The organism is Pleomorphomonas carboxyditropha, assembly GCF_002770725.1.
Lineage (GTDB): Bacteria > Pseudomonadota > Alphaproteobacteria > Rhizobiales > Pleomorphomonadaceae > Pleomorphomonas > Pleomorphomonas carboxyditropha.
The window spans coordinates 1-54,013 of record NZ_NQVN01000024.1 but is presented as its reverse complement, the minus strand read 5'-3'; the positions used below and the strand labels follow the sequence as shown (position 1 = coordinate 54,013).

59 protein-coding genes and 1 tRNA gene (1 of these 60 cut by a window edge) are annotated in these 54,013 nt (G+C 66.8%); 26 read left to right on the top strand and 34 right to left on the bottom strand.

Features of this window, described 5'->3' with window-relative positions:
* The 22 genes from CJ014_RS23265 to CJ014_RS23160 form a co-directional block, all read left to right on the top strand.
* Positions 1–1,099, top strand: partial view of a hydrogenase small subunit gene (locus CJ014_RS23265; protein WP_100082899.1) — the 3' portion only. The gene continues 8 nt to the left of window position 1, outside the view; 1,099 of the gene's 1,107 nt are visible here — the last part of the coding sequence; the start codon falls outside the window, past its left edge; the stop codon is at positions 1,097–1,099.
* Positions 1,100–1,158: 59 nt separating this feature from the next.
* Positions 1,159–2,949 (top strand): nickel-dependent hydrogenase large subunit, encoded by a 1,791-nt coding sequence (locus tag CJ014_RS23260; protein ID WP_100082898.1) that lies wholly within the window; start codon positions 1,159–1,161, stop codon positions 2,947–2,949.
* Positions 2,950–2,977: 28 nt separating this feature from the next.
* Positions 2,978–3,691 carry a Ni/Fe-hydrogenase, b-type cytochrome subunit gene (gene cybH / locus CJ014_RS23255; protein ID WP_245427593.1) on the top strand — a complete coding sequence of 238 codons (714 nt, stop codon included), beginning with the start codon at positions 2,978–2,980 and terminating at the stop codon, positions 3,689–3,691.
* Between the two features lie 4 nt (positions 3,692–3,695).
* Complete coding sequence (locus CJ014_RS23250; protein WP_100082896.1) at positions 3,696–4,262, top strand: HyaD/HybD family hydrogenase maturation endopeptidase; 567 nt, start codon at positions 3,696–3,698, stop codon at positions 4,260–4,262.
* Positions 4,263–4,274: 12 nt separating this feature from the next.
* Positions 4,275–4,586 (top strand): HypC/HybG/HupF family hydrogenase formation chaperone, encoded by a 312-nt coding sequence (locus tag CJ014_RS23245; RefSeq protein WP_100082895.1) that lies wholly within the window; start codon positions 4,275–4,277, stop codon positions 4,584–4,586.
* Positions 4,574–5,014, top strand: coding sequence for a thioredoxin domain-containing protein (locus tag CJ014_RS23240; protein WP_100082894.1), 441 nt, complete (start codon positions 4,574–4,576; stop codon positions 5,012–5,014). The genes CJ014_RS23245 and CJ014_RS23240 overlap by 13 nt, the downstream gene beginning before the upstream one ends.
* Complete coding sequence (locus CJ014_RS23235) at positions 5,011–5,814, top strand: hydrogenase expression/formation protein (protein ID WP_100082893.1); 804 nt, start codon at positions 5,011–5,013, stop codon at positions 5,812–5,814. The genes CJ014_RS23240 and CJ014_RS23235 overlap by 4 nt, the downstream gene beginning before the upstream one ends.
* Positions 5,811–5,996, top strand: coding sequence for a rubredoxin (locus CJ014_RS23230; RefSeq protein ID WP_100082892.1), 186 nt, complete (start codon positions 5,811–5,813; stop codon positions 5,994–5,996). Before CJ014_RS23235 ends, CJ014_RS23230 begins: the two co-directional genes overlap by 4 nt.
* Positions 5,986–6,483: a [NiFe]-hydrogenase assembly chaperone HybE gene (gene hybE, locus CJ014_RS23225; protein WP_100082891.1), complete on the top strand. Its 498-nt coding sequence runs from the start codon at positions 5,986–5,988 to the stop codon at positions 6,481–6,483. The genes CJ014_RS23230 and hybE overlap by 11 nt, the downstream gene beginning before the upstream one ends.
* The gene (locus CJ014_RS23220) at positions 6,480–7,463 is read left to right on the top strand and encodes a hypothetical protein (protein WP_100082890.1); all 984 of its coding nucleotides are present in this window, start codon (positions 6,480–6,482) and stop codon (positions 7,461–7,463) included. Before hybE ends, CJ014_RS23220 begins: the two co-directional genes overlap by 4 nt.
* Entirely contained in the window at positions 7,456–7,797 is a 342-nt protein-coding gene (gene hypA / locus CJ014_RS23215; protein WP_100082889.1) for a hydrogenase maturation nickel metallochaperone HypA, read from the top strand. The genes CJ014_RS23220 and hypA overlap by 8 nt, the downstream gene beginning before the upstream one ends.
* The gene (gene hypB, locus CJ014_RS23210; protein WP_100082888.1) at positions 7,797–8,717 is read left to right on the top strand and encodes a hydrogenase nickel incorporation protein HypB; all 921 of its coding nucleotides are present in this window, start codon (positions 7,797–7,799) and stop codon (positions 8,715–8,717) included. Before hypA ends, hypB begins: the two co-directional genes overlap by 1 nt.
* A 7-nt stretch (positions 8,718–8,724) precedes the next feature.
* Positions 8,725–10,989 carry a carbamoyltransferase HypF gene (gene hypF, locus CJ014_RS23205; protein WP_100082887.1) on the top strand — a complete coding sequence of 755 codons (2,265 nt, stop codon included), beginning with the start codon at positions 8,725–8,727 and terminating at the stop codon, positions 10,987–10,989.
* Positions 10,990–10,992: 3 nt separating this feature from the next.
* Positions 10,993–11,235: a HypC/HybG/HupF family hydrogenase formation chaperone gene (locus CJ014_RS23200; protein WP_100082886.1), complete on the top strand. Its 243-nt coding sequence runs from the start codon at positions 10,993–10,995 to the stop codon at positions 11,233–11,235.
* Positions 11,232–12,386, top strand: coding sequence for a hydrogenase formation protein HypD (gene hypD, locus CJ014_RS23195; RefSeq protein WP_100082885.1), 1,155 nt, complete (start codon positions 11,232–11,234; stop codon positions 12,384–12,386). Before CJ014_RS23200 ends, hypD begins: the two co-directional genes overlap by 4 nt.
* The gene (hypE, locus tag CJ014_RS23190; RefSeq protein ID WP_100082884.1) at positions 12,383–13,429 is read left to right on the top strand and encodes a hydrogenase expression/formation protein HypE; all 1,047 of its coding nucleotides are present in this window, start codon (positions 12,383–12,385) and stop codon (positions 13,427–13,429) included. The genes hypD and hypE overlap by 4 nt, the downstream gene beginning before the upstream one ends.
* A 311-nt stretch (positions 13,430–13,740) precedes the next feature.
* Positions 13,741–15,759, top strand: a complete 2,019-nt coding sequence (hyfB, locus tag CJ014_RS23185) for a hydrogenase 4 subunit B (protein WP_100082883.1) — start codon at positions 13,741–13,743, stop codon at positions 15,757–15,759.
* Positions 15,750–16,703 (top strand): respiratory chain complex I subunit 1 family protein, encoded by a 954-nt coding sequence (locus CJ014_RS23180; protein WP_100082882.1) that lies wholly within the window; start codon positions 15,750–15,752, stop codon positions 16,701–16,703. Before hyfB ends, CJ014_RS23180 begins: the two co-directional genes overlap by 10 nt.
* Positions 16,703–17,365, top strand: a complete 663-nt coding sequence (locus CJ014_RS23175) for a hydrogenase-4 component E (RefSeq protein ID WP_100082881.1) — start codon at positions 16,703–16,705, stop codon at positions 17,363–17,365. The genes CJ014_RS23180 and CJ014_RS23175 overlap by 1 nt, the downstream gene beginning before the upstream one ends.
* The gene (locus CJ014_RS23170; protein WP_100082880.1) at positions 17,362–18,831 is read left to right on the top strand and encodes a hydrogenase 4 subunit F; all 1,470 of its coding nucleotides are present in this window, start codon (positions 17,362–17,364) and stop codon (positions 18,829–18,831) included. The genes CJ014_RS23175 and CJ014_RS23170 overlap by 4 nt, the downstream gene beginning before the upstream one ends.
* 4 nt (positions 18,832–18,835) lie before the next feature.
* On the top strand, positions 18,836–20,398 hold the full coding sequence (locus tag CJ014_RS23165) for a hydrogenase large subunit (protein ID WP_100082879.1): 1,563 nt from the start codon (positions 18,836–18,838) through the stop codon (positions 20,396–20,398).
* A 15-nt stretch (positions 20,399–20,413) separates the two neighbouring features.
* On the top strand, positions 20,414–20,935 hold the full coding sequence (locus tag CJ014_RS23160) for an NADH-quinone oxidoreductase subunit B family protein (RefSeq protein ID WP_100082878.1): 522 nt from the start codon (positions 20,414–20,416) through the stop codon (positions 20,933–20,935).
* Here the strand turns inward: CJ014_RS23160 and CJ014_RS23155 are convergent.
* From CJ014_RS23155 to yajC, 5 genes are all read right to left on the bottom strand, one after another.
* Positions 20,932–21,783, bottom strand: coding sequence for a phytoene/squalene synthase family protein (locus CJ014_RS23155; protein WP_100082877.1), 852 nt, complete (start codon positions 21,781–21,783; stop codon positions 20,932–20,934). The genes CJ014_RS23160 and CJ014_RS23155 overlap by 4 nt on opposite strands.
* Positions 21,783–22,190 (bottom strand): Mth938-like domain-containing protein, encoded by a 408-nt coding sequence (locus tag CJ014_RS23150; protein WP_100082876.1) that lies wholly within the window; start codon positions 22,188–22,190, stop codon positions 21,783–21,785. Before CJ014_RS23150 ends, CJ014_RS23155 begins: the two co-directional genes overlap by 1 nt.
* 31 nt (positions 22,191–22,221) lie before the next feature.
* Positions 22,222–23,175 (bottom strand): protein translocase subunit SecF, encoded by a 954-nt coding sequence (secF, locus tag CJ014_RS23145; protein WP_100082875.1) that lies wholly within the window; start codon positions 23,173–23,175, stop codon positions 22,222–22,224.
* 21 nt (positions 23,176–23,196) lie between these two features.
* Positions 23,197–24,810 (bottom strand): protein translocase subunit SecD, encoded by a 1,614-nt coding sequence (gene secD / locus CJ014_RS23140; protein ID WP_100082874.1) that lies wholly within the window; start codon positions 24,808–24,810, stop codon positions 23,197–23,199.
* Between the two features lie 74 nt (positions 24,811–24,884).
* Complete coding sequence (yajC, locus tag CJ014_RS23135) at positions 24,885–25,232, bottom strand: preprotein translocase subunit YajC (protein WP_100082873.1); 348 nt, start codon at positions 25,230–25,232, stop codon at positions 24,885–24,887.
* A gap of 300 nt (positions 25,233–25,532) precedes the next feature.
* On the opposite strand from yajC, the gene CJ014_RS23130 reads away from it, so the two are divergent.
* Positions 25,533–26,411, top strand: coding sequence for an ATP-binding protein (locus CJ014_RS23130; protein WP_100082872.1), 879 nt, complete (start codon positions 25,533–25,535; stop codon positions 26,409–26,411).
* Between the two features lie 31 nt (positions 26,412–26,442).
* Positions 26,443–26,922 carry a hypothetical protein gene (locus CJ014_RS23125; RefSeq protein ID WP_100082871.1) on the top strand — a complete coding sequence of 160 codons (480 nt, stop codon included), beginning with the start codon at positions 26,443–26,445 and terminating at the stop codon, positions 26,920–26,922.
* A 90-nt stretch (positions 26,923–27,012) separates the two neighbouring features.
* On the opposite strand, the gene CJ014_RS23120 is transcribed toward CJ014_RS23125, so the two are convergent.
* The 14 genes from CJ014_RS23120 to CJ014_RS23055 all read right to left on the bottom strand — a co-directional run bounded on the left by CJ014_RS23120 (position 27,013) and on the right by CJ014_RS23055 (position 41,568).
* Positions 27,013–28,038, bottom strand: a complete 1,026-nt coding sequence (locus CJ014_RS23120) for an NADP-dependent oxidoreductase (protein WP_100082870.1) — start codon at positions 28,036–28,038, stop codon at positions 27,013–27,015.
* A 212-nt stretch (positions 28,039–28,250) separates the two neighbouring features.
* Complete coding sequence (locus tag CJ014_RS23115) at positions 28,251–29,531, bottom strand: peptidoglycan DD-metalloendopeptidase family protein (RefSeq protein ID WP_165790962.1); 1,281 nt, start codon at positions 29,529–29,531, stop codon at positions 28,251–28,253.
* A gap of 168 nt (positions 29,532–29,699) precedes the next feature.
* Positions 29,700–30,350, bottom strand: coding sequence for a protein-L-isoaspartate(D-aspartate) O-methyltransferase (locus tag CJ014_RS23110; protein ID WP_245427589.1), 651 nt, complete (start codon positions 30,348–30,350; stop codon positions 29,700–29,702).
* A 102-nt stretch (positions 30,351–30,452) separates the two neighbouring features.
* On the bottom strand, positions 30,453–31,208 hold the full coding sequence (gene surE / locus CJ014_RS23105; protein WP_100082867.1) for a 5'/3'-nucleotidase SurE: 756 nt from the start codon (positions 31,206–31,208) through the stop codon (positions 30,453–30,455).
* Positions 31,209–31,231: 23 nt separating this feature from the next.
* Positions 31,232–32,527, bottom strand: coding sequence for a serine--tRNA ligase (gene serS, locus CJ014_RS23100; protein ID WP_100082866.1), 1,296 nt, complete (start codon positions 32,525–32,527; stop codon positions 31,232–31,234).
* A 39-nt stretch (positions 32,528–32,566) separates the two neighbouring features.
* Entirely contained in the window at positions 32,567–33,370 is an 804-nt protein-coding gene (gene tatC, locus CJ014_RS23095; RefSeq protein WP_100082865.1) for a twin-arginine translocase subunit TatC, read from the bottom strand.
* On the bottom strand, positions 33,367–33,894 hold the full coding sequence (gene tatB, locus CJ014_RS28330) for a Sec-independent protein translocase protein TatB (protein WP_100082864.1): 528 nt from the start codon (positions 33,892–33,894) through the stop codon (positions 33,367–33,369). The genes tatC and tatB overlap by 4 nt, the downstream gene beginning before the upstream one ends.
* Positions 33,895–33,973: 79 nt before the next feature.
* Entirely contained in the window at positions 33,974–34,171 is a 198-nt protein-coding gene (locus CJ014_RS23085; protein WP_100082863.1) for a twin-arginine translocase TatA/TatE family subunit, read from the bottom strand.
* Positions 34,172–34,310: 139 nt separating this feature from the next.
* Complete coding sequence (gene scpB / locus CJ014_RS23080) at positions 34,311–35,033, bottom strand: SMC-Scp complex subunit ScpB (protein WP_207765848.1); 723 nt, start codon at positions 35,031–35,033, stop codon at positions 34,311–34,313.
* A complete protein-coding gene (locus CJ014_RS23075) occupies positions 35,030–35,845 on the bottom strand; it encodes a segregation and condensation protein A (RefSeq protein WP_100082862.1) in 816 nt (271 codons plus the stop codon). The genes scpB and CJ014_RS23075 overlap by 4 nt, the downstream gene beginning before the upstream one ends.
* A 30-nt stretch (positions 35,846–35,875) precedes the next feature.
* Positions 35,876–36,892 carry a beta-N-acetylhexosaminidase gene (nagZ, locus tag CJ014_RS23070; RefSeq protein ID WP_100082861.1) on the bottom strand — a complete coding sequence of 339 codons (1,017 nt, stop codon included), beginning with the start codon at positions 36,890–36,892 and terminating at the stop codon, positions 35,876–35,878.
* A gap of 76 nt (positions 36,893–36,968) precedes the next feature.
* Complete coding sequence (locus CJ014_RS23065) at positions 36,969–38,450, bottom strand: SPOR domain-containing protein (RefSeq protein WP_165790961.1); 1,482 nt, start codon at positions 38,448–38,450, stop codon at positions 36,969–36,971.
* Between the two features lie 104 nt (positions 38,451–38,554).
* Positions 38,555–40,306, bottom strand: coding sequence for an arginine--tRNA ligase (gene argS / locus CJ014_RS23060; RefSeq protein ID WP_100082859.1), 1,752 nt, complete (start codon positions 40,304–40,306; stop codon positions 38,555–38,557).
* 44 nt (positions 40,307–40,350) lie between these two features.
* On the bottom strand, positions 40,351–41,568 hold the full coding sequence (locus CJ014_RS23055) for a deoxyguanosinetriphosphate triphosphohydrolase (protein WP_245427591.1): 1,218 nt from the start codon (positions 41,566–41,568) through the stop codon (positions 40,351–40,353).
* A gap of 138 nt (positions 41,569–41,706) precedes the next feature.
* Between CJ014_RS23055 and erpA the strand changes: the two genes are divergently transcribed.
* A complete protein-coding gene (erpA, locus tag CJ014_RS23050) occupies positions 41,707–42,045 on the top strand; it encodes an iron-sulfur cluster insertion protein ErpA (RefSeq protein WP_100082857.1) in 339 nt (112 codons plus the stop codon).
* Positions 42,046–42,054: 9 nt separating this feature from the next.
* Here the strand turns inward: erpA and CJ014_RS23045 are convergent, their stop codons facing one another.
* Together CJ014_RS23045 and CJ014_RS23040 are read right to left on the bottom strand one after the other, a co-directional pair.
* A complete protein-coding gene (locus CJ014_RS23045; protein WP_100082856.1) occupies positions 42,055–43,032 on the bottom strand; it encodes a quinone oxidoreductase family protein in 978 nt (325 codons plus the stop codon).
* A gap of 127 nt (positions 43,033–43,159) precedes the next feature.
* Complete coding sequence (locus CJ014_RS23040) at positions 43,160–44,371, bottom strand: MFS transporter (protein WP_100082855.1); 1,212 nt, start codon at positions 44,369–44,371, stop codon at positions 43,160–43,162.
* Between the two features lie 315 nt (positions 44,372–44,686).
* Between CJ014_RS23040 and CJ014_RS23035 the strand changes: the two genes are divergently transcribed.
* A tRNA-Lys gene (locus CJ014_RS23035) sits at positions 44,687–44,762 on the top strand.
* Positions 44,763–44,916: 154 nt separating this feature from the next.
* Here CJ014_RS23035 and CJ014_RS27645 read toward each other — a convergent pair.
* From CJ014_RS27645 to CJ014_RS22975, 13 genes are all read right to left on the bottom strand, one after another.
* A complete protein-coding gene (locus CJ014_RS27645) occupies positions 44,917–45,102 on the bottom strand; it encodes a hypothetical protein (protein ID WP_133121923.1) in 186 nt (61 codons plus the stop codon).
* A gap of 282 nt (positions 45,103–45,384) precedes the next feature.
* Entirely contained in the window at positions 45,385–45,714 is a 330-nt protein-coding gene (yecR, locus tag CJ014_RS23030) for a YecR family lipoprotein (protein WP_100082854.1), read from the bottom strand.
* A gap of 115 nt (positions 45,715–45,829) precedes the next feature.
* The gene (gene gp17 / locus CJ014_RS23025) at positions 45,830–46,225 is read right to left on the bottom strand and encodes a tail completion protein gp17 (protein WP_100082853.1); all 396 of its coding nucleotides are present in this window, start codon (positions 46,223–46,225) and stop codon (positions 45,830–45,832) included.
* The gene (locus tag CJ014_RS23020; protein WP_133121922.1) at positions 46,222–46,701 is read right to left on the bottom strand and encodes a hypothetical protein; all 480 of its coding nucleotides are present in this window, start codon (positions 46,699–46,701) and stop codon (positions 46,222–46,224) included. The genes gp17 and CJ014_RS23020 overlap by 4 nt, the downstream gene beginning before the upstream one ends.
* Positions 46,702–46,705: 4 nt before the next feature.
* Positions 46,706–47,047, bottom strand: coding sequence for a phage head closure protein (locus CJ014_RS23015; RefSeq protein ID WP_100082851.1), 342 nt, complete (start codon positions 47,045–47,047; stop codon positions 46,706–46,708).
* Positions 47,048–47,061: 14 nt separating this feature from the next.
* The gene (locus tag CJ014_RS23010) at positions 47,062–47,643 is read right to left on the bottom strand and encodes a head-tail connector protein (RefSeq protein ID WP_100082850.1); all 582 of its coding nucleotides are present in this window, start codon (positions 47,641–47,643) and stop codon (positions 47,062–47,064) included.
* Between the two features lie 66 nt (positions 47,644–47,709).
* Positions 47,710–48,957 (bottom strand): phage major capsid protein, encoded by a 1,248-nt coding sequence (locus tag CJ014_RS23005; RefSeq protein ID WP_100082849.1) that lies wholly within the window; start codon positions 48,955–48,957, stop codon positions 47,710–47,712.
* Positions 48,958–48,966: 9 nt separating this feature from the next.
* Positions 48,967–49,608 carry an HK97 family phage prohead protease gene (locus tag CJ014_RS23000; RefSeq protein WP_245427586.1) on the bottom strand — a complete coding sequence of 214 codons (642 nt, stop codon included), beginning with the start codon at positions 49,606–49,608 and terminating at the stop codon, positions 48,967–48,969.
* Positions 49,609–49,637: 29 nt separating this feature from the next.
* A complete protein-coding gene (locus tag CJ014_RS22995) occupies positions 49,638–50,861 on the bottom strand; it encodes a phage portal protein (RefSeq protein WP_100082847.1) in 1,224 nt (407 codons plus the stop codon).
* Entirely contained in the window at positions 50,862–52,439 is a 1,578-nt protein-coding gene (locus CJ014_RS22990) for a terminase large subunit (RefSeq protein WP_245427583.1), read from the bottom strand.
* Positions 52,440–52,605: 166 nt separating this feature from the next.
* Positions 52,606–52,926 (bottom strand): HNH endonuclease, encoded by a 321-nt coding sequence (locus tag CJ014_RS22985; RefSeq protein WP_100082845.1) that lies wholly within the window; start codon positions 52,924–52,926, stop codon positions 52,606–52,608.
* A gap of 129 nt (positions 52,927–53,055) precedes the next feature.
* Positions 53,056–53,784, bottom strand: a complete 729-nt coding sequence (locus tag CJ014_RS22980; protein ID WP_100082844.1) for a hypothetical protein — start codon at positions 53,782–53,784, stop codon at positions 53,056–53,058.
* On the bottom strand, positions 53,781–54,013 hold a 233-nt coding region (locus CJ014_RS22975), incomplete at its 5' end, for a hypothetical protein (RefSeq protein ID WP_207765847.1). The genes CJ014_RS22975 and CJ014_RS22980, both read right to left, overlap by 4 nt.

The window sequence follows — 54,013 nt, the reverse complement described above, 5'->3', positions numbered from 1 at the left end:
GGCGACCGAGACCTTTTATGACGTGATCCGCCGGCAGGGGATCACGCGGCGGAGTTTCGTCAAGTTCTGCAACCTGACCGCGGCGAGCCTCGGGCTCGGCCCGGTGGCGGCGACCGAGATGGCGCGGGCGCTGGAGACCAAGCCGCGCATTCCGGTCATCTGGATGCACGGTCTTGAATGCACCTGCTGCTCCGAAAGCTTCATCCGTTCGGCGCATCCGCTGGTCAAGGACGTCGTCCTGTCGATGGTGTCGCTCGACTACGACGACACCCTCATGGCGGCGGCCGGCCACCAGGCCGATGAAATCCTTCAGGAAACCCGCGAAAAATACAAGGGCGGCTATATCCTCGCCGTCGAGGGCAATCCGCCGCTCAACGAGGACGGCATGTACTGCATCGACGGCGGCCGGCCGTTCGTCGAGAAGCTCAGGGAAATGGCCGGCGATGCCATGGCGGTGATCGCCTGGGGCGCCTGCGCCTCCTGGGGCTGCGTGCAGGCCGCCAAGCCCAATCCGACGCAGGCGGTGCCGATCGACAAGGTGATCCGCGACAAGCCGATCATCAAGGTGCCGGGCTGCCCGCCGATCGCCGAGGTGATGACCGGCGTCATCAGCTACATCGTCACCTTCGGCAAGATGCCCGAGCTCGACCGCCAGGGTCGGCCGAAGATGTTCTATTCGCAGCGCATCCACGACAAATGCTACCGCCGGCCGCATTTCGACGCCGGCCAGTTCGTCGAGAGCTGGGACGACGACAGCGCGCGCAAGGGCTACTGCCTCTACAAGGTGGGCTGCAAGGGGCCGACCACCTACAACGCCTGCTCGACGGTCCGCTGGAACGGCGGCGTCTCCTTCCCGATCCAGTCGGGCCACGGCTGCATCGGCTGCTCGGAAGAGGGCTTCTGGGACAAGGGCTCGTTCTACGACCGGCTGACCACCATCCGGCAGTTCGGGGTCGAGGCGACGGCCGACCAGATCGGCCTTGCCGCCGCCGGCGCCGTGGTGGCCGGCGTGGCGGTGCACACGGCGGCGACCGCCGTCAAGCGCCTGACCAGCAAGCACGACCACCACCGCCGCAACGAACCGCACGACCAGCAGTAACAGCCGGCGCGCGGGCGCCTTGCGCCCCGCCGGCCTGACCAGCCACAGGACATATCGCCATGGGTATCGAAACCCCCAACGGCTTCAAGCTCGATAACGCCGGCCGCCGCATCGTCGTCGACCCGGTGACGCGCATCGAAGGCCACATGCGCGTCGAGGTGAACGTCGACGCCGACAACGTCATCCGCAACGCCGTCTCCACCGGCACCATGTGGCGCGGCATCGAGGTGATCCTGAAGGGCCGCGATCCGCGCGACGCCTGGGCCTTCACCGAGCGCATCTGTGGCGTCTGCACCGGCACGCACGCCCTGACCTCGGTGCGCGCCGTCGAGAATGCCCTCGGCATCGACATTCCGGAAAACGCCAATTCGATCCGCAACATCATGCAGCTGACGCTGCAGGTGCACGACCATCTCGTGCATTTCTATCACCTGCATGCGCTCGACTGGGTGGACGTCGTCTCGGCCCTGTCGGCCGATCCCAAGGCGACCAGCGCGCTGGCCCAGTCGATTTCCGACTGGCCCCTTTCCTCGCCCGGCTATTTCCGCGATCTGCAGGGCCGGCTGAAGAAATTCGTGGAAAGCGGCCAGCTCGGCCCGTTCAAGAACGGCTACTGGGGCCACGCCGCCTACAAGCTGCCGCCGGAAGCCAACCTGATGGCGGTCGCCCACTATCTGGAAGCGCTCGACTTCCAGAAGGAGATCGTCAAGATCCACACCGTCTACGGCGGCAAGAATCCGCATCCCAACTGGCTGGTGGGCGGCGTGCCGTCGCCGATCAACGTCGACGGCACCGGCGCGGTCGGCGCCATCAACATGGAGCGGCTCAACCTCGTCTCGTCGATCATCGACCAGACGATCGCCTTCACCGAGCAGGTCTACCTGCCCGACCTCAAGGCGATCGGCTCCTTCTACAAGGACTGGCTCTACGGCGGCGGCCTGTCGTCGACCTCGGTGATGAGCTACGGCGACATCCCCGAGCACGCCAACGACTATTCGGAAGCCTCGCTGAAGCTGCCGCGCGGCGTCATCCTCGACGGCAAGCTCGACGACATCCAGCCGATCGACCTGACCGACCCCGACGAGGTGCAGGAGTTCGTCACCCACTCCTGGTACAAATATCCCGACGAGACCCGCGGCCTGCACCCCTGGGACGGCGTCACCGAGCCGCATTTCGAGCTCGGTCCCAACGCCCGCGGCACCAAGACCAACATCGAGGCGCTGGACGAGGCGGCGAAATATTCCTTCATCAAGTCGCCGCGCTGGAAAGGCCACGCCGTCGAGGTCGGGCCGCTGGCCCGCTACGTCATCGGCTACGCGCAGGGCAAGGCCGAGTTCAAGGAGCCGGTCGACAGGCTGCTCACCGACCTCGGCCTGCCGCTCACCGCGCTATTCTCGACGCTCGGCCGCACGGCGGCGCGGGCGCTCGAATGCCAGTGGGCGGCGCATCAGCTCCGCTATTTCCAGGACAAGCTGGTGGCCAACATCAAGGCCGGCGATCTCTCCACTGCCAACACCGACAAGTGGACGCCGGATACCTGGCCGAAGGAGGCCAAGGGCGTCGGCTTCACCGAGGCGCCGCGCGGCGCGCTCGGCCACTGGATCCGCATCAAGGACGGCAAGATCGACAACTACCAGGCGGTGGTGCCGACCACATGGAACGGCTCCCCGCGCGATCCGGCCGGCAACATCGGCGCCTTCGAGGCGGCGCTGCTCGACACGCCGATGGCCGACCCCGAGAAGCCGCTGGAGATCCTGAGGACGCTGCACTCCTTCGACCCCTGCCTTGCCTGCTCCACCCATGTGATGAGCGAAGACGGCCAGGACATGGCCACCGTCACCGTTCGCTGAGGGCATTGCCATGGCACACGACGCGAAGATGCTCACCGGCGTGATGGACGCCAGCGACGACGTCATCGTCACCGGCCCGTCCATCTACGTCTACGAGGCGCCGGTCCGCCTCTGGCACTGGGGCAACGCCCTCTGCATCACCATTCTGGCGGTGACCGGCTATTTCATAGGCTCGCCGCCGCCGACCATGCCGGGCGAGGCGTCGGGCAGCTTCCTGTTCGGCTACATCCGCTTCGCCCATTTCGCCGCCGGGCAGGTGCTGGCCGTCGCCTTCCTCGCCCGCATCCTCTGGGCCTTCTGGGGCAACAAGTACTCGCGCCAGATCTTCTACCTGCCGGTCTGGGAGAAGACATGGTGGCGGGGCGTCCTTCGCGAGGCGCGCTGGTACCTGTTCCTCGAGAAGGAGCCCTACAAATACATCGGCCACAACCCGCTGGCCCATACGGCGATGTTCGCGATGTTCACGCTGTTCAATCTCGGCATGATCATCACCGGTTTCGCGCTCTATTCGGAGGGCGCCGGCCGCGACAGCTGGCCGGCCAAGCTCTTCGGCTGGGTGTTCGACATCTGGCCCAATTCACAGGATGTCCACACCCTGCACCATCTCGGCATGTGGGTGATCGTCATCTTCGCCATCATCCATATCTACGCGGCGGTGCGCGAGGATATCATGAGCCGGCAGACCATGATCTCGACCATGATCTCCGGCGAGCGGCAGTTCCGCGACGAGCGCGAGGGCTGAGCGCATGACGGTGCTGGTGTTGGGAATCGGCAATATCCTCTGGGCCGACGAGGGCTTCGGCGTCCGCGCCGTCGAGGCCTTTCACCGGCTCTATGCCATGGCGGACGGCGTCGACCTGCTCGACGGCGGCACGCAGGGGCTCTATCTCGTCAACCGTGTCGCCGAGGCGGAGCGCCTCCTGGTGTTTGACGCCATCGACTACGGCCTCAAGCCCGGCACGCTGAAGGTGGTGCGGGGCGACGAGGTGCCGAAGTTCACCGGCGCCAAGAAGATGAGCCTGCATCAGACCGGGTTTCAGGAGGTGCTGTCGGCGGCCGACCTCCTGGGCCGCCCGCCGCGCGACATCGCGTTGATCGGCTGCCAGCCGCTCGACCTCGAGGACTGGGGCGGCCCGTTGACGGGGCCGATGGCGGCGAGCATCGAGCCGGCGCTGGCGGCGGCCGTCGACGTTCTCGCCGGCTGGGGCGTCGCGCCGGCCCGGCGCGCGGACCCCCTGCCGCCCGAAAACGGTCTGCTGGCCAATGACATCGATCGGGCCGCCTACGAGCGGCCGCGCGTCGATGCCGGTTAAGGGAGCCAACCCATGTGCCTCGGCCTGCCGATGACCGTCATCGACGGCGACGACTTCTCCGCTGTCTGCGAACGGCACGGCGAGCGGCGGCGCGTGTCGACGCTGCTCGTTGGCCGGCAGGCGGCGGGCGCGCGGCTGCTCGTCCATCTCGACAGCGCCGTGCGGGTACTCGATGCGGACGAGGCCGAGGCGATCGATCGCGCACTCGACGGCCTGGCGGCGGCGAGCGAAGGGCGAGCCTTCGAGCACCTGTTCGCCGACCTGATCGACCGCGAGCCGGAACTGCCTGAGCACCTGAGGACGAAACAACCATGTCCGCGTTGATCGCCGCCCTCACCGCCCGCCACGGCCTGCCGGTCGTCGATGCCGACAGCATCGATGCCTTCCTGGCGCCGGCCGCCGGCGAGCCGGACCATGCGCTGCTGTTCTTTACCGGCGATCCCGACCAGCGGGCCGACAGCGGCGACGTCGCCGTGGTGCTGCCAGAGCTCATCGCCGCCTTTCCCGGCCGGTTCCGGGCCGGCGTGGTCGCCCGTTCGGCCGAGGCGGCGCTGAAGATACGCTGCCGGGTCGAGGTCTTTCCCTCTTTGGTCGTGCTTGGCGGGCCTATCGTGCTCGACGTGTTGCCACGCATCCGCGACTGGAGCGAATATATCGATCGCCTCGGGGCGACGCTGAGGCCGGATGCGCCGGCATTTTCCGCTCCGAGCCGCGTCGAGGTCACCACATCTGTCCGGAGGGCCGACGCATGACGATGGACTTCCCGTCTCCCGGCCGAACCACCGGTACGGGCACCCTCGCCTTCCTGGCGGCGACCGACGCCGAGGCGCTGATCGCCCGCTGTCCCGGCGTCGCACGCCTCCTGCCGGAGATGGCGGACGCCCTCGAACGCCAGACCGCGACGGCGCCCGGGCTGCTGTTCGATCTCGCTCCTCTCACGGATGACGAGCGTTTGCTGCTGAGCGAAATCCTCGGCGAGGGCGAGGTGGCGGCCACGGTGGCGCTGCCGGACGGCGTGGTGGCGGAGATCGTCGAAAGCGTGTTCGCCGGCCTCTGGCGCGTCCGCTTCCTGGGCGCCGACAACGCGATCCTCGCCGATTACGCCGAGGTATCGGCCGTGCCGCAGGCGGTGCGCCGCGCCGCGGCGATGACGCTGCCGCGCCTCGACCTCGGAGCCTTGCCTCAAGGCGTGATGAACGCGCCGGCCGTCCTGGCCGAGATCGCCGACCGTGCCGGGCATTACAAGTTCGGAGCGGCCAACCACGTCGTCTCCCTGACGCTGATGCCCATGCTGCCGGAGGATCTCGACCTTCTCGTCGACCGGCTCGGCACCGGGCCGGTGAAAATCGTCTCGCGCGGCTACGGCAGTTGCCGCATCCAGGCGACGGCGATCCACAATGTCTGGTCGGTACAGTTCTTCAACGCCATGGACGCCATCCTGCTCGACACCATCGAGATCGGCGACGTGCCCGCCGCCGCCCAGGCGGCCGTCGAGGATTTCCGCGACTCGGCCGTCCGTCTCCGCGAAATCGGCGAGGCCTACTTCCGATGACCGGCGGACCTGGAGATCGCTGGGAGTGCGGCGTCTGCTGGACGGTCTACGATCCGGCGATCGGCGACGACGTGGCGGAGGTGCCGCCGGGCACGCCCTTTCAGGTGCTGCCGGACGACTGGCGCTGCCCCAACTGCGACGGGCCGAAGCTCAAGTTCCTGAGGATCGACGATGACCGCTGATGCGTCCAGCCTCGATGACGAGGAACTCGCCGGTCGCCTCGAAGGCTTCTGGCGGGCCGTCGATGGCCGCATGGCCGGCCTTGCCGTTCACAATCCGGCGCTCGCCGTCATGGCGACGCCGGTCCGGCGCTTCGGCCGCTTCCGCTTCGCCGCGGTGGTGACGCCCTGGTGCATGAACGTCGTCGCCGTGCCCGATCCCGGCATCGAGCTGCCGCCGGACGGTGTCACGCTGCGGCTGGAGCTGCCGGCCGGCGACGTCGATTTCGTGGTGGCGTCGATGGAGGGCGGCAGCCGCTACGGTGCCGCATCGCTGTTCTCGCCGATGGACGCATTCGACGATCAGCTAGCCGCCGAAGAGGTCGCCTTCGCGGCGCTCGACGAGCTGCTGCGTGACGCCGAGCCGTCGGAAATCGATTCCCTGACCATCAACCTCGATCGCCGGCGTCTTCTCGGTTTCGGACGCGGCGCGCCGGAGAGCGGGCAATGAGCGGCTTCGATCCCGGCCGGATCACCGTCCGGTTCTCCCTGACCGATGGCGTGGTCACCGAGGCGTCGATCGGCTCGGCGCGGCCCTTGTCGCTGGCCTCGCGCTTTGCCGGCCGCCCAATCGAACAGGCGGTCGAGGCGGTCGGCCTCGTCAACGCGGTTTGCGGCGTGTCGCATGCCGCCGCGCTGACTTTCGCCGCCGCGGCGGCGGGCAATCGCACCATCGGACGGGAGGAGGCGGAACGCTGGCGGATTCGTCTGGCGGCGGAGCGCATCGCCGAGCATCTGCGCGAACTGGTGCGTCTCGCGCCGGTCGCCGCCTTCCCGATCGTGCGCGATGCCCTCGACGCCGCGCGCAAGGCGGCGCGGACAGGTATCGTCGGCGACGATATCCGCACCATCGGCACGGCCTTCGGCCTGGTGCCGGACTGGTTGCCGGCGCTGCCGGGACACCCCTCCCCGCCGGATGCGCTGACCGTCGACGACGATGCCGCCGTCGTGGCCGCCCTGGAGAGCGACGCCGATTTTGCCTCTCGACCGTTTCTTCCCGGCCGGCACCCGGAAACCGGACCGGCCGTCCGCCTCGGCTGGTCGGCATCGGTGGCAGGCGCCACCGATGCGGCCCGCCTCGTCGAGGCGGAGGAGGCGCTCGGCATTCTCCTGAACGGCGCCGGTAACGACCGGGATTTCACCGCCTGGCTCGCCGCAAGCCGGACGCAGACCAATACGGGATACGCCTCAGTGGAAAGTCCACGCGGCAGGTTATATTATTTTGCCGTGGTGCAAGGAGATGGACGGCTCCGAGACGCCCGCGTCGTCGCTCCCACGGAATGGAACTTCCATCCCGATGGACCGTTTGCGCGCGCCCTCGCAGGGTTCCGGCCGGACGGCGATACCGTGACGGCGATCGCCCGGCTGGCGGCGCAATTCTCTCCCTGTGTTGCGGTGGACGTCGTCCCGAAAGGGCCGGCCGATGCATGAGATGTCGCTTTGCGAGGCGGTGGTCGAGATCGCCGTCGAGGAAGCGAGGAAGAACGGCGCCGCGCGGATTCGGGCGGTGATTGTCGAGGTGGGCGTGCTCGGCCACGTCGATCCCGACGCCTTGGTTTTCTGCTTTTCCGCCGTCAGCCGCGGCACCCTTGCGGAGAATGCAAGGCTGGTCGTCGAGCGCGTTGCCGGCAGTGGCTGGTGCCTCGACTGTGCTAAGACGGTGCCGATGACCGAACACTTCGGCGCCTGCCCCGACTGCGGGCGCCGCCACGTGCAGATGACGCAAGGCGACGAGCTCAGGCTGCGCGAACTGGAGGTGGAGTGATGTGCAAGGATTGCGGCTGCGGCTCGGGCGGCACCGGCTACCGGATCAACGGCAAGACACCGGCGGAACTGCACGGCCATGCGCATGACCATGATCACCCGCATGATCATGATCACGACCATCACGACCACGATCATTCGCACGAGCATTCTCATGACCATGGGCATGCCCATGATCACGGGCATCATCACCATGTGCATGCGGCGCCGCTGGCCGCCGTGCATCAGCCCGGCGTCGACGGCGAGCGGGTGATCCGCATCGAGCGCGATATTCTCGCCAGGAACAACGACGCCGCGCGGCAGAACCGCGCCCGCCTCGCAGCCACCGGCACGCTGGCGCTCAACCTGATGTCGTCGCCCGGTTCGGGCAAGACGACGCTGCTGGTCCGCGCCATCGAAGACCTCAAGGCGAAGTTTCCGATCGCCGTCATCGAAGGCGACCAGCAGACCGACAATGACGCCGAGCGTATCCGGGCGACCGGCGCCCGCGCCGTTCAGATCAATACCGGCAAGGGCTGCCACCTCGAAGCGGGCATGGTCGGCGCCGCGCTCGACGACATCAGGTCCGAGCCGGGCGGCCTGCTGTTCATCGAGAACGTCGGCAATCTCGTTTGCCCGGCCGGCTTCGACCTTGGGGAAGCGCACAAGGTCGTGGTGCTGTCGGTTACCGAAGGGGAAGACAAGCCGCTGAAATATCCCGACATGTTCGCCGTCGCCGACCTGTTGCTCCTCAACAAGGCCGATCTGTTGCCGCATCTGAGATTCGATGTCGGCAAGTGCCTGGCGGCCGCGCTCAGGGTCAATCCGCATCTCCAGACGCTGGTGGTCTCGGCAGAGACCGGCGAAGGCATGGCCGCCTTCTATGCCTGGATCGAGGCGCGCGCCGCCCTTTCCCGCGCCGCCGCCGTCGTTCGGGCCTGACGAGACGATGACCGCCGTGCCCGCCCCCGACGCCTTCGCCCCCGCGGCGCGCCTCTTCCTGAAGGTGAACGGCGCCGTGCAGGGCGTGGGCATGCGGCCGTTCGTGCATCGGCTCGCCACCGAGTGCGGCCTTGCCGGCTACGTCCGCAACGGCGCCGATGGCGTCACCATCGAGGTCGAGGGCGCTCGCGTCGAGGAATTCGTGCGGCGCCTGACGTCGGAGGCGCCGCCGCTCGCCCGCATCGACACGGTTCAGCGCGCGGAACTTCCGCTCGCCGGCGGCGACGAGTTCGTCATCCGCGAGAGCCTCGGCGGCGAGACGACGACGCGCATCGTCGCCGACGCCGCCACCTGCGACGCCTGCCTCGCCGAGCTGTTCGATCCGGCGAGCCGCTACTTCGCCTACCCCTTCGTCAACTGCACCCATTGCGGTCCGCGCTACACCATCACCCGCCGCCTGCCCTACGACCGGCGGCAGACGTCGATGGCCGATTTTCCGATGTGCCCGGACTGCGCCGCTGCCTATAAGGACGTGCGCGACCGGCGCTTCCACGCCGAGCCGGTCGCCTGTCCCGCCTGTGGGCCGAAGCTCAGCCATCCCATTCCGGAGATCGCCGCGGCGATCCGGGCCGGCCGTATCGTGGCGCTGAAGGGCATCGGCGGCTTCCATCTCATCTGCGATGGTCGTAATGCCGAGGCGGTCGCGGCGCTCCGGACGAGGAAGGCGCGCGAATTCAAGCCCTTCGCGGTGATGCTGGCCAACGCCGCCTCGATCGCTGCGGTCGCCGAGGCGTCGCCGCAGGAGCAGGCGCTCTGTTCGTCGGTCGCCCGGCCGATCGTGCTGATGCGGGCAAAACCCGGCGTGCTGGCGCCGGCCGTGTCGCCCGGTCTTCGCCGCGTCGGCGTCATGCTGGCCTATGCGCCGGTCCACCATCTGCTGTTCGCGGCGCTGGCCGGCCGTGATTTCGCCGGCCATGATCCGCACGCCGCCAACGATTTCGTGCTGGTCGCCACCTCGGCCAATCCCGGTGGCGAGCCGCTGGTGGTCGATGATGCCGACGCCACCCGCCGCCTCGCCGGCATCGCCGACCTGATCGTCACCCACGACCGCGCCATCGTCGTACGCGCCGACGACAGCGTCGCCCAGGTGATCGCCAGCGCGCCGAGCTTGCTGCGCCGGGCGCGCGGCTATGTGCCCGAGCCGATCGCCCTTGCCGAAGACGGACCGGCGACGCTGGCGCTCGGCGCCCATCTCAAGGCCACGGTGACGCTGACGCGCGGCCGCGAGGCCTTCGTTTCCCAGCACGTCGGCGACCTCGATACCGCCGAGACGCTGAAATTCTACCGCGAGACGATCCAGCATCTCATTGACATCGTCGGCGTCCAGCCGGAGCTGGTGGCTTGCGATCTCCATCCCGACTATCGCTCCAGCCAGATGGCCGAAGCGTTCGGCCTGCCCGTCGTCCGTGTCCAGCACCACGTCGCGCATGTGGCGGCCGTGGCGGCGGAGGCGGGACATGAGGGTCCGGCGCTCGGCCTTGCCCTCGACGGCCACGGCCTCGGCGATGACGGCGGCGCTTGGGGCGGCGAGCTGCTGCTGGTGGAGGGCGCGGCGCACCGCCGCCTCGGCCATCTGGCACCGCTGCCGCTGCCCGGCGGCGACCGCGCCGCCCGCGAACCGTGGCGGATGGGCGCCGGGGCGCTCGCCGCTCTCGGTCGGGCCGATCTCGCAGCCACCTTCTTCCCCGATCGGCCGCTGGTCGGGCCGATCGCCGGCCGCGTCGCCTCGGGCGCCGACCGGCTCGCCACCACCTCGCTCGGCCGGCTGTTCGATGCCGTTGCGGCGCTGCTCGGCGTGCGCGCCGTGCAGGACTACGAGGGACAGGCGGCGATGGAGCTGGAGGCGCTGGTCGACGAGCCGGTGGCGCTGGCCGATGGCTTCGCGCTCGCGGACGGCGTTCTGTCGTTCGCGCCGCTTCTCGCCCACTTCGCCGTCATCCGACCGGATGCCCACACCGGCGCGTCGCTGTTTCACGGCACGCTCGTCGACGGGCTCGCCGCCCTCGCCCGCCATGGCGCCGCGACGACCGGCCTCGGGTCGGTCGCGCTCGGCGGCGGTTGCCTGATGAACCGCGTGCTGGCCGAAGGGCTTTCGGCGGCGCTCGCCAAATCCGACCTTACCCCCCTCCTCGCCCGGCGCCTGCCGGCCAACGATGGCGGCCTTTCCTTCGGGCAGGCCGTCCTCGCCCGCCGAGCCTTCTCGGAGATCTGACCCATGTGTCTTGCCGTTCCCGCCCTCGTCACCGAGCTTCTGCCCGACAACATGGCCAAGATCAGCCTCGACGGCGTGTCGATGACCATTTCCGTGGCGCTGGTCAAGAACGTCGCCGTCGGCGACTACGTCATCGTCCACGTCGGCTACGCTCTTTCCAAGGTCGATCCGGACGAGGCGCGGCGGACGCTCGATCTGCTCGATGAAGCGCGCGGCGTGCCGCTTGCCGTGGGAGCTGCCCGATGAAATACGTCGACGAATATCGCGACGGCGACAAGGCGCGTGCGCTCGCCGCCGCCATCGCCGCGGAGGTGCGGCCCGATCGCTCCTACGCCTTCATGGAGTTCTGCGGCGGTCATACCCACGCGATCTCCCGCTACGGCATCGAGGACCTGCTGCCGAAGAACGTCAGGATGATCCACGGCCCCGGCTGCCCGGTCTGCGTGCTGCCGATCGGCCGCATCGACGACGCCATCCGTCTGGCGAGGCGGCCGGAGGTGACGCTCTGCACCTATGCCGACCTGATGCGCGTGCCGGCCTCCGGCGGCCTCAGCCTGATGAAGGCCAAGGCGGCCGGCGCCGACATCCGCATGGTCTATTCCTCGCTCGACGCCATCCGCATCGCCGAGGCCAATCCCGAGCGGCAGGTGGTGTTCTTCGCCATCGGCTTCGAGACGACGACGCCGCCGACCGCCGTGGCGCTGAAGACGGCCGAAGCCAAGGATCTGAAGAACTTCTCGATCTACTGCAACCACGTGCTGACGCCGGTCGCCATGCGGGCCATCCTCGACAGGACGCCGACGCCGGACGAGCCGCCGATCGCCATCGAGGGCTTCGTCGGGCCATCGCACGTCTCGACCATCATCGGCATGGAGCCCTACCGGGTGTTCGCCCGCGACTACCGCAAGCCGGTGGTGATCGCCGGCTTCGAGCCGCTGGACGTGATGTACGCCATCCTGATGCTGGTGCGGCAGGTCAACGAGCAGCGGGCCGAGGTGGAGAACCAGTATATCCGCGCCGTCAGGACGGAGGGCAACCCCGTCGCCATCGACCTCTGCGACGAGGTGTTCGAGCTGCGCGACAGCTTCGAATGGCGCGGCCTCGGCGTCGTGCCGCGGAGCGCGCTGAAGCTCAGGGACGCCTACGCCTTCTACGACGCTGAGAAGCGCTTCACCGTGGAGACGCAGCCGGCCGAGGACAATCCGGCCTGCGAATGCGGCGCCATCCTGCGCGGTCAGAAACGGCCGGCCGACTGCCGTCTGTTCGGCACCGTCTGCACGCCGGAGACGCCGACCGGCGCCTGCATGGTGTCGTCGGAAGGCGCCTGCGCCGCCCACTGGACCTACGGCCGCTTCCGCCATCACCAGACCGACGCCGGCCTCAGGAAAAGCGCATGAGCAAGACCTTCCGCCGCAAGCTCGACCTGAAGGCCGGCCGCGTCGACATGAGCCACGGCGCCGGCGGCCGCGCCATGGCCGAGCTGATCGCGGCGATCTTCAAGGACGCCTTCGGCAACGAGCTGCTCGAACAGGGCAACGACCAGGCGAGCTTCCCGACGCCGGCCGGCGGCCGCATGGTGATGACCACCGACGGCTATGTGGTGTCGCCGATCTTCTTTCCGGGCGGCGATATCGGCTCGCTGGCCGTCCACGGCACGGTCAACGATCTCGCCATGGCCGGGGCGAAGCCGCTCTATCTGTCGGCGAGCTACATCATCGAGGAAGGCTTTCCGCTCGGCGACCTGAAGCGCATCGCCGACTCGATGGGCGCGGCGGCCAGGGCGGCCGGCGTGCTGATCGTCACCGGCGATACCAAGGTGGTGGACCGCGGCAAGGCGGACGGCGTGTTCATCTCGACGGCCGGCGTCGGCGTGGTGCCGGACGGCCTCGCGCTGTCCGGCGATCGGGCGCGGCCCGGCGACAGGGTGATCGTCTCCGGCTCGATGGGCGACCATGGCGTCGCCATCATGTCGAGCCGCGAGAACCTCACCTTCGAGACGGAAATCCTGTCCGACAGCGCGCCGCTCAACGGCCTCGTCGAGGCGATGGTGACGGCGGCCGGCCCGCATTTGCGGCTGATGCGCGATCCGACGCGCGGCGGACTCGCGGCGACGCTCAACGAGCTCGCCCACCAGTCGGGCGTCGGCTTCCGCATCGTCGAGGACCACATCCCGATCAAGCGGCAGGTCGCCGCCGCCTGCGAGCTCCTGGGCCTCGATCCGCTCAACGTCGCCAACGAGGGCAAGCTCGTCGCCGTGGTGGCGGCCGAGGCGGCGGAGGCATTGGTGGCGGCCATGCGGTCGCATCCGCTGGGGGCGGACGCGGCGATCATCGGCGAGGCGGTCGAGGACGACCAGCGCTTCGTGCAGATGACCACCGGCTTCGGCGGCGGCCGCATCGTCGACTGGCTGGCCGGCGAGCAGTTGCCGCGCATCTGCTGACCGGCGTCGCCGCGACATCCGTGCAACAGCGGCGCGGCGTCGGCCGATCTGAAAGGATTGAATACCAACAAATAATTTCGGTGGCGTCGGCGAGCCGCTATGCTCCCGGCCAATCCTTGAGTCTTCCATGACAGCCGCCTCGTCCGACGCCGACACCGGTCGCGCCGGGATCGCGGCTCCCGCACCGCTCGGAGCGGGTTCACCGGCGTCGATCGACGCCCTCAACGGGCGGATGCGCGCGCATCGCCGCGCGTTGGCCTCATGAAGCCGCCCAAAGCGGCCCGAAACCCGTCTGGGGAACGAACGTGACAATGCCGATCGTAGCGGCCCTTCTGAGTATCGCTGGCCTCGCCGGCGTTGCCGTGGCGGCGCCGATCCTCGTGGCCCGGCGCGTCAACTGGGCGACGCCCGCCGTCTACGGCGCGAGCCTCGCCTTCGCCGCCGTGCTGCTCCTCTCGGGCCTCCTGGCGCTTCTGGGCGGCAGCGCCTTCCAGGGCAACGTTCACCTGCCGATCGGCCTGCCGTGGATCGGCGCGCATTTCGCCCTCGATCCGCTCGGCGCCGCCTTCCTCGTCATCGTCGATTTCGGCGCCGTGGTGGCGTCGTTCTACGCCATCGGCTATGGCGCCCACGAGGAGGAGCCGGGCCGTGTCCTGCCGTTCTATCCGGCCTTCCTCGCCGGCATGAACCTGGTGGTGCTGTCGGCCGATGCCTTCGGGTTCCTCGTCGCCTGGGAGTTCATGTCGCTCAGTTCCTGGGCGCTGGTGATGGCTCACCACCACGACGCCGAGAACCGCCGCGCCGGCTACGTCTACCTGCTGATGGCGTCGTTCGGCACGCTGATGCTGCTGCTCGCCTTCGGCCTGCTGGCCGGGCCGGACGGCGGCTATGCCTTCGCGTCGATCCGGGCCGCCGGGCACGCGCCCTGGCTCTCCGGGCTCGTGCTGGTGCTGATGCTGCTCGGCGCCGGCTCCAAGGCCGGCCTCGTGCCGCTGCACGTCTGGCTGCCGCTGGCCCATCCGGCGGCGCCGAGCCACGTGTCGGCGCTGATGTCCGGCGTGATGACCAAGGTGGCGGTCTACGGCTTCATCCGCGTGGTCTTCGACCTTGCCGGCGAGCCGGCCTGGTGGTGGGCGGTGGTGGTGCTGATCCTCGGGGCGGGATCGGCGGTGCTCGGCGTGCTGCATGCCGTGCTGCAGCGCGACCTCAAGCGGCTCCTGGCCTATTCGACGGTCGAGAACGTCGGCATCGTCTTCATCGGCCTCGGCCTCGGCCTCGCCTTCAAGACCAACGACATGGCCGGCGCGGCGGCGCTGGCCGTCACCGCCGCGATCTTCCACGCCTTCAACCATTCGCTGTTCAAGAGCCTGCTGTTCTTCGGCGCCGGCAACGTGCTCACCGGCGCCGGCGAGCGCGACATCGAGAAGCTCGGCGGCCTCGTCCACCGCATGCCGGAGACCGCCTACCTGTTCCTCGGCGGCTGCCTCGCCATTTCGGCGCTGCCGCCGCTCAACGGCTTCGTCTCCGAATGGCTGATCCTGCAGGCGATCCTCATCAGCCCCGACCTGCCGCAATGGGCGCTGCGTTTCCTGATACCGGCGTCGGGGGCCATGCTGGCGCTGGCCGCCGCGCTGGCCGCCGCCTGCTTCGTCCGGGCCTTCGGCATCACCTTCCTGAGCCGGCCGCGCTCGCCGGCCGCCGAAACGGCGCGGGAGGTCGGCCGCTGGCAGATCAGGGCGATGTACGCCCTCCTCGCCGTCTGCCTCGTCGCCGGCATCTTCCCGGGACCGTTCCTCGATGCGCTGTCGCCGGTGTCGCAGATGCTGGTGGGCGGCGCCATGCCGAAGCAGCCGCTCCTGCCGCATCTCGCCATCATCCCGATCTCCGAGAGCCGCAGCTCCTACTCCGGCTTCCTGGTGTTCTTCTTCATCCTGATGGCGAACTGGGCGGCCATCCGCGTCATCCATAACTTCGCCTCGCGCGCCGTGCGCCGCGCGCCGCCCTGGGATTGCGGCTTCCCCGACGCCTCGCCGGCAACGCAATACACCGCCGACAGCTTCGCCCAGCCGGTCCGCCGGGTGTTCGGGCCGATCGCCTTCCGGGCCAAGGTCAGCCAGACCATGCCGCCGCCCGGCGACCTGGCGCCCGCCCGGCTGACGCTGTCTCTGCGCGATCTGATCTGGGAGTTCATCTACGAGCCGCTGGAAGGCGCCGTGCTCTATGCGGCCGAGCGGCTCAACGTCCTGCAGTTCCTGACCATCCGCAGCTACCTCAGCCTGGTCTTTGCGGCGCTGGTCCTCCTCCTCGTTCTGGTGGCAACATGGGCCTGATCCTCGCCATTCTCGTCCAGGGCCTCCAGATGGTGCTGGTGCTGGCGCTGGCGCCCGGCCTCGTCGGCTTCACGCGCAAGGTGAAGGCGCGCCTGCTGCGCCGGCGGGGACCGTCCATCCTCCAGCCCTATCGCGACCTCCTGCGCCTGGTGCGCAAGGAGGCGGTGCTGGCCGACAATGCCTCCTGGCTGTTCCGCAACGCGCCCTACCTGATCTTCGCCACCACCTGGGTGGCGGCGGCGCTGGTGCCGACCTTCGCGGCCGGCCTGCATTTCTCCTGGGCAGCCGATCTCATCGCCATCACCGCGCTGCTCGGCTCGGCCCGCTTCTTCCTGGCGCTGGCCGGCATGGACATCGGAACGGCCTTCGGCGGCATCGGATCGAGCCGCGAGATGCTGTTCGCCACGCTGGCCGAGCCGGCGATGATCATGATCGTGTTCACCGTGGCCCTGGTCGCCGGCTCGACGCAGCTCTCGACGGTGGCCGAGTTCATGGTCGATCACGGCACGCTGCGCGTGTCGCTCGGCCTGGCGCTGATCGGCCTGATCATCGTGGCGCTGACCGAGAACGCCCGCGTGCCGGTCGACAATCCGGCGACGCACCTCGAGCTCACCATGGTGCACGAGGCGATGGTGCTGGAATATTCCGGCCGCCACCTGGCGGTGATCGAGCTGGCGGCGGCGCTGAAGCTCCTGCTCTACATTTCGCTGATCGCCTGCATCTTCACGCCCTGGGGCATCGCCCGCCAGGACGACGGCCTCCTCGGCATGACGCTGGGCGTCGTCACCTGGGTCGGCAAGCTCGCCGTCGGCGGCTTCCTGATGGTGGTGTTCGAGACGGCGATCGCTAAGATGCGGGTGTTCCGCGTGCCCGAATTCGTCGGCGGCGCGCTGATGCTCGGCTTCCTCGGCACGTTGCTGCTGTTCGTTTCGCGGAGCTTCTGATGGAGCGCTTTTCCCTCGACGCCGCGCATCTTCTGGCCGGAGGCATGGTGCTGGTGAGCTTCATGATGCTCTACCAGAACCGCATCCTCGGCCTGCTCAACGTGTTCGCGGCGCACGCCGTGGTGCTGTCGCTGTCGGTCGCCTGGCAGGCCTATATCCAGTCGGCGCCGCATCTGTTCGTCACCGCCGCCATCGCGCTGATCCTGAAGGCGATCATCATCCCGGTGGCGCTGCATCACATGGTGGTGCGGCTCGGCGTCCACCGCGACATCGAGACGGTGGGCGGCATCGGCCCGACCATGCTGATGGGCATCGGCCTCGTCGCCCTCTCCATGGTGGTCATGCTGCCGGCCGCCGCCGAGGCCGACCCGATCGCCCGCGAAGACCTGGCGCTGGCCCTGTCGGTCATCCTGCTCGGCCTGCTGATGATGGTGACGCGCCAGAACGCCATCAGCCAGATCGTCGGCTTCATGAGCCTCGAAAACGGTCTGGTGCTGGCCGCCACCGGCGCCCGCGGCATGCCGCTGGTGGTGGAAATCTCCGTCGCCTTCTCGGTGCTGGTCGCCTTCATCGTCATCGGCGTGTTCCTGTTCCGCATCCGCGAACGCTTCGACACCATCGACACCCAGGCCCTCGACGACTTCCGGGAGGGTCGGGAATGAGCGCGTTACTGCATCTCCTGCCCTTCGCCCCCATCGACGCCGTGCTGGTGGTGCCCGGCGTCGCCGCGTTTATCCTGGCGCTGATCCCGCAATACCGGCTCGGCGCCCGCGTCAACATGCTGGCCTCGGGCCTCACGTTCCTGTTCGCGCTGACGCTGCTCGTCGAGCGGCCCGATCCGACGGTGAGCTTCCTGTTCGTCGACGACCTCAACGTCGTCTTCATCGTGCTCGGCACTTTCGTCGGCTTCACCACGTCGATCTTCTCGGCGAGCTATATCGGCCACGAGATCGAAATCGGCCGGCTGAAGCCGGGCTACATCCGTTTCTATCACGGCATGTACCAGGCGCTCAGCTTCTCGATGAACCTCGGGCTGACCGCCAACAACGTCGGCCTGATGTGGGTGGCGGTCGAGCTCGCCACGCTGACCACCGTGCTGATGGTCGGCCTCTACCGCACGCAGGCGGCGCTGGAAGCGGCCTGGAAATACTTCATCCTGGGATCGGTGGGCATCGCGCTCGCCCTGTTCGGCACCATCCTGATCTACATGGCCGCCCGGCCGGTGATCGGCGAGGGCCACGACGCCATGGTGTGGACGACGCTGATCGCCAACGCCGCTGCCCTCAGCCCGGAGCTGCTCAACGTCGCCTTCGTGTTCCTGATGCTCGGCTACGGCACCAAGGTCGGCCTGGCGCCGCTGCACGCCTGGCTGCCCGACGCCCATGCCGAGGGCCCGACGCCGATCTCGGCGGTGCTGTCGGGCCTGTTGCTCAACGTGGCGCTCTACGCGCTCCTGCGCTTCAAGATGCTGCTCGCCGCCAATCCCTTCGCGGTGGCGCCCGGGCCTCTCCTGGTGACGCTCGGCCTGGTGTCGCTGATCTTCGCCGGCTTCATGCTGTACCTCCGGCGCGACATCAAGCGGCTGTTCGCCTACTCGTCGATCGAGCACATGGGCCTCATCGCCTTCGCCTTCGGCATGGGCGGACCGCTCGCCAATTTCGCCGGCCTCCTGCACATGACCATGCATTCGCTGACCAAGTCGGCGATCTTCTTCGCGGTCGGCCAGGTGGCGCAGGTGAAGGGGACGCAGAAGATCGCCGACATCCGCGGCCTCACCGAGAGCCACCCGACGCTCGGCTGGAGCCTCGTCGTCGGCGTCGCCGCCATCGCCGGCCTGCCGCCGATGGGCATCTTCACCAGCGAGTTCCTGCTGGTGAGCTCCACCTTCGCCCGTGAGCCGCTGCTGGCCATACCGCTGGTGTTCGGCCTGCTCCTGGCCTTCGGCGCTCTCGTCTGGCGGCTCACCGGCATCGCCTTCGGCAAGCCGTCGCCGAGCGTCGTCGACGCCGGACGGCGGCCGTCGATGCTGCCGCTGATCGTCCATCTCGTTCTGGTGCTGATCGCCGGCCTCTACCTGCCGGGGCCGCTGGTCGCCTGGTTCCAGAACGTCGCGCGCATGCTGGGATGAAACCATGAGCACGCTCCGCACCGCCCTTCTCAACGCCGCGCTGACCATCGAAGAGCAGAAGCCCTGGCCGCGCATCACCGTCGACGCCGATACCTGGCGCCAGGCGACGCTGGCGATCGCCGCCGGCAACGCCACCCTGGCCGGCCTGTGGGCCGAGCCCGGCGCCGTGCACATGGCGGTGCTCGACGACGAGGATGGCGCGCTGATGGTGCTGACGCTCGCGGCCCCCGACGGCCGTTTCCCGTCGGTCGGCCTGACGCACCCGCCGGCCCAGCGCCTCGAACGGGCGATCGCCGATCTCCACGGCCTCATCCCGGAGGGCATGCCGGACGACCGCCGCTGGCTCGACCACGACCGTTGGGGCGTCCGTGCTCCGCTCGGCGCGGCCGACAAGGTGCCGGCCGATGGCGCGCCCTACCCCTTCCTGAAGGCCGAGGGGCCGCCGCTGCATCAGATCGCCGTCGGCCCGGTGCACGCCGGCATCATCGAGCCTGGCCACTTCCGCTTCTCGGCCAACGGCGAGATCGTCGTGCGGCTGGAGGAGCGGCTCGGCTATGTCCACAAGGGCATCGAGGGGCTGCTGGCGGACACGACGCTGGAGGCGGCGGCCAAGGTGGTCGCCCGCGTGTCCGGCGACAGCACGGTGGCCTATTCCCTGGCCTTCGCCAGAGCGGCCGAGGCGGCGCTGGGCGTCGCCGTGCCGCAGCGGGCGGTCTGGCTGCGCGCGCTGATGGCCGAACTCGAACGGCTCGCCAACCACCTCGGCGACATCGGCGCCATCTGCAACGACGCCGCCTTCGCGCTGATGCTGGCTCACTGCGGCATGCTGCGCGAAGAGGTGCTGCGCGCGTCCAAGGTCGCCTTCGGCCACCGGTTGATGATGGACCGCATCGTTCCGGCCGGCGTCGCCTCAGACCTGTCTGATGCCGCGCCGATCAAGGCGCTGACCGCGCGCATTCGCCAGCGCTTCCCCCGCCTGGTCGAACTCTACGACAATACCGCGTCGCTGCAGAACCGCACCGTCGCCACGGGCCATCTTACGCCGGAGCTTGCCCGCCGTTTCGGGACCGGCGGGCCGGTCGGCCGCGCCTCGGGCCGCGCCTTCGACGCCCGCAAGGCACCGGGCTATCCGCCTTACGGCGACCTCGACTTCAAGATGGCGACGCGGGAAGACGGCGATGTCGACGCCCGCATCTGGGTGCGCATCGACGAGGTCTACGAGAGCCTCGAACTGATCGAGCAGATCGTCGACCGGCTGCCGGCCGGGCCGATCGCCTATCCGCTGGCACCGGCGTTGCGCGAGCGGCGGGTGCCACAGGCCGGCGGCCTTGCCCATGAGCCGCGCGACAGCGCCACCGAGGGGCTCGCCATGGTCGAGGGCTTCCGCGGCGACGTGCTGGTCTGGCTCAGGACCGACGAAACCGGCCGCGTGCTGCGGGGGGCCGTGCGCGACCCGTCGGTCTTCCAATGGCCGCTCCTGGAGGCGGCGATCGAGGGCAACATCGTCGCCGACTTCCCGCTGTGCAACAAGTCGTTCAACTGTTCCTATTCCGGGCACGATCTCTGATGCGGATGACCGATCATGCGTAGAATGCTGCTCGAAGGCCTGTTCCGACGGCCGGTGACCGAAGGGTCGCCGACGGTCGCCGACGCCGAAATCGAGGCGCTGGCCGAGCGGCTCGGCGTGGCCGCGAAGGCGCGGCTCGGCCGCAGCCTGTCGATCCGCGAGGTCGACGCCGGCTCGTGCAACGGCTGCGAACTGGAAATCCACGCCCTCAACAACAGCTACTACGACGTCGAGCGCTTCGGCTTGCGCTTCGTCGCCTCGCCGCGCCATGCCGACCTGCTGATGGTGACCGGGCCGGTGACGGCCAACATGCGCGAGGGCCTCGAACGCACCTACGCGGCGACGCCGGCTCCCAAGTGGGTGGTGGCGGTCGGCGACTGCGCCGCCGGCTGCGGCGTGTTCCGCAAGAGCTACGCGGTGATCGGATCGGTGTCGGCGGTGATCCCGGTCGATCTCGTCATCCCCGGTTGCCCGCCGGAGCCGATCGACATGCTGAAGGGACTGATCGGCCTCGTAGAGGCCAGCGCCAGGGGCTAAAGCCGCCGGCCGAACCGCCAGAGGATCAGCGGCTTCCGCCAGTTCGCCAGCTCGGCCACCGGACCATAGGGCTGCGCCTTGGCGAGCGCCTTCAGGTAGGGCCTGACGAAGGCGAGCGGCAGGAAGGCCGGCCTGGTGCGCGGATCCGCCGCCGCGAGGGCGGCAAGCGCCTTGTCGAGATGTCCGGCGACGTGCTCCCTGAGATCGGCGAGAACGCCGGCCAGTTGTTCGGCCTTGCGACCGTGACGCAGGTCGTCCGGATCCATCCCCGCGGCTTTCAGGAGGTCGGCGGGCAGGTAGACCTGATTGCGGCGCGCGTGGATCGGCAGCGCCCGCATCAATCCGGTCAGGGCATAGGCGACGCCGGCGTGGCCGGCGGCGTCGGCCGCCTGCGGATCGGCGCCGTTGCAAAGCACCTGCGCCACTTCGAGGAACAGCACCGACGCCGTCTCGCCGGCGTAACCTTCGAAGTCGTTGAGCGTCGGCATGGCGTCGTCGTAAAGGTCGAAGCGGCGCGCTTCCAGGAGATTGACGAAGCCCGACCGGCGCAGCGAGAAGCGGCGGATGGTATCGATCAGCGCCGCCGCCACCGGATGGCCGGCGACGTCGCCGCGCGCCTCACCCTCGATGGCATCGACCCACCATTGCAGGCGAATCTCGCCGGGCATCGCCTCGTGAATGGTTTCGCGGATGCGCGCGGCCTCATAGGAGAAGGCATGGATGGCCAGGGCATGCCGGCGCTTTTGCTCGGAAAGCAATCCGTCGGCCAGCCAGCGATCGCGGTCATGGTCGCGAACGAGATCGTCGCAGTAGCGGTAGGCGTCTTCGAGGCGGGCAGCAGGAACCATCAGTCGACGGCCAGAATGGCGGCGGCGAACTTGCGCCGCTCGTCGAGCATGACGTTGAACAGGCGAACGGCGGCGCCGGTCGACATCGCCTCGTGTTTGATGCCGCGTTCGCGCAACGCCTCGGCAACCTCCCGCTTGACGGGAACGAGGTCGCGTCCGGTGCCGACCAGCAGCATGTCGACATCGGCGGCTTCTTCGAGAACCTGAGCGAGACTGTCGGCGGTGATGTCGGCCGGCGCGACGGCGGACCAGCCGTGCACGCCGGACGGCAGGATCAGAATCGATCCGCGGTGCGACATGCCGCCGAAGCGGAAGCCGCCGTTGCCGTAGGCATCGACCGGCAACTGCTCCGGCAGGTGCTGCTCGCGCCGTTCCAGGGGGCGGCTTCGCGGCCCGAACAGTTTCATCGGCGTTGCTCCCGCGGAGATACGCCCGAACTCACGCCGGTTCGGCGGCCTCCTCGCCGTCATCCTCGACCTTTTTTGCCGATTTGTCGCCGGCCAACTGCGGGTCGAGGAAGATCAGGATCGGCGCTGCGATGAAGATCGACGAATAGGTGCCGATCAACACGCCGAACAGCATCGACGCGGTGAACGAGCGGATCACCTCGCCGCCGAAGATCACCAGCGCGGCCAGCGCGATGAGCGTGGTGAGCGCGGTGTTGGTGGTGCGGGTCAGCGTCTGGTTGATGGCGAGATCGAGCAGGACGACGAGGTTGAGACGCTTGTACTTGCGCCGCATCTCGCGAATTCGGTCGTAGACCACGACCGTATCGTTCAGCGAATAGCCGACGATGGTCAGGATGGCTGCGATCGACGACAGATTGAATTCCACCTGCGTAATGGCGAAAAAGCCGACAGTCATCACCACGTCGTGCAGCGTGGCGATCACCGCGCCGAGGGAATACTGCCACTCGAAGCGGAACCAGACGTAGACCATGATCAGGGCCAGGGCCGAGATAATGCCCAGGATGCCGTTCTCGGCCAGTTCGCCGGAGACGCGCGGTCCGACCACTTCGGTTCGGCGATAGTCGACGCTGTCACCGAACGCAGCCTGGACCTTGCCGACCACGGCGGTCTGCGCCTCGTCTCCGCCCTCCTGGCGAGCGATGCGGATTAGGACGTCGTCGTCGGCGCCGAAGGATTGCACCTGCACTTCGCCGAGACCGAGCCCGTCTAGAGTGCTGCGGATTTCCTCGAGATTGGCCGGTCCAGACTTGGTCTGGATTTCCATGAGCGTGCCGCCCTGGAAATCGATGCCGGTGTTCATGCCATGCGTGTAGAGCACCACGAAGCAGAGCACCGACGCCAGGCCGGAAAAGAGAAAGCTCCACTTCCTCCATTTCATGAAGGGGATCTTGGTGTCGTCGGGAAACAGGCGAAGCAGGCGCATGATGGAGCCTCAGGGTCCGGATCAGAGCGGAACGACGGACGGCCGCCGATAGCGGACCCAGGTCGCCACCACCAAACGGGTGAAGGTGATGGCCGTGAACATGGTGGTGACGATGCCGATGACGTGGGTCACCGCGAAGCCCTTCACCGGGCCGGAGCCCATCTGGAACAGCACGACGGCGGCGATCAGCGTGGTGATGTTGGCGTCGAGAATGGTGCCGAAGGCGCGGCGGAAACCGGCGTCGATGGCCGAGACCGGCGATCGGCCGAGCCGCTGCTCCTCGCGGATGCGCTCGTAGATCAGCACGTTGCTGTCGACCGCCATGCCCATGGTGAGCACGATGCCGGCGATGCCGGGAAGCGTCAGCGTCGCCTGCAGGATGGTGATGATCGCCATGATCAGGATCAGGTTGACCACCAGGGCGACGTTGGCGAACACGCCGAACAGGCCGTAGGCCGCCAGCATGAAGATGACGACGGCGACGGTGCCGATCAGCGCGGCGCGTTCGCCGGCGGCGATCGAATCAGCGCCGAGGCCGGGGCCGACGGTGCGCTCCTCGGCGACGGCGAGCTTGGCCGGCAGGGCGCCGGCCCGGAGCAGCACGGCGAGGTCGTTGGCGCTCTCGACGGTGAAGTGGCCGGAAATCTGACCGGACCCTTGGGTGATCGGCTCGTTGATGCGCGGCGCCGAGATGATCTCGTCGTCGAGCACGATGGCGAACAGCCGGCCGACGTTGTCGGTGGTTACCTGTGCGAACTTGCGGGCGCCCGACGTCGACAGGCGGAAGGACACCACCGGTTCGTTGGTCTGGCTCTGGAAGGAGGTCTGGGCGTCGGTGAGGTCCTCGCCGGTCATCAGCGGTGTCTCGTCGACCACCATCGGGATGCCGCCCTCCTCCTTCTGCTTCAGGAGGATTTCGCCGGGCGGCAGGTTGCCCTTGGCGGCCTCGTCGGGCGAGACGTTGAGGTCGACGAGATGGAAGGTCATCTGGGCGGTGCGGCCGATGATGTTCTTGAGGCGCTCCGGATCCTTCTCGCCCGGCGCCTCGACCAGGATGCGGTCGGACCCCTGGCGCTGGATCGACGGCTCGACGGCGCCCATCTGGTCGACGCGGCGGCGGATGACCTCGATCGACTGCTGAACGACGGTACCGAGCCGCTTGTCGAGGCCAGCCTCGGAGAAGCCGAGGCGCATCAGACCGTCGGAGCCCTGATCGAGCTGGAACTCGCTGACGGCAGCGCCGCCGAGGGCGCCGGTCGACAGCGGATTGAGCAGATTGCCGAGGCGCTTTGCCGCCTCGGTCACCTTGTCGGCGTCGCGGATCTTCAGCTGGACGACGTCGCCCTGGATGCCGAGGCCGGTATAGCCGATGCGCGGCTCGTCGCGCATCGCCTGACGGATGTCGCCTTCGAGCGCCTTGAGCCGCTTCTGCTTATAGTCGTCCACGTCGACCTGGTAGAGCAGGTAGACGCCGCCTTGCAGGTCGAGGCCGAGAACCACCTGGCGGCCGGGAAGCCACGATGGCCAGTGGTTCTTGATCTGGTCCGAGCTCAGGTAGTTGGGAACTAGAACCACGAGGGCGACGAAGATCGTCAGAAGGATCGCGGTTACTTTCCAGCGGGAAAAATAGAGCATTTGCTGCCTCGGACCTCATTGGCCGAAAGCGGGCAGCCGGGCTGCCCGCCTTCCATCTTGTGCCGACCGTTCGGTCAGTTGCCTTCCTTGACGGGCTCGCCCTTGGTGCGGAGCTGCTGCACGAGGCCGGAGGCGACTCGGACCTGCACCTTGTTGGTGCCGTCGCCCACGTCGAGCAGCAGCTCGTTGTCGTCGATGACCTTGACGATCTTGCCGATCAGGCCACCCTGCATCACCACCACGTCGCCGCGGCGCAGATTCTTCAGCATGTCCCGATGATCCTTGGCCTTGCGCTGCTGCGGCCGGATCAGCAGAAAATACATGATCACGAAGATCAGGATGAACGGCGCGAACTGGATCAGGAAGTCGGTACCGCCGGGGGCGGCACCGGCCGCCTGGGCGAAGGCTGGGGTCACGAACATCGGGTCAACTCCATCGGCCCGCCGCCGCCCGCAAGCCGGACCGACGAGGCATTGAGACATCGAAGGGAGGACGGCGTACCGCCCGCTCGAAAGTGGCCGGAATATACCTAGGCCGCAGGACTTTGCAAACCAAAGCTACGTGCGGGCGCTCTCCGGGCGGTCCTCTAGGTAGTCTCCGGCAGGAATCGCCGCAAAGCGTACCGCAAACGGCCTTGCGTGGTTTGCATCGGCACGCCTGACGGCCTAGAGAATACGGCGACAGTACCAACCGGTACGCAATCGACCAACAGGAGGACGGATATGAGCGCATCCGCCATCGAGACCCTGAACGCCCATCTAGAACGGATCGCCGGGCTTCTCGAGCGGTTGGCGCCGCCCCTGCCCGAGACACCGGATTTTGCGGCGGCCGATGCCTTCGTGTTCATTGCCGAACCGGTGTCGCTGCAACCGGTCCGGCGGGTCAACCGCGTGGAGATCGGCCTTCTCAAGGGCATCGATCGCAACCGCGACATGATCGTCGCCAACACCGAGCGCTTCGCCCGCGGCCTGCCGGCCAACAACGTGCTGTTGTGGGGCGCGCGCGGCATGGGCAAGTCGTCGCTGGTGAAGGCCGCCCAGGCGGAGGTCAACCGGCGCCTCGCCGGTCATCCGGGCTTCACGCCGCTCAAGCTGATCGAGATTCATCGCGAGGATATCGAGAGCCTGCCCATTCTGATGAAGATGCTGCGCGACAGCGGCCATCGCTTCGTCCTGTTCTGCGACGACCTCTCCTTCGATCACGGCGACACCTCCTACAAGTCGCTGAAGGCGGTGCTGGAAGGCGGCATCGAGGGGCGGCCGGACAATGTCGTCTTCTATGCGACATCCAACCGGCGCCACCTGCTGCCGCGCGACATGATGGAGAACGAGCGGGCGACGGCGATCAATCCTGGCGAGGCGGTCGAGGAAAAGGTATCGCTATCGGACCGCTTCGGCCTCTGGATCGGCTTCCACAACTGTTCGCAGGATGACTATCTCGAGATGGTGCGTGGCTATGTCGCAGCGCTGAAGCTCGATGTCGATCCGGAGGTGCTGCGGGCGGAAGCGCTCGAATGGGAGCGGACGCGCGGCGCGCGGTCGGGCCGCGTCGCCTGGCAATATGTGCAGGACCTGGCCGGCCGGTTGCAGCTCGAGGAGTGACGGCCGGCCGTCGGGTCCGGAGGAGAGAAAGATGAAGCGTGTCGTGGCGGTGGGCGCGCTTGCCCTGCTGGCCGGCTGCGTGTCGGCGCCGGTGCCGGTCGTCCACAAGACCGGATCGAGCTTTGCTGAGCGGCAGGCGGTGGCCGACCAGTGCCGCATCGAATCGCTTGCGAAGATTCCGCAAGCGATGGTCACCGAATATCGGCCGCCGGAATACAGCCCCGGCTTTACCGAATGCCGGCACGATCCGGTCAGCGGCCGCCGCTACTGCCGCGAGACCGGCGGATTTTTCTATCCCGGCAGCAGTCGCACGCGCGACGTCAATGCCGAATTGCGGGAGCGCTATATCGGCAGCTGCCTGCGCCGGTCCGGCTTCGACGTCATTGCCAAGCCGATTTGCGGCGGCGACGCGAAAACGGCCTACCTGGCCGGTCGCGACACTCAGGCGCCGGCCGCCTCGCTCGCCTGCGTCACCGACGACGAGCGGATCATTCCGCGCGGCTGGCGTTGACCCCTCGCCTTCGTCCGGCAAGGCCGGACGGCGATCTTGCCAGGAAAGAGCGATCGATGGCCGAGGCGCGGCCTTCGGGGCGCCACGCCATCAGGCGGCGACACGGACGACGAGTTTTCCGAAATTCCGGCCTTTGAGCAGGCCGATAAAGGCGTCGGGCGCGTTTTCCAGGCCGTCCACGATGTCTTCCTTGTAACGCAGCTTTCCCGAGGCGAGCCATTCGGTCGCTTCTCTGTAAAATGCAGGTCGCTGATCGGCGAATTCACGCTGAATGAACCCACGGATCGTCAGGCTTTTCGTCAGGATCGCACGCATGAGGCCCGGCAGACGATCCGGCCCGGAAGGAGCCGTTCCTTCGTCGTTGTAGTGCGCAATCAGACCGCAAACGGGAATGCGCGCAAATTCATTCAGAAGCGGGAATACGGCGCCCCAGACGGCGCCGCCGACATTTTCGAAATACACATCGATCCCATCCGGACAGGCGTCGGCAAGCTGTTCGGCAAGATTCCCGGCACGATGATCGACAACGGCATCGAATCCGAGTTCATCCCTCGCGAAAGCACACTTTTCCGGACCGCCGGCAATGCCGACCGCACGCGCACCCTTGATCCTGGCGATCTGGCCCACCGCCGAGCCCACGGCACCGCTGGCGGCGGCGACCACAACCGTTTCTCCCGCCGCAGGCTTGCCGATCGTCAGAAGGCCGGAATAGGCCGTGAAACCCGGCATTCCCAGCACGCCGAGCGCAGTGCTCGGTGGCGCAAGCGACGGATCGAGCTTGCGCAGATCCGAACCATCGGAAATGGCAAGGCTCTGCCAGCCGGAATAAGAACAGACGATATCCCCCTTGCCGAAGTCCGGATGACGCGAGGCGATCACCCGCGCCACGGTTCCACCTTCCATGACCTCGCCGATCTCAACCGGCCTTGCGTAGGATTTTGCCGCGCTCATGCGCCCGCGCATATAGGGATCAAGTGAAAGATAGAGGATTTCGAGCAGAACCTGGCCATCAGCAGGTTCTGCAACAGCCACTGTTTCCAATCGGAAATCGGAAATCCTGGGTTCACCCTTCGGGCGGGCGGCCAGTACTATCCGGCGGTTTTCCAAATGAGACATGTTCCATTCCCGGTCATCGTGCCTATGAGCGTCAACGCTACAACACGCCCGGGAAACTGGAAATCGATATATGCACAGGCATCCCGGATGCCGGATAATGCAATGCGCCGATCATCGCCCTTGCGATTCACCAGCGGGCATCAAGCGGATGAAAAAAAGCCGGCGGCCGAGGCCGCCGGTTGCAGGATTGTGCTGTCTCGGACGATCGACCGTCAGCCGCTGAGGTAGGGCAGCGGATCGACCGGACGGTTGCCGTTGCGGATCTCGAAGTGAAGCTGCGGCCGGCTGACGTTGCCGGTGGCGCCGACCTTGGCGATGGTCTGGCCGCGCAGGATGCTGTCGCCGCGCTGGACCAGCACCTCGCTGGCGTGGGCATAGGCCGACACGAAACCATTGGAATGCTTCACCAGCACCAGGTTGCCGAAGCCCTTCAGCTCGTTGCCGGCGTAGATCACCTGGCCGCCCTCGGCCGCCTTGATCGGCGTGCCCTCGGGCACTTCGATATTGATGCCGTCGTTGCGCTCGCCGCCCGGCTTGACGCCGAAGCCGGAAATGACGCGGCCGCGCACCGGCCAGCGGAAGCTGCCGTCGGCGGCGCTTTCGACGCCGGTGGAAGCCGGAGTGGCCGCCTTGACGCTCGGCTGGGTCTGGCTTGGAGCCAGCGCCGCCTGCTGGCTCGCTTGCTGGGCGGGCTTGTTGCCGGCCGGCGGCAGCAGGCCCGGCGTGGCGTCGGTGGCGGTCGAGGTGGAATTCGCCATGGCGACCGTCGTGGTCGCCGGCGCGGCGGGCTTGCCCGGTGCGGCGGCCGCCACGTCGCCCGACACCGATCTCGGGACCGGCGGCTTGGTGGGCGGCAACTGGCCGAGGATCTGCGGACCAGGCGCGGTGGCCGAGGCAGCCGGCGGCGCGGCAACGGCGCTCTGCTGACCGTAGGCCGGGATGACGATACTCTGGCCGGGCGTCAACTGGGCGCCGGCAACCAGACCGTTGGCGGCGAGCAGCGACGATTCGGCGACCCCGTAGCGGCGGGCGAGCACCTGCACGCTGTCGCCCGGCTTGACGGTGATGGACGTGCCGTTCGAGGGCGTCCAGGGCTGGGCGGCGGCCGGCGCCGCACCGGTCGGAGGCGGCAGGCCGGCGGTCTGGGCCGGCCGGACGTAGGCGCCGTTGTTGACGACGGCGCCCGGCGCCGGCGGCAGCGCGCTGGAGGACACGGCGCCCGAGGGATAGGTGGAGGCCGGCGCGGCATAGGTCTGCTGCGTGTAGGCCGGTTGCGCATAGGCGGGCTGCGCGTAATTCGCCTGGGCGTTTATGGATCCGGTCGGCATCGGATCGGCGCGGCCGATGATCTGGTCCTGGTTGTCCGTCTCGGCAAACACGTTTCCGAAACGGCCCACGTCGCCGCTGCAGCCGGCCGAAAAGCCCGCCAGAATGGCAACGGCGGCAACCTGGGCCAGGAAGCGGGAGGTCCGGCAGATCGCTAGGTTACTCATGATCATCAGGTCTCGCCTGCTCGACTTCAACTGCAATGATTAAGCCGCAGTAACGTTGACAAAGGTTTAAAGCGACAAAGCAACCGGCCGGGCAACAACGCGAAATCCAGGGGAAACGGCGGCTTTCCGCAAGACTTTTGGCGAAGGCGCCGAGCCCGTCGCCGGGACTCACAGCCGCCGCGCCACGCCTTCCGTCAACGGGAACTGCCGGATGGTGCCGAGTTCGGCGCGGTGGAACAGCCGACCGTCGCGGGAGATTCGCACCAGGGTCTGCGTGTGGCCGGTTCCGACGGGGGCAACCAGCGTTCCCCTGTCGGCGAGCTGGTCGAGCAGCGCCGTCGGCACCTTTTCGACCGCGCCGTCGACCAGGATGCGGTTGTAGGGCGCGTAGCGGGTAAAGCCTTCGAGGCCGTCGCCGAGCAGCGTGGTGACGTTGGTGATCTTCAAGGCCGACAGGCGATCCTCGGCGATGTCGATCAGGCTGCGAAACCTGTCCATCGTCACGACCTGCGCGGCGAGGTGGGCGAGAATGGCCGCCTGGAAACCCGAGCCGCAACCGACCTCGAGCACCTTGTCCTCCGGCTCGATGGCCAGGGCGGACACCATCAATGCCACGGTGGAGGGGGCGTTGATGGTCTGGCCACATTCGATGGGCAGGGACCGATCGAGATAGGCGCTCGCCTGATGGGCGGCGGCGACGAACATGCGGCGCGGCACACGCTCAAGGGCGCGCAGCAGCCGGGTATCGGTGACACCCATGCCGCGGAGCTTCATGGTCAGCTCCGCGATCGCCACCTTGTCCGGCTCGAAAGGCCTCATCGACACCATTCTCTCACGCAATGCCACAAACTTGAATTGTGACGCTGCATTTATGACGGAGGTGTCAAAAGTAAGACAAACAGCCTTGAAAAAGCGTTTCCGTCAAAACAGTGCCTGTAGTTTTTCCATGGTGGCATTGTCGGTGAGGTCGAGGCGGAGCGGGCTGACCGAAATCTTGTTGCGCGAGATGGCGAAGGCGTCCGTCCCTCCCGCACACAGCATCTCGCCGCGCCGGAAGGTCAGCCAGTAATAAGGCTTGTGGCGGGCGTCGATGCGCTTCTCGACGTCGATGCCATGGTCGTAGGCGAAGTTGCCCTGCCGCGTCACCTCGACGCCGGCCACTTCGGACGGCGGGCAATTGGGGAAGTTGACGTTGATGAACGTGCCGTGGGCGATCCCCTGCCCCGTCAGCTTCCTGAGGATGTCCGGTCCCAGCGCCTCGGCGGTCTCGAACGGAATACGGCCGACGAAATCCTCGTAGGCCTGGCTGAGCGCCACGGCGGGGATGCCGAGCAAGGTCGCCTCGATGGCGCAGGCGACCGTGCCGGAATAGGTGACGTCGTCGGCCATGTTGGTGCCGGCGTTGACGCCGGACAGCACCAGGTCCGGCCGGCCGGGCAGGATGTGGCGGACTCCCATGATGACGCAGTCGGTGGGGGTGCCGCGCACGGCGAAGCGGCGCTCGTCGATCTTGCGCGCCCGGAGCGGGTCGTGCAGCGTCAGCGAATGGGCGAAGCCGGACTGGTCGGTTTCGGGGGCCACCACCCAGACGTCGTCGCTGAGCGCGCGGGCGATATTCTCGAGTGCCACGAGGCCCGGCGCATGAATACCGTCATCGTTGGAAATCAGGATTCGCATGGCCGGTTCTTCCGTTCCTGTGTTCAGGCTTTCTCGATACGCGTAACGCCGCCCATCAGCGGCAGCAATACGTCCGGCACCGTCACGGAGCCGTCCTCGTTCTGCCAGGTTTCCATGACGGCAATGAGGGCGCGGCCGACGGCGACGCCCGAGCCGTTGAGCGTATGCACGAAGCGCGTGCCCTTCGGCTCGCCGACCGGGCGGAAACGGGCGTTCATCCGGCGCCCCTGGAAATCGCCGCAGACCGAGCAGGAGGAAATCTCGCGGAATTTCTTCTGGCCGGGCAGCCACACCTCGATGTCGTAGGTCTTGCGGCTGCCGAAACCCATGTCGCCGGTGCACAGCGTCACGACACGGTAGGCGAGCCCGAGCCGCTTCAGCACCTCCTCGGCGCAGGCGAGCATGCGCTCGTGCTCGTCGAGCGATTTCTCCGGCGCGGTGATCGAGACGAGCTCCACCTTGTTGAACTGATGCTGGCGCAGCATGCCGCGCACGTCGCGGCCGGCCGAGCCGGCTTCCGACCGGAAGCAGGGTGTCAGCGCCGTGAAGCGCAGCGGCAGGTCCTTCTCCTCGAGGATTTCCTCGCGGACGAGATTGGTGAGCGGCACCTCCGCCGTCGGGATCAGCCAGCGGCCATCGGTGGTCCGGAACAGGTCTTCGGCGAACTTCGGCAACTGGCCGGTGCCGTACATCACCTCGTCGCGCACCATCAGCGGCGGAATCACTTCCGTGTAGCCGTGCTCGATGGTGTGAAGGTTGATCATGAACTGGCCGAGGGCGCGCTCGAGGCGGGCGAGATGGCCCTTCACCACGGTGAAGCGGGCGCCGGCCAGCTTGGCGGCACGCTCGAAGTCCATCATGCCGAGCCCCTCGCCGAGCTCGAAATGCTCCTTCGCCCAATTGAATTGGCGCGGCTCGCCGAACCGGTGGTGCTCGATGTTGGCGCTCTCGTCCGGCCCGTCGGGCACGTCGTCGAGCGGCGGGTTGGGAATCACCGACAATGCCGCGTCGAGGGCGGCGTCGAGCTCGCGTTCCTTCGCCTCGCCGTCCTGAATGAACGACTTGATGCGCGCCACCTCTTCCATCAGCTCGGCGGCGCGGGCTTCGTCCTTGCCGGCCTTGGCCTTGCCGATCTCCTTGGAGGCGGCATTGCGGCGCTCCTGCGCCTCCTGCAGCGACTTGATATTGGCCCGGCGTGCGTCGTCGAGGCGGACAGCCTCCGACGCAGTGGCTTCGGCGAGGTCCGCCGACTGGCCGCGCCGCATCAGGGCGTGCTTCAGGGCTTCCGGATTGTCGCGAATCCACTTGATGTCGAGCATTGGCTTTCCCCGCGCGGCACGTCCGCCGGAGCCCTCGCATCAGCCTTCGGTGGTGGTGGAGACGTCCCGGGACTCGCCGCGCTTGTTGATATACCTGACGGCAATGATGGACACTTCGTAGAGAACCATCGTCGGAACCGCAAGCAGGATTTGGCTCATCGGGTCGGGCGGCGTCAGCACGGCGGCCACCACGAAGGACAGCAGGATGGCGTAGCGACGCCAGGACTTCAGCCCTGCCTCGGTGACGACGCCGATGCGGCCGAGCAGCGTCAGCACCACCGGAAGCTGAAACACGATGCCGAAGGCGAAGATCAGCGTCATGATCAGGCCGAGGTATTCCGACACCTTGGGCAAGAGCTCGATCGCCGCCTGCCCCGGCCCGCCGGCCTGCTGCATCGACAGGAAGAACATCATGATGGCCGGCATGACGAAGAAGAACACCATCAGCGCGCCGAGCAGGAACAGGATCGGCGTGGCGATCAGGAACGGCAGGAAGGCCTGCCGCTCGTGCTTGTAGAGGCCCGGCGCCACGAACATGTAGATCTGGTTGGCGATCACCGGAAAGGCGATGAACAGGGCGCCGAACAGGGCCAGTTTGAGCTGGGTGAAGAAATACTCCTGCGGCGCGGTGTAGATCAGCCGCACGTTCTGCGCCTCGCCCGCCGCCCGCTCGTAGGGGATGACCAGGATGTTGAAAATATCCTGGGCGAAGAAGAAGCAGATCAGGAAGCAGACGAAAATCGCCACCACCGATTTGAGGAGACGCGACCGCAATTCGGCAAGGTGCTCGATGAGCGGCGCCTTGGACGCCTCGATCTCGTCATCTTCTTCCTTGGTGCTCATGCGGCGCTCCCCTCCTTGCCGTCCGAGGACGAAGCCTCGGGAGCCCGTCCCTCAACCGGCTTCTCCGTCCCGGCCGGCGGCGGCGTTTCCGCCGGGCGAGCGACCTCGACCGGCGCCGGTCCGTCGACCGGCGTCTCCGCCGCCGCGGGAAGCGAGGCGTCGGTCGGGGCCGGAGTATCGGTCGGGGTCGGCGCAGGCGCCGATTCGGCAGCCTGCGGCGGAATCGGTGCCGTCACCGATTTCTTCAGATCGTCGCCGAAGGTACGAACGGGATCGAGGGTTTTCTTGATGTCGGTCAGCGGATTGGCGTTCTGGATGCTGTTCTTGAGGTCGGAAAGATCGGCCTCGCGCTCCGCCTCGCGCAGCGCCTGATTGAACTGCGCCTGCATGTCGCCGGCCATGCGCCGCGCCTTGCCGACCAACTGGCCGACCGTCCTGAGGAGACGCGGCAGATCCTTGGTGGGAAAGACAATGAGCGCCACGATGGCGATCACCAGGATTTCCGTCCAGCCGACTTCAAACATCGCTCACTCGCCTGCCATCGGCGCACACCGCGCCATCAGGCGCGACGCCCTATGGATGAACGCAAGATACGAGGATCGATCAGACTCTGGGCGAGTCGTCGGTCTTGTTCTCGGTGGGCTTCGGCGGCGTTTCGTCGTCGTCGGACATGCCCTTCTTGAAGTTCTTGATGCCCTTGGCGAAGTCGCCCATCAGCTCGGGAATCTTGCCCCGACCGCCAAACAGAATGAGGACAACGACCAAGACGATCAGCCAGTGCCAGATGCTCAACGAACCCATTTTTGTCTCCAGAGGGCGTAGCCCGCCCAAAAGTGGCGGCACTGTCGCACAACGCACGCCCCGTCGCAAGAAACCGCGGCAAGGCTATGGAGGAATTCCGGCTTTCTCAAGATTCGGGCCGGCCAACCCGGCAAAAGCCTCATTCCTCGGGCGGCAGCGGCTGGTAATCTTGGAAATCGAGCTCGGTCAAAGGATCCTCGTCGGGCATCAGGGTGTCGGAAGCGTTGGGAATCGGCACGCGGAAGCCGGGCGGTACGGCTCCTTCCAGGAAGCCCGCCGCCTTGAGGTCGTCGACGCCCGGCAGATCGGTCACCGCTTCCAGGCCGAAGTGGACCAGAAAGGCCTCGGTGGTGCCGTAGGTGAGCGGCCGCCCCGGCGTGCGGCGGCGGCCGCGCATCCTGATCCAGCCGGTCTCCATCAGCACGTCGAGGGTGCCCTTGTTGGTGGAGACGCCTCTGATCTCCTCGATCTCGGCCCGGGTGACCGGCTGGTGGTAGGCGATGATCGCCAGCGTCTCCAGCGCGGCCCGCGACAGCTTTTTCGGCTCGACCTGCTCGCGCGTCAAAAGGTGGGCAAGATCGGGCGCCGTGCGGAACATCCACTTGCCGGCCACCTCGACGAGGTTGACGCCGCGCGAGGCATAGATGGTGCGAAGGTCGGACAGAACCTGCGGAATATCCGTGCCGGGCGCCAGGCGCTCGGCAAGCTCCTCGGCGCCGACCGGCTGGGCGGAGGCGAACAGGATCGCCTCGGCGCCGCGGATCGCCGTCATCCAGGCCTCGTATTCCGCCGGATCGCGGTCGCCGGCGAACAACCGGAGCTGGCCATGCGGCGTTTCGTCGGTGAAGCCCGAACGGTTCATGCGCCGTCCTCCTCGGATGTGTCGGGCCTGCCCTGCCCCTTGCGCAGGTAAAGCGGCGCGAACGGCCCGGATTGCATCAGTTCCATCCGTCCCTCGCGCACCAGCTCCAGCGAGGCCGAAAAGGCCGAAGCGCGGACCGTGGCCCGCGATTCCGGGCCGGTCATGTAGTGGATGAGATAGTCGTCGATCGGCGCCCAGTCGGCAATCGTGCCGATCAGCCGCTCCAGGAGGTCGCGGGCGTCGGCCAGCGCCCAGACCTGCCGCTTGCGGACGGTGTGGACGCGCACCATGTCGCGCTGGCGCTGCCGACCGTAAGCGTCGAGCAGGTCGAACAGGCTCGCCTCCCACAGCGAGCGCCGCACCAGGCCGGTTTCCTCGGGTGCGCCGCGCGGCAGCACGTCGCGGCCGAGCCGGGAGCGGTCGATGAGCCGGCCGGCCAGGATGCGGATGCCCTCGAGGCGCTTCAGCCGCATGGCCAGCATGCCGGCGAGCTCTTCGGCCGAAGGCTCGTCCCCCGGCGCCTCGTCGGGCGGCAACATCAGCCGCGACTTGAGATAGGCGAGCCAGGCGGCCATGACCAGATAGTCGGCGGCCAGCTCCAGCCGGCGCTCGCCCAGCCGCTCGATGAAGGCAAGATACTGGTTGGCGAGGGCGAGGATGGAGATGCGCGCCAGGTCGACCTTCTGGTTGCGGGCGAGCGTCAGCAGCAGATCCAGCGGCCCTTCGAAGCCTTCGAGATCGACCACGAAGGCCTCGTCGGCCGTCGGGTCGATGTCGAGCCGGCTGTCGCTCCACTCGTCGGTCGTCGCCATCGGAAGGCCGTTACCCCGCGTTGCGCCGGCTCACACGCCGGCGACATCAAAGGCGGCCAGCGCGGCATCGAGCCGGGCGAGGACGCCGTCGGCGTCATCATGCGGCGATCCGGCGCGCCCCTTCAATGCCCTTTCCGCCCGTGCCGCCGCTTTTCCCACGAGTTCGGGCGCCTCGGCGGCGACGGCGACCATCTCGCCCATGTCGCCCGAGCAATGGAGCGCGATGTCGCAGCCGGCGGCCAGCGTAGCCCGTGCCCGTTCGGCGAGCGTGCCCTTCAGGGCGTTCATGGAAAGGTCGTCCGAGAACAGCAGGCCGTCGAATCCGATGCGATCGCGGATGATCCTTTCGATGACGATCGGCGATTGGGTGGCCGGCCGATCCGCGTCGATCGCCGTATAGACGAGATGGGCGGTCATCGCCGCCGGCAGGTCGGCCAGCGCGGCGAAGGGCGCAAAATCCGTCGCAGCGAGACTGTCGAGATCGGCGTCGACCACCGGCAGTTCGTGATGGCTGTCGACCCGGGCGCGGCCGTGACCAGGCACGTGCTTGATCACCGGCAGCACGCCGGCGGCCGTCAGTCCGTTGGCGAAGGCGCGGCCGGCGGCCGCCACCCGGTCCGGCCGTTCGCCGTAGCTGCGGTCGCCGATGGCCGGCGTCATGCCGGGGGTGGCGATGTCGAGGCAGGGCGCGCAGTCGACGTCGATGCCGACGGCGGCGAGATCGTCGCCGATCAGGCGGGCGACGTCTTCAATCAGCTCGAGGTCGCCGGCGACGGCCGCCGCCCCGGCGAGCTGCCGGCCCGAGGGATATGTGCGCCAGTGCGGCGCCGTCAGCCGCTGGACGCGTCCGCCCTCCTGGTCGATCAGCACCGGCGCCTTCCAGCCGAGGGCATCGCGGAAGTCGCCGGTCAGGCGCCTCACCTGGTCGGGGCTCTCGACATTGCGGCGGAACAGGATGAGACCCCAGGGCGCCGCGTCGGCCAGGAAGGCGCGCTCATCGGCGGAAAGCGCCGTTCCCCTGAGGCCGGTCACGAAGGCGCGAGACATCGATGGTTCTCCATAGGAAAGGCCGCGCCGGATGCCATCCGGCATCCCGACGCGGCCGAAAGTCGCAAACTTGCGATCAGCGGGCGATCAGGCAGTCGCCACCGGCGGCGCGAAGCTGTTCGCAGAGCGCCACGGCGGCTTCCTTGGTCGGCGCACCGACGCGCGCCCGGTAGTAGACGCCCTTGCTGCCGAGATCGGCCTGCTGGATGTCGACCACCGACGAACCGAGGACCGACGGGAATTTCCGCTGCAGCGCGGTGAAGGCGGAACGCGCCGCTTCCTCGCTGCGCTGGGACGACAACTGCACGTAAGCGCCGGCGCTGCCGCTGGCTGCCGCCGCCGCCGCCGGAGCGGCCTGGGTGGCCGCGGGCAGGCTTGCCACTTGCGTCGGCGCGGCGGGCAGCGCGGCCGCGGCCGTCAGGTCGAGCGGGCCGGATGACGGCGCGGCGGCGGGCGCCACCGGCTTTTCGGGCGGCAGCGGCGCCGACGCCTGGGTCGGTACGGAGGCCGTCGTCTCGACGGAGGCATCCGACGCGGCGTCGGCCACGGCGGCGAGGTTGATCGGCATCGGCTGGCCGGAAGCGTCGGTCAGATTGCTCGGCGGCAGCCCTTGAGGCGTAACCTGCGCGGTATCGGCGGCCACGGTCTGATTGGTCGGAGCGAGCGGAGGAAGGCCCGTGCCACCCTCGGCATCGTCGGTCGCGGCATCGCCCTCGCTGCGGGCGATGATCTGGCCGGCCCCATCGCTCGGCAACGGGGCGGCGGCCGGCGTGCCGGCCGTCTTGTCGGCCGGGGTCTCGATCAGCGAGCCGTCGGGCCGCACCAGCACGGTGCGAACGCGGCGGGGTCCGGTTTCGTTGGGGTCGAAGCCGGTCGGAAGCTCGGCCTCCACCTCCTGGCCATCGGGAAGGGTGATCCGCGAGACGTGCGGCGTGACGGCCGGCAGCTCGGGCACATCGCCGCTGCGGGCGACCAGCCGCTCCTCGCTCTTGGGCGGGGTGCCGCCGACGGTATCGTAGACGGAGGTGCCTTCGGAAGAAGCGACGACTTCCTGGGCGTTGGGATCGGGCTTGACCTTGTAGGGCCCGTCGGGCGCCCGCACCACCACGGCCTCGCCGAAGCCGGCCGAACCGCCGAAGAAGGCCCAGCCGGCGAAACCGGCGGCCACGAGAAATACCGCCGCGGCGGCGGCGGTCATAAGGCGGCGGCGACCGTGCGGGGAGGCAGGCTCGGCCTCCGCCTCGCCGGCATGCGGCGGAAGAACGCCGAATTCGTCAACGACCGGATCGACGCCGTCGCGCTCGAACTCGGCCATGAACTCGTCGAGAGCCTGATCGTCCCAGGGATCGTAAGCCTGGCTCTTCTTGCGCGCACTGGCCGGCTTGTAGACCTGGCCGGTGCGAACGTCGACGGGATTCATCGAGGCGATGTCCTGCTCCAGTTCGGCAGCCAGGGCATCGACGAACTGATCCATATCGGCATCGCTGGCTTCGCGGCCGCTGAGAAGATCCTCGTAGAAGCGCTCCTCGTCGGTGAGACGCTCATCGCCATCGGACACGGCAGGCCGCATCGGTGACTGTTCGGCTGCGCTGCTCCTAACCATCGGCGTCGCTCTTCCCGTTTTTCTTCGCCCCGCCAGAACCAGACGTTCCGACGATGCGGCTACCTCATCTCTTGGGGCGCATTGACGCCAAGAACCTCAAGGCCCGACGCGAGAACATTCCTGACGGCCTTGACCAGAGCCAAGCGCGCGTGGGTCAACAGTGGTTCAACAGGGTTAACAAAACGCAAATCTACATTTTCCTTGCCGGCGTTCCAATGTCCGTGGAAGTCGCTAGCCAGTTCATACAAATAAAAAGCGATCCGGTGTGGCTCGTGGGAGTCGGCGGCGGCGTCGACGACGCGGGGAAATTCCGCCAGCTTGCGGATCAGCGCCAGCTCGGCGGGATCGGCGAGCAGATGCAGCGGCGCCGCCGATTCGTCGGCTGCCGCCACTTCGGGCGCCGTTTCGCGCGCCTGCCGCAGGATCGAATGACAGCGGGCATGGGCATACTGGACGTAGAAGACCGGGTTGTCCTTGCTCTGCTCCTTCACCTTGACGAAGTCGAAGTCGAGCGGCGCATCGTTCTTGCGCATCAGCATCATGAAGCGCACGGCGTCGCGGCCGACCTCCTCGACGACGTCGGCCAGCGTCACGAAGTCGCCGGACCGCTTGCTCATCTTCACGGGCTCGCCGCCCCGATAGAGCTTCACCAACTGGCAGAGCCGGACGATCACCTCGATGGTGCCGCCGGAAATGGCATTGCCCACCGCTTCGAGCCGCTTGACGTAACCGCCGTGGTCGGCGCCGAGGATGAAGATCATCTGCTTGAAGCCGCGCTGGTACTTCGAGCGCATGTAGGCGACGTCGGCGGCGAAATAGGTGTAGCTGCCGTCCGACTTGACCAAGGGACGGTCGACGTCGTCGCCGGCCGCCGAAGAGCGGAACAGCACCTGCTCGCGATCCTCCCAATCCTCGGGAAGCTGGCCCTTGGGCGGCGGCAGGCGGCCGTCGTAGACGAGATCGCGCTGGCGGAGCTCCTCGATCATCTCGGCGATCTCGGAGGGCTCGTTGCCGCGCGGATCGTGCAGCGTCTTCTCGGAGAAGAACAGGTCGTGCCGGACGCCGAGCAGCGCCAGGTCGGCCCGGATCATGTCCATCATCATGTCGACGGCGAGCTTCTTGACGACCGGCAGCCACTCGGCCTCCGGCATGGTCAGCAGCCGGTCGCCCCATGTCGCCTTCAGCGCCTCGCCGACCGGCTTCAGGTAATCGCCGGGATAGAGCCCTTCCGGAATCTCGATCGTCTCGCCCAGCGCTTCGCGGTAACGCAGGAAGGCGGAGCGGGCCAGCACGTCGATCTGGCCGCCGGCGTCGTTGATGTAATACTCCTTGGTGACGTCGAAACCCGCCTTGGCCAGCAGCCGGGCCAGCGCGTCGCCCACCACGGCGCCGCGGCAGTGGCCGACGTGCATCGGGCCGGTCGGGTTGGCCGAGACATATTCGACGTTGACCTTGAGGCCGCCGCCGAGACTGGTCGCGCCGACGTCGAGCCCCTGAGCCAGAGAGGTCTTCAGAAAGCCGGTCCAGAAGGCCGGCGACAGGCGGAGGTTGATGAAACCGGGCCCGGCGACCTCGACCGCCTCGACATCGGCGTCCTGCCGGAGCGCGGCGGCGATCTCCTCGGCGAGGTCGCGCGGCTTCCTGCCCAGCGGCTTTGCCAGGAGCATGGCGGCGTTGGTGGCGACATCGCCGTGGCTGGCATCGCGCGGCGGCTCGACGGCGATGCGGGCGAGCGCGTCGGCCGGTACGTCGAGCGGCAGGGAAGCGATGGCCGAGCGGATGCGCTCGCCGAACACCTGGAAGATATTCATCGGGTACCTCGTGGGAGCCGGAATCCGGCCGGTCGGCGAGCGGCCTAGCGCAATTCCGGCGTATCGTCAAACCAGCGGCGATGCTCCTGGATGGCGAAACGGTCGGTCATGCCGGCGATATAGTCGCCCACCCGCCGGGCGAGAGCCGCCTCGTCGCCGGCATCGAGGTCGCGCCGCCACTCCTCCGGCATGAAGTCGGGATGGGTGACATACTTGTCGAACAGGTCCTTCACCACGCGGTCGGCGTCGCGGCGCACCCGCATCACCTCGGGGTGCCGGTACATGCGCGGAAACAGGAAGCCCTTGATGGCCGCGTCGACGGCAGCCATTTCCTCGGAAAAGGTCACCACCGTATGGCCGGCCCGCCGGATGTCGTCGGATGAGCCGGGATCGAGCTCGGCAAGCCGGGCGAGCGCGGCGGCGATCACGTCCTCGACCATGGCGGTGATCAGCCGGCGGGTGATTTCGTGGATGGTGCGGTGCCGGTCGAGGCCGGGATATTTCGCCTCGATCGCTTCGAGGAAGCCGCCGATCAACGGCAGCGGCCTGAGGTCGTCGATCGAAAAAAGCCCGGCGCGCAACCCGTCGTCGATATCGTGGGCGTCGTAGGCGATGTCGTCGGCAATCGCCGCGCACTGCGCCTCGGCGCTGGCATGCGTGTCGAGCTTGAGGGAATAGAGGTCGGGATAGGCAAGGAGCGCTACCGGCAACCCTCGCTCGGCATGGCGGCCGGTCGGATGGTCGGCCGCGTCGGTCAGCGGCCCGTTGTGCTTGACGAGGCCCTCCAGCGTTTCCCACGACAGGTTGAGACCGTCGAACTCGGCATAGGAATGCTCGAGCTCGGTGACCGCCCGGAACGACTGGGCATTGTGGTCGAAGCCGCCGAAGCCCGTGAGGCAGGCGTCGAGCGCGTCTTCGCCGGTGTGACCGAACGGCGTGTGGCCGAGGTCGTGGGCGAGCGCCAGCGCCTCGGCGAGGTCCTCGTTGAGCCGCAGTGCGCGGGCCAGCGCCCGGCCGATCTGCGCCACTTCCAGCGTGTGGGTGAGACGGGTACGGTAATGGTCGCCCTCGTGAAAGACGAACACCTGCGTCTTGTGCTTCAGGCGGCGGAAGGTGGTGGAGTGGATGATGCGGTCGCGGTCGCGCTGGAACGGCGTGCGCGTCGGGCTCGCCGGCTCGGGATAACGCCGGCCGCGGCTGTCCTCGGGGTGGACGGCGAAAGGCGCCAGCGGTTCCGTACCAAACCCGAGACCTGTCACGATCGCCTCCCGAAAGCCTGTCCAGCCTTGGCAAATCCGCATGCCGGGCTCTCGCAACCGTCATTTGACTTTGCCATCCGCTGCCTTACGTATGTCAGCAGACATCACACTTTCAAGTCATTCGAGCCCCTGGGGACCGCCATGGAAGCTCTCGCCGCCAATATCAGCATGACCGCCAGCGCCGCCCGCCGCATCGCCAAGGTTCTGGAGAAGCAGCCGGGCAAGACCGCATTGCGCATTTCGGTCGAGGGCGGCGGCTGCTCGGGCTTTTCCTATCGCTTCGACCTTGTCGACGGCCAGAATGCCGACGACCTCGCGGTGACGCGCGATGGCGCGACGGTGCTGATCGATGCGGTATCGCTGCCGTTCATCGACGGCTCCGAGATCGACTTCGTCGACGACCTGATGGGCCAGGCGTTCAAGATCAACAATCCGAACGCCACCTCGAGCTGCGGCTGCGGCACGTCGTTCGCCGTCTGAGTCCGCCGTCTATACCGTCAGCAGCGTCGATCCGACCGTCTCCCGCGCCTCCATCGCCTGGTGACAGGCAACCGCGTCGGCCAGCGCGAACTTCTGCCCGACGTTGATGGTCACCGCATCGGTCCGGATCTGCTCGAACAGATCCTCGGCGCAGGCGTCGAGATCGGCGCGCGTCGCCGTGTAGTGGCCGAGCGTCGGCCGCGTGACGTAGAGCGATCCCTTCTGCGACAGGACGCCGAGATTGAAGTCCGCCACCGGTCCCGAGGAATTGCCGAAGGAGACGAACAGGCCGCGCGGCTTCAGGCAGTCGAGCGAGGCCGGGAACGTGTCCTTGCCGACCGAATCGTAGACGACGTCGCATTTGGCGCCGCCGGTGATCTCGGCGACGCGGGCGACGAAATCCTCGGTGCGGTAGTTGATGACGTGGCTATAGCCGCAGGCGCGGGCGATTTCCGCCTTGTCCTCCGAACCGACCGTGGCGATGGAGGTGGCGCCGAGCGCCTTCAGCCACTGGCCGGCGATCTGGCCGACGCCGCCGGCGCCGGCGTGGAACAGCACGGTGTGGTCGCGCGTCACCTTGAAGGTCTGGCGCAGGAGATACTGCACCGTCATGCCCTTGAGGAGGCTGGCCGCCACCGTGAAGCCGTCGATGTCGTCGGGGACGCGGACGAGCTTCTGCGCCGAGATAAGGCGCGCCTCGGCGTAGGCGCCGACCGATCCGGCATAGGCGACGCGGTCGCCGGGGCGAAACTGGGCAACGCCCTCGCCCGCCTTTTCCACGATGCCCACGGCTTCGGCGCCGGGAACGAACGGCAGGCCGGCCGGGGCGGGATAAAGGCCCTTGCGGTAATAGGTGTCGATGAAGTTGACGCCGATCGCCGTGTGCTTGAGGCGCACCTCCCCCGGACCGGGCGCGCCAACCTCGACGTCCTCGAGAGCCATCACCTCGGGTCCACCCGTCTTGCGGACGACAATCGCCTTCACCATGGCCTTCACTCCCGGAAATCTAGCGCATCGGACCGAAAAGTGGGTCCACTTTTCGGCAAAATCCGATGCGCCAACGAAAGACTGGAGCGGCGGCCCGGATATGTCCGGGTGCCCGCCGCTCTAGCGGTTATGTGGTCGATGCGTTCGTACCACCAACGGCGGCAGGCTCGCCAATCATCTTTTGTTGGCCGGCAAGCCGATCCGCCGGCGGATCGGCTTGCCGGGCGAAGACACCGGACATCGCCACGAAGGGCAGCATCATGACGAACGCCGCCGTCAGGCCGAAGTGCTCGGCGACGAAGCCGACGCCGGGCGGCGCCAGCAGGAAGATGGCGGTGATGATCATCGACATGGCCGCGACATTGCGCGCCGCGTCGCCCGGCTTGTCGCCGGCCGCCGCCACACCGATCGGCATGACCAGCGACACGCCGACGCCCATCAGCGCCAGCGAAAGGCCGGAAATGGCGATGTGCGGCGAGAAGATGAAGCCGGCGAGACCGACGGCGGTGGTCGCCGCGCAGACGCGGACGATGCTCGACGCGCGGTAGCGCGCCCGGAACCAGTCGCCGACTACCCGGCCGACGAACATGGTGAGCGGGAAGGTGCCGTAGGCGACCGACGTCCAGAAGGGGCTCGGCCGAAGCTGCTCGCGCAGGAACAGCGTGCCCCAGTCGTAGACGGCGCCTTCGGCCAGCGTCACGCCGGTGGCCATGACGCAGAGGCCGAGCAGGCTGGCGTTCGGCAGGGTGAACAGCGGCGGCTTGGCGACGTCGACCGGACGGGCAATGCGCTCGTACATGGGGCGCGGCAGCAGCCGGGCGATGCCGGCGCAGGCGACGACGCCCAGCGCCGCCATCGCGGCGAGATGCAAGGGGAGCGGCACGCCGAACTGGCCGAACAGGCCGGCGGACAGCGCGCCGCAGACGAAGCCGAGGCTCCAGTAGCCGTGGCACTGGGCCATGTACTTGCCGCCGGTGGTCGTCTCGAGGCGCTGGACGCCGGCATTGCCGCCGATCTCGAACAGCGTGTTGCCGACGCCGGCGAAGAACAGCACGGCGGCGAGAATCGTCCAATGACCGGCAAGGCCGATGCCGAGCACCATCATCGCCGCGAGCACCAGGCCCCAGACGCCGACCCGGGCGGCGGCGAAGCGGTCCATCAGCGGCCCGGCGACGGGCGCCGTGACCAGCGCCCCCACCGGCCCCAGGAACAGGGCAAGCCCCATGGTCGCCTTGTCGACGCCGAGATGGGCGAGCAGGTCCGGCATGCGCGTCAGCCAGTTGGCCGTGAGGAACGACGAGCCGAAGTAAAGGGTGCCGATGCGCAGGGCGGTAAACACGGGTCTCACCGATCGATGGGAAATATCGCGGATCCGCCTAGGGGAGAGCGCGCGACAACAAGAGATCGATAAAACGATTCAAACATCCGGCGCAATGCCCGGCGCCAAGGTTGGGCCGGCTTCGCTGACGATCGCGCTGGCTCCGTGCCCTTCCGGACACACGGAAAGCCGCGCGGCCTCGGCAGGGGATTTGAAAAAGCGCCCTGCCCTCGGTTGCCATGTCGGTTCCGGTCGAGTATGTGAAAGCCCGTTCGCGCCGGCCCGATCGCGGGTTATATTCGGCAGGAAGCGGCAACGCCGCTGCGATCAAGGTGGGAGCGCGTAGCTCAGTTGGTAGAGCACGTGACTTTTAATCATGGGGTCATGGGTTCGAGTCCCATCGCGCTCACCAATCTTTTCAATGGCTTGATGGACTCTGCCGGGCCGCTAAAAATGGCAACCCCTTCGGGGGTAACGGGTGGGGTAACAGAAAACCCACTCCCTTGGTAGGGAGTGGGCATCGCGGCCTCGTGTGGTGCCCATGGCGGGCGGTTAGCTCGATCACCTCAGGCGGCGGCCTTGGGGCGATCGAGCCAGGAATCGATTGCGTCTTCTATATCAGCGAAGTGAAGTTCGATGGCTGATGCAGCAATGTCGCGTTCGTTCATCGCCGCCATCATCGCCATTCGCCCGACACGAACAGCATATCCTAAGTGTTCGATAAACGTTGATGCGTCGTCGTTGTGTTGCATGGTGCACCTCTTAATGACGATATGAGTTCTAATCGTATCAAAACATCGTGTCAAACAGTATTTTTTGCGTCAATTGCGCAAATGATAATTTCTAAATTGCATTTTTTGCGTCAATTGCGCAAATGAAAATGACATCAACTTTGAAAGTCATTGATTGATATGAGGTATACCCCCGTCGTCTCATATTTGAATTTTGCAAATAGCAATTGCGGCTTTGCAAATGCAAAAAAAGCCGCCCCCGTGAGGGAGCGGCGAAGGCGCAAGCGGTTGCGCTTGGAATGATTATTTCGAAGGACTGGCAGGCACGCTGCCCAGGCACTGATATCGGATCGTGGCAAGCCACTGATTGCAACCGTAATTGGTTGAGACCTGACACATTCGAGACTCGCCACCGAACGGAGCCGCGTCCTTGTAGCCCCAAGCCTGACAGCGCTCACGAGCCGTAGCGACACCCTTAACCGGGTCGATCTTGACGTTCTCGATGCTGGCTTGCTCGTAGCTCAGATCAACCGTTCCGTCTGCCCGGCTGCCGCCGGTTGCCACGAGTTCCTTATTTACGTTCACGCATCCGGCGAGTGCGAGGCACAGCGCCGCAATAGTCAGCTTTTTCATGATTTCCCCCGTTGCCACGTGGGGAACTCAAGCAAATCGCGGAATGGTTGTCGAGTCAGCGTTTTGGCGACAACCAACGCCCCTCGCGCCCGGACTCACCGCCTCGGCAGGGGGATCACCCGGCCGGTTTCCAGTCGACCAGATAATCAACAATGACGCGATGCGTGGTTTGATCGTCGGACCAATCCGCGTACTCGGTCCCGGCCTTCCGGAACGTGGCGTAGAAACCAGAAAACTCGCCGTCGCAATCATTGAGAGCCGCCTTGACCTCAGCGGCGAGGCGGTGAGCATCAGCGGCACTGAGGGCGACACAGATGACCGACACGCGGGAAGTTGGGTAGTTTCCTGCACCGGAGAGGGTGTAAGTCTCCTCCTCGTCGACCAACGCAACGGTGATCCGCGGCGGTGGCGTCGACGGGGTGCCCGGTTCAATCTCAACGCGATCGCCGACGATGGCCGCGACGTTCGCTGCCCCGGCGAGTGCGGCTATCGTGATGACGATGGCGCTCATGATTTCCCCTTCTTGGCAGCGCGGCGGGCAAGCCGGGCGGCTTGGGCTTCGATGGCCGGTCCGATGGTGTCAGCGAACACCTTGACCGCTGTTTCCTTCTCGGCGTCGAAGGCCGGCCGAAGGAATGGCTTCGCCGCAGCGCCGGGATGCATCCGCTTTTTCTTCGGTTGCCAGTGCGGCGCCGTACCGAGCTCGACCAGATGCGCCTCACGATATGCAGGGTCCGACCCGTCCGGCCCGATCTCATAGACCGGCGTCAGGGGTCTTGATCGTTTCCCGTTTCGTTTGATGATCAGGATCTTGTAGAGCCGACCACTCTTGCGCGAGCCGTTGGCCGCCAAGCGCGCTTTGGCCTCGTCGAGCATGGGCTCGCAAGCTCGTTTGCTGGCGGTGTTCAAAGGTCCTGCCAGGGCCGAGCGCAAGGCCTTCAACGCGGCGCGCGTTTCGGCACCGCCGGTCACTGATGACTTCGCCATGCTTTCACGCTCCCCAAGGGGCGGTGCGCGCCTCAGCGGTCACCTCGAGGCGTTCGCGGAAGCCGAGTTCCCGAATGCCGGTGATGTCGTAGTCTACCCCCTCACAGCGGAGCCCGTCGGTTGCCTTTAGGTCGGTGCGGAACCAGATCCGAAACGTGACAACGCTGATAGCGAACTCGATGTCGACTTTCGACATGGCCTCGTCCTCGCTCTTTGGGATGCGCTCTGCCCAGACGGTGGCCACCTCGGAGGTGGTGGAAATGGGGACTCCGTATTCGTCACGTTCCTCACCCTGCGAGGTCCGGAGGATCGTCAGGCGGCGGTTCATTGAGCCGACACGGATCATGTCGAGACCCTCTTTCAGACGAAGACGCGATAGGGCGCGAGAAGATCGCGGATGCCCAGCGGGATCTCAGACATTGAGGTCAGATCGACGGCCTGTCGGTTGACATAGAGGTGCGCAGCAAGCTGCTTCACGGCCTCAACGATGGGTTCCGGCAAGCTGTCCGACGTCGTGCCGTAGCCCGTGACGAAGTCCACCTTGACGGTTTCTGGCCAAGGCACCACCTGCGGCCACGCCTTGCCACGGGCCGGGATCACGGAGGCCTCATCCGAACCGATGCCCAACACCTGATAATCGGACGTGGGCAGGGTCTGGGTGGCGCCGTCTGCGTCCGCATAGGTGATGCCTGCGACACTCGCGACAGGCGGCAAGGGAAGCCTCAGGGGTTCCGGCTCCATGGGGAAGGCATCGAGGACAAGGCGCCAGGTCTGCGTCAACAGGCAGCGGCGGAGGCGTCCTTTCGGCCCGTCGAGCGCGCCCACTGCGGCTTTAACCTTGGGCAGAACCTCGCCGTCGTCGGCGTCAAGATGGAGATGGCTGAGAACGCCGGGCAGCAACAGCGTCGCGAGCGAAGCCGGCGCGGTGGTGCGAATGAGCATATGGGGATCTCCAAGAGAAAAAGGGGGCAGCCGAAGCCGCCCCCCCCTCGCGTTCAGATCGATGCGTTACGGGGTCGGGGCGACAAAGGGCCCGTGGACGAAGGATTCCGGCCGCATCACCGCCAGCGCGAGACGTTCCTCCGCGCGGATGGTGATCATGTTTTTCCGGAAGTTGTCCGAGTCCTCGGTGGAGACTTCGACGGCGGCGTCTTCCCGGTCGAACACCTGGGCCGCGATGTTGAAGGCGCCGACCATGAACTTGCCGGCCGGCATGGCGTTGGTGTCGACCACCGGCAGGCCCCAGAGGTTCTGCCCGTTGTTGATGGTGGGATTGCTCCAGATGTACTTTCCGGAGTCGTCCTTCAGCAGCTCGATTTCCGCCCAATCCAGCGGGTTCAGGACGATGCCGGAGGCGCGATACTCGGCGATCCGGACCTGCAGGATGGCGCGACGAAGGACGTCGATCCGGGTGTCGCCAACGCTGCGGAGATCATCGTCGAAGGCCGTGGCCTGCGGGATGAGGCCGTGGAGGTTCTGCCCGGTGCCGTCGCCGGAGAGAAGCTGCTCTTCCTCTTTGTAGGCGAGGCCGTAGCGGGCGCGGGTGTCGATGTAGGACTGAAGCGCCGGGACGTCTTCCAGGACCTGCTTCGACGCCAGGAACCAATGAGCGATAGTGCGAACGTTGGTCGTGACGAGGTCGAAAGCGAGATCCGACTGAGGCTTGGCAGCGGTCTCCGCCACCGGCGCGGCCATGTTCTGGAAGCCCGATTCTTTGACGTACTCGATGGCGTTCGAGGCCGTCCGGCCGGGTGCCAGCATGTTGCGGATGGTCATCACCCGATCGGGACCGCGCACGATGTCGGCGAGCCGATCCGGGCGGATAGCGTCACCAACGCCGCCAGTGCCGGTAGTCGCCGAGGTGATCGACGTCACCGCCTTCAGATTGAGCCGGGCGAAGCCCTTGCCCTTCTTCTGCAGGTCAAGGAAGTCGGTGGTGGCGGTGAACTGCTCGCCGATCGACTTGACTTGCAGCACTCCGCCGCCGGCGCGCTTGGCGAGCTTCTGCTCGACTTCTACGAGGCGAGCGGCCATGCCGCCGGCCTCGGAGAGGATCTTGTCCAAGGCGGACTTCGTCTCCTCGAGGATGCGCCCATGGGACTTGATCTCGCTGTCGGCCTTGGTGGCGAAGGCCTTGATCTGCTCGTCGCGCTGCTGAAGCGCCTGCATGATCTCGGCGACGGACGCCTGATCGTCGGCGCGGTCGATGGCTTCATTCTTCCGGCGGAACTCCGCCGACTTGGTGTGAAACGACATGGTGTTACCTCAGATATCGAGGTTGAAGGAACGGAGATGAGCCGCGATTGCGGACAACCCTCCGGATGATTCCGCCGGGGCTTCGGCCTCTCGCCGAAGGACATGGGACAGGCCGCGGTTGGCGATCACCGCGGCCTGCGTCTTTGAAAAGCCGGCCTCACGCAGGAGCTTTTCGAATTCTGGAAGGGTCGGAAGCCCGCCATGGGCGAGCTTCATCTTGACGACGTCGATGCGCGCCTCATCGTTGGCGGGACGCGTGACGATGCTCACCTCATCGAGGTCGACTGCCGTCAGGGTGCGGACGCCGGTCTTGTCGTCGAGCGATGAGGCGCGCGGCCAATATCCGATCGATAGACCGGAGATGGCGCCGGCCTTCATCAAGGCGTGCGCTTCTCGTGCCTGGGCAACGTCGGAGACGAGAAGCTGGCCTTCTAGGTAAAGGCCGCGACTGTCCTCCTTTACGAGGTCGTAGACCCCTAGCGGCCGGTCGGATTGGTGCTGCCAGAGGATCGGCAGCTTTCGCCCCTTCGCCGCGCGATCGGCGAGCGACGACGCGAAGGCGCCAGGAGCGACGATCTCGTTGTAGCTGTCGACGACGCCGAACACCGAGCCGTAGCCAGAGAAAAAGCCGTCTGGCTGGACGGCTTTCACGGACAGATCGAAGTCGCGAATTTTTAGGCTCATGGCTTTGGCTCCGTGCGAGCGGCCGGCGCGGCAGCGGCGCCGAGTTGGTCGAGGAAGGTGAGATTCGTCTGGACGGTGAGGCGGTCGCCGTTGGGCGGTGTGGCCGGTAGGTTCAGCTTGGCGCGGGCCTCGATGCGACCCATGAGGCCGTTCTGAACCATCGTCGACAGGAAGGCCGCTTTCGCCGCGCTGTCGGCCTGCAGCAGACCCTCACGATTGAACTCGGCATAGAAGCGGCCGCGCTCTTCCGGCGTCAGGAGCTGCTTGCGGATTCGGCGCTCGATGCGGGAGAGGAACGGATTCAAGCCGGTGGTCAACCACTGGATCAGCAGGGCCTCAACGCCGGTTCCCCACATCGTCTGTCCTTGGGCGGCGTGGCCGACGATGATAGGAGGCGTTCCGAACCATCGGCAGATCTCTTCGACATGGAAGCGCCGGGTCTCCAGCATCTGCGTCGTTTCGGGATCGAGGCTCAGTTGCTGGTACTTGAGCCCTGCCTCGAGGACCATCATCTTCCCCGCGTTCCGCGACCCTGCGAACGACTGCATGATCTTGGTGAGGGCTTCCCGTTGGGGGTCGTCGATCACCTGGTCTGCGGTAAGCACGCCGGCTGGCATCATGCCACCGTCGAAGATCTTGCCGGCGGTTTCGTCCGTCGCGATCGCGCTGCCGAACGTCTGGACGCCGAAGCGGATCGGCGACAGGCCAAGGTCGCCGCCGAACCCAAAGCCCTTCACGTGGAAGATCTTCGACGCCGGCAGTTGCTCCGGGAGGCCACGATCGTTGAAACGGTAAACGAGCTCGCCGTCTGTGTTTCGCGTCACCTGCATCTGGTCGGCAGCGATCAGGTTGAGGGAGACAAGGCGATTTCCCATGAAGGCTTTTTCGGCGTAGGCGTTGCCATTCACGCATAGCCATGCGGTAACGGCTTCCCAGAGTTCCAGCCCGGTCATTTCGTCGTTCGGGCTTTCGGCGATGATGTCAGTAAGCGGATGAGAGACCGCCGGTACCCGTCCACCGCTTGTCCGCTCGAACAGTTGCAGCGGCAGCATCGAGACGGCTTGCGCCGTGAGGCGAACGCACGCCCACACGGTCGCCAGCTGGAGCGCGGCGTCGGCAGTGACGAACTTGCCGGCGTAGCTCTCCCGGCCGGAGAAAGCCGCCCAGAACTTCGAGTCCGAGAGGCCGATCTTCCTCCCGATCCATGCACGTAGAGACATTCAGACCACCATGATAGGTTTCGAGAGGAAGCCGCTTAGGTCGCGTTTTGGCGGCTCGACGAAGCGGGCGGCGGTGCCGATCGCGATCACGAGAGCAACAAGCGGGTCGATGCGCACCGGCCCGCGTGAGTTGGATTTTTCCTTGTCGACCTTGATGTTTCCGGCTGGGTCGGTAACGGTGATGGCCCCCGCAACGGCAGCATTCAGAACGGGGTTGGAGCCGTGCCTGAGCTTGCCGGACAATGCGAGCTCGGCGAACCGCTCGACGGCCGGCGACATGTCCTTGAAGCCTTGGCCGAACTCCTGCAGTGGCACATTGCAGCCGATGTCGATGAGTTCAGACTTGAGATCGTCAATGCGCCACCGATCGTAGCCGACGGCGCGAATGTCGAATTCTTGCGACAGTTGAGCGAGCGCCGCGGCGATATAGCCGTAACGGATCGTCGGCCCCGGAACCTCGATGAGATGTCCCTCTCGGATCCATTGCCTGAGACGTTCCCGCTCGACCGCCGTTCGTTCCTGCATTGCGCCGGCCGGAGTCCACGCGAATGGCAGAATATCGAAGCTCGGATCCGCGCCAGCGCTGGGGAAGATGAGCACCAGCGCCGACAGATCGTTACGCCCCGACAGGTCGAGGCCGCCGAAGCAGCGCCGCCCGCGGAGCGATGCCCGATCAACCGTGCCCATCGCTTCCTTCCAGACGCCAATGTTCAGGACCCGGTCTTCAGCCCTCGAGTCCACTCGGCGGTTGAGCCTCAGGTTGATGAACGCTGGCGCGAAGGACGGCAGGCGCTTCGCCCTTTGTTGCTCAACGAGAAGGTCCGCCTTATCGAGGAAGATGCCGAGCGCGGGATTGACCGCGCGAAGTGTTTCCGGGTCGAACGGGTCCGCATCGTCCGGTGCCGCCAAGAGGTGGACCAACACCGAAGGGTCGGCACCGCTCAGCCCGTCGTCGATGATCTGCGAAAGCGCGTGCTCGTCGTCGGCCGCCTGCGTGCTGATTATGATTCCAAGGGACCGATTGCGCTTGCCCTGGGCCGTCATCAGCGCGTCGAGAAGATCCCGCGACGGCACCCGCGCCAGTTCGTCGAAGACCCACAAGGACGGCGCCAGGCCATGCCCCTTGCGCGCATCGGCGCTCATCGCCTCGAATATCGAGCCGGCACCTTGGCCGCTCAGGACCTCGATCTTCTTGTGGAAGCGCTGGATATTCACCAGTTCGGCGAAGGCCGGGACCGCGAGAATGATCGCTTCCACCTCGTCGAACATTTTCCCGGACTGTGTGCGGTCCACAGCCGCTGCATAGACCTCGCCGCGTGGTTCCGCTTCCGGCCCGATCAGATGGCAGAGAATAAGGGTTGCCAGCAGACCGGTCTTGCCGTTGCCTCTAGGCTCGCTCTTGACGGCGATCCGAACTCGCTCGCTATCCGGCCGGCCGTAGAGATCTTCAAGGAACGCGCGCTGCCCCGGAAGCAGCTTCATCTTCCGGCCGGCGCGCTTGCCTTTTGTCACCGGGCAATACTGGACGAACTTGATAACCCGCTCGGCACGCGTCAGCCCCTTCGCGTCCCACGGCATCCGGCGTCGGCGCACGGGAGTTGCAGCGCGGGCGTCAGCGAGACGTCGCGCACCTGGTCCCCGCAGCCCCATTCGCTACCTCGCCGCAAAACTAACTCTGGAGATGGGAACACCGGCCGGTCAGGGCGGCGAGCGTCCGGACTTTTGACCCGCCCTCCCCACTCGGTCAGAACCGGTTGAAGGGGTGCCGCGGATCGATTGGCAGACCATCGGCGCCTATCTCAGTCGAGTATCCGAGCGTCTCCGCCTGCTGCTTGGTGCTGTCGTGGCAGCGCTTGCACAATGACTGTGTGTTCTCGAAGCGGAAGAACAGATCCCGTCTGCCACGATGCGGCTCGATGTGGTCGACGATATCGACCGGCGTCTTGAGCCCCACGGCCGCGCATTTGCGGCAATACGGCTCCTTGGCCTTGCGACGGGCGCGGATGGCTGCCCACGCGGGCGTTTGATACCACGCGCGCCAAGGCGCCCTTCGTTCCTGCGACATCGACTGCCCTTCTGGTATGGATGCGACCTGCTGCATTGACGGGGGAGACTAGGCCCGGGCGGCCCGATGCAGCTTCCCGTTGTTCGGCTATCGCTTCGCCGTCATTTCATCCGCCCGACAAGAGGATAATCAGCCGAAGCTGATGCCGTTCATGATCGACGACGGCTCGCGCGGCGGCTTGGACTTGCGGTTCTTGGCCGGCACGAAGTCGGCGGCTGGATCAAGTGGCTTGCCGACGCGATCGTCTGGCCAGCGTCCGACTTCCCGCTGATAAATGCCGGTCGCGTTCACTGTGGTCGCAACGACGCTGCCGCCAATGGTTGCCACCACCGGCTTGCGCTGCCACCCGAAGGGCTTGAGCACGTTGCGTTGTGTCGCGGCGAGCCACTTCACGCAGGAGCCGTCGTCCTCGTCGTACAGTGAGGGGAGATTGGTTGCGTCCTCATTGAAGTCGTCGCCCTCGCCTTCGTTGAAAATGCAGGGTAGCGGCGCCAACTGCCAGGCGGGCACGCCGAAGACCGGGCGGTTGGAGAGGCCCCATAGGCGAGCACCGCCTTTTTTAGGGACGTGTGCGACGACGAGATCAAAGGCGCTCCATCGGAACAGCGGCAGTCGCTTAAGGCAGGTGGCAAGACCGTTTTCGAACTCAGAGTATGTTTGAAAGTCCTGTTTTGTCAGGAAATTAAGCAGACTCGGCAAGTGCGCTGCGTTGCCACGGACGGCGACCGCCGAATTGAAGTGAGGGAACGTCGCCACCTTGTTCGCGAAGCTGGCAACCCGGCCCGACTGGCGGAGCATCGCAGTATCGGTCAGCAGCAGGATGTCGCCGTCACGCCGCCAAGCATTGCACATCGTCATTGCCGGCCCCTCCCAATGATCAGGCGAGTCGCGCGAGCGGTCGCGATAAGGCTAATGGAAGAGAGGGCGGCGCCGGTGAATCCCGCAACCGAAAATAGGTACGTGAAAATCGGCGTAAAAATCGGGTCGGCGTTGGCAGTCCCAGCCATGGCGAAGAAGATCGCCAGTGTAATCAAAACCTTTTTCATCAGTCCCGCTCCTGCGACATGCGATGGTAAGAACCGAAGTT

Excerpts from the sequence above, each read along its gene's own strand:
- CJ014_RS23200 (WP_100082886.1), top strand. The coding sequence starts at position 10,993 with ATGTGTCTTGCCGTTCCCGCCCTCGTCACCGAGCTTCTGCCCGACAAC.
- yajC (WP_100082873.1), bottom strand. The coding sequence starts at position 25,232 with ATGTTCGTGACCCCAGCCTTCGCCCAGGCGGCCGGTGCCGCCCCCGGC.
- tatB (WP_100082864.1), bottom strand. The coding sequence starts at position 33,894 with ATGTTTGAAGTCGGCTGGACGGAAATCCTGGTGATCGCCATCGTGGCG.
- CJ014_RS23010 (WP_100082850.1), bottom strand. The coding sequence starts at position 47,643 with ATGCTCATTCGCACCACCGCGCCGGCTTCGCTCGCGACGCTGTTGCTG.
- hypA (WP_100082889.1), top strand. The coding sequence starts at position 7,456 with ATGCATGAGATGTCGCTTTGCGAGGCGGTGGTCGAGATCGCCGTCGAG.
- CJ014_RS23260 (WP_100082898.1), top strand. The coding sequence starts at position 1,159 with ATGGGTATCGAAACCCCCAACGGCTTCAAGCTCGATAACGCCGGCCGC.
- CJ014_RS23045 (WP_100082856.1), bottom strand. The coding sequence starts at position 43,032 with ATGGTGAAGGCGATTGTCGTCCGCAAGACGGGTGGACCCGAGGTGATG.
- CJ014_RS23015 (WP_100082851.1), bottom strand. The coding sequence starts at position 47,047 with ATGATCCGTGTCGGCTCAATGAACCGCCGCCTGACGATCCTCCGGACC.
- scpB (WP_207765848.1), bottom strand. The coding sequence starts at position 35,033 with ATGAACCGTTCGGGCTTCACCGACGAAACGCCGCATGGCCAGCTCCGG.
- CJ014_RS22990 (WP_245427583.1), bottom strand. The coding sequence starts at position 52,439 with ATGCCGTGGGACGCGAAGGGGCTGACGCGTGCCGAGCGGGTTATCAAG.
- CJ014_RS23220 (WP_100082890.1), top strand. The coding sequence starts at position 6,480 with ATGAGCGGCTTCGATCCCGGCCGGATCACCGTCCGGTTCTCCCTGACC.
- hypB (WP_100082888.1), top strand. The coding sequence starts at position 7,797 with ATGTGCAAGGATTGCGGCTGCGGCTCGGGCGGCACCGGCTACCGGATC.
- surE (WP_100082867.1), bottom strand. The coding sequence starts at position 31,208 with ATGCGAATCCTGATTTCCAACGATGACGGTATTCATGCGCCGGGCCTC.
- CJ014_RS23110 (WP_245427589.1), bottom strand. The coding sequence starts at position 30,350 with ATGAGGCCTTTCGAGCCGGACAAGGTGGCGATCGCGGAGCTGACCATG.
- CJ014_RS23005 (WP_100082849.1), bottom strand. The coding sequence starts at position 48,957 with ATGTCGTTTCACACCAAGTCGGCGGAGTTCCGCCGGAAGAATGAAGCC.
- CJ014_RS22995 (WP_100082847.1), bottom strand. The coding sequence starts at position 50,861 with ATGTCTCTACGTGCATGGATCGGGAGGAAGATCGGCCTCTCGGACTCG.
- CJ014_RS22985 (WP_100082845.1), bottom strand. The coding sequence starts at position 52,926 with ATGTCGCAGGAACGAAGGGCGCCTTGGCGCGCGTGGTATCAAACGCCC.
- secD (WP_100082874.1), bottom strand. The coding sequence starts at position 24,810 with ATGCTCTATTTTTCCCGCTGGAAAGTAACCGCGATCCTTCTGACGATC.
- CJ014_RS23240 (WP_100082894.1), top strand. The coding sequence starts at position 4,574 with ATGTCCGCGTTGATCGCCGCCCTCACCGCCCGCCACGGCCTGCCGGTC.
- nagZ (WP_100082861.1), bottom strand. The coding sequence starts at position 36,892 with ATGTCTCGCGCCTTCGTGACCGGCCTCAGGGGAACGGCGCTTTCCGCC.
- hyfB (WP_100082883.1), top strand. The coding sequence starts at position 13,741 with ATGCCGATCGTAGCGGCCCTTCTGAGTATCGCTGGCCTCGCCGGCGTT.
- CJ014_RS23250 (WP_100082896.1), top strand. The coding sequence starts at position 3,696 with ATGACGGTGCTGGTGTTGGGAATCGGCAATATCCTCTGGGCCGACGAG.
- gp17 (WP_100082853.1), bottom strand. The coding sequence starts at position 46,225 with ATGAGCGCCATCGTCATCACGATAGCCGCACTCGCCGGGGCAGCGAAC.
- CJ014_RS27645 (WP_133121923.1), bottom strand. The coding sequence starts at position 45,102 with ATGCAACACAACGACGACGCATCAACGTTTATCGAACACTTAGGATAT.
- erpA (WP_100082857.1), top strand. The coding sequence starts at position 41,707 with ATGGAAGCTCTCGCCGCCAATATCAGCATGACCGCCAGCGCCGCCCGC.
- CJ014_RS23125 (WP_100082871.1), top strand. The coding sequence starts at position 26,443 with ATGAAGCGTGTCGTGGCGGTGGGCGCGCTTGCCCTGCTGGCCGGCTGC.
- CJ014_RS23115 (WP_165790962.1), bottom strand. The coding sequence starts at position 29,531 with ATGAGTAACCTAGCGATCTGCCGGACCTCCCGCTTCCTGGCCCAGGTT.
- CJ014_RS23075 (WP_100082862.1), bottom strand. The coding sequence starts at position 35,845 with ATGGCGACGACCGACGAGTGGAGCGACAGCCGGCTCGACATCGACCCG.
- argS (WP_100082859.1), bottom strand. The coding sequence starts at position 40,306 with ATGAATATCTTCCAGGTGTTCGGCGAGCGCATCCGCTCGGCCATCGCT.
- CJ014_RS23150 (WP_100082876.1), bottom strand. The coding sequence starts at position 22,190 with ATGAAACTGTTCGGGCCGCGAAGCCGCCCCCTGGAACGGCGCGAGCAG.
- CJ014_RS23130 (WP_100082872.1), top strand. The coding sequence starts at position 25,533 with ATGAGCGCATCCGCCATCGAGACCCTGAACGCCCATCTAGAACGGATC.
- hypF (WP_100082887.1), top strand. The coding sequence starts at position 8,725 with ATGACCGCCGTGCCCGCCCCCGACGCCTTCGCCCCCGCGGCGCGCCTC.
- CJ014_RS23235 (WP_100082893.1), top strand. The coding sequence starts at position 5,011 with ATGACGATGGACTTCCCGTCTCCCGGCCGAACCACCGGTACGGGCACC.
- hypD (WP_100082885.1), top strand. The coding sequence starts at position 11,232 with ATGAAATACGTCGACGAATATCGCGACGGCGACAAGGCGCGTGCGCTC.
- CJ014_RS23120 (WP_100082870.1), bottom strand. The coding sequence starts at position 28,038 with ATGTCTCATTTGGAAAACCGCCGGATAGTACTGGCCGCCCGCCCGAAG.
- CJ014_RS23020 (WP_133121922.1), bottom strand. The coding sequence starts at position 46,701 with ATGGCGAAGTCATCAGTGACCGGCGGTGCCGAAACGCGCGCCGCGTTG.
- yecR (WP_100082854.1), bottom strand. The coding sequence starts at position 45,714 with ATGAAAAAGCTGACTATTGCGGCGCTGTGCCTCGCACTCGCCGGATGC.
- secF (WP_100082875.1), bottom strand. The coding sequence starts at position 23,175 with ATGCGCCTGCTTCGCCTGTTTCCCGACGACACCAAGATCCCCTTCATG.
- hybE (WP_100082891.1), top strand. The coding sequence starts at position 5,986 with ATGACCGCTGATGCGTCCAGCCTCGATGACGAGGAACTCGCCGGTCGC.
- tatC (WP_100082865.1), bottom strand. The coding sequence starts at position 33,370 with ATGAGCACCAAGGAAGAAGATGACGAGATCGAGGCGTCCAAGGCGCCG.
- CJ014_RS22980 (WP_100082844.1), bottom strand. The coding sequence starts at position 53,784 with ATGACGATGTGCAATGCTTGGCGGCGTGACGGCGACATCCTGCTGCTG.
- CJ014_RS23170 (WP_100082880.1), top strand. The coding sequence starts at position 17,362 with ATGAGCGCGTTACTGCATCTCCTGCCCTTCGCCCCCATCGACGCCGTG.
- CJ014_RS23245 (WP_100082895.1), top strand. The coding sequence starts at position 4,275 with ATGTGCCTCGGCCTGCCGATGACCGTCATCGACGGCGACGACTTCTCC.
- CJ014_RS23085 (WP_100082863.1), bottom strand. The coding sequence starts at position 34,171 with ATGGGTTCGTTGAGCATCTGGCACTGGCTGATCGTCTTGGTCGTTGTC.
- hypE (WP_100082884.1), top strand. The coding sequence starts at position 12,383 with ATGAGCAAGACCTTCCGCCGCAAGCTCGACCTGAAGGCCGGCCGCGTC.
- CJ014_RS23175 (WP_100082881.1), top strand. The coding sequence starts at position 16,703 with ATGGAGCGCTTTTCCCTCGACGCCGCGCATCTTCTGGCCGGAGGCATG.
- cybH (WP_245427593.1), top strand. The coding sequence starts at position 2,978 with ATGCTCACCGGCGTGATGGACGCCAGCGACGACGTCATCGTCACCGGC.
- CJ014_RS23155 (WP_100082877.1), bottom strand. The coding sequence starts at position 21,783 with ATGGTTCCTGCTGCCCGCCTCGAAGACGCCTACCGCTACTGCGACGAT.
- CJ014_RS23165 (WP_100082879.1), top strand. The coding sequence starts at position 18,836 with ATGAGCACGCTCCGCACCGCCCTTCTCAACGCCGCGCTGACCATCGAA.
- CJ014_RS23180 (WP_100082882.1), top strand. The coding sequence starts at position 15,750 with ATGGGCCTGATCCTCGCCATTCTCGTCCAGGGCCTCCAGATGGTGCTG.
- CJ014_RS23230 (WP_100082892.1), top strand. The coding sequence starts at position 5,811 with ATGACCGGCGGACCTGGAGATCGCTGGGAGTGCGGCGTCTGCTGGACG.
- CJ014_RS23160 (WP_100082878.1), top strand. The coding sequence starts at position 20,414 with ATGCGTAGAATGCTGCTCGAAGGCCTGTTCCGACGGCCGGTGACCGAA.
- serS (WP_100082866.1), bottom strand. The coding sequence starts at position 32,527 with ATGCTCGACATCAAGTGGATTCGCGACAATCCGGAAGCCCTGAAGCAC.